Source organism: Cellulosimicrobium sp. CpK407, assembly GCF_051844275.1.
Classification (GTDB): Bacteria; Actinomycetota; Actinomycetes; order Actinomycetales; family Cellulomonadaceae; genus Cellulosimicrobium; species Cellulosimicrobium cellulans_G.
This window is the reverse complement of record NZ_JBGNYC010000010.1, coordinates 57,672-108,961: the sequence shown is the minus strand read 5'-3', so window position 1 is coordinate 108,961 and position 51,290 is coordinate 57,672. Positions and strand designations below refer to the sequence as shown.

Below are 51,290 nucleotides of genomic sequence, written 5' to 3'. Positions count from 1 at the left end.
CGCTCGCCCGGGGTGACGACGCACACCCAGCCGAGCGCACCGTAGACGGGGTGCGGCACGACGACGTCGGTCGCCTCCGCCTCCGCCGCGTCGCCGTCGCGCGGGTCGTCGCCGACGAGGTCGCGGAACCGGTCGCGGCCCACGTGCACGTTGACCCTCCACCGACCCTCCTCGTCGAGCCGCGACGCGGAGTCGTCGGGGTAGTCCTTGGTGACGACCGTGCCGTACGGCTGCCCGTGCGGGATCTCGCCGTCGGGGGCGTAGTAGAAGAAGTGGTCGCCCCACGCCAGCTCGGGGAACTCGCTTCCCGGGCCGGGCGAGAGCACGAGGACGCCGTCGAGGGACCGGACCGTTCCGAGGATCTGCTCCATACTCATGATTCGAGTGTGCTCTTGAAGTGCTCGTGGAGGGTTGGCGTGACGATCTCGGGGCGCGGCGCGGCACGGCGCGAAGAGGCGGACGGCGAGGCGTCGCGGCCGCTGCGGACGTCCGACGTCGCGCGCGCGGCCGGGTGCTCGGTCCAGCAGGTGCGCGACCTGGAGGCCCTCGGCGTCGTGCCGCCCGCGGGCCGGTCCGCGAACGGCTACCGCACGTTCGGCGACGAGCACGTCCTGGCCCTGCGCGCGTACCGCGGCCTCGCAGCCGCCGTCGGGCCGGTCGTCGCACGACGGGTGCTGCGCGACGCGCGGTCGCTCGGTCTCGACGAGGCGGTGGCCCTCGTCTCCGGGCTGCACGTGACGCTCGCGGGCGAGCGCGACGAGGCTCTCGCCGCACGGCGCGCTCTCCTCGTGATCCGGTCGGAGGACGACCCGGCCGGCTCGCCCGGCAGCACGACCGCAGGGGTGACCGAGCGCGACGGGTCGGTGCTCACGATCACGGAGCTCGCCGCGGCGCTGGGCGTCCGGGCGTCGACGCTGCGGTTCTGGGAGCACGAGGGGCTCCTCGCGCCGGAGCGCGTCGCGTCCCGCACGGGCGCGGTGTCGGCCCGTCGCTACCCACCCGCGACCGTGCGCGAGGCCCGGGTCGTCGCGGCGCTGCGGGCGGCCGGGTACCGGGTCCCGGAGGTCCGCCACGCGATCGACGCGCTGCGCGGGGCCACCGGTCCGGCCGACGTCGCCGACCCGCTCGCCGCGCTCGATGCGCGGCTCGACGCGATCGCGCGCCGCACCCTCGCGCTGCTGGAGGCCGGGCACGACGTCGTGCGCCTGCTGGCGCGCGTGCCGGGGCCGCCCGGGTGACGCTCGGGGCGGCGTTCGAGGGGGTGCTCGAAGGGGCCCGCGGTGGACGTCGGGGACCTGCGTCCCGTCACCTGCCCGACCCTCCGGCGTCGCCCGGAGTCCACCGGGCCGTCACGCGGCATTCCTAGCGTCGCCGGGGCAACCGTCCCGACGCTCGGAGGACCCGATGACGACCACCCGACGCCGCGCCGTGCGCGGTACCGCGGCCGCGCTGGCAGGAACCCTGCTCGCGAGCACGCTCGCCGTGGCAGCGACCACGACGACGACCGTCCCGTTCGCCACCCCGGCCGCGGCCGAGCCCGGCGACGTGCTGCTCGCCGAGTCGTTCGACGGCGACGCCCTCCCGGAGGGCTGGACGCCCGTGCTGGGCGACTGGCAGGTGCGGGACGGCAGGCTCGTCGGTGACGCGCCCGACGGGTCGTCGCCCGCGCGCATCGTGTTCGGGCGGTCGGCGGAGAACTACCGCCTCGACGCGACGCTGCGCTTCGAGAGCGTGGACAACGCGTCGCGCTGGGCGGGCGCGATCCTCGACGTCGCGCCCGACGGGACGGTCCCGTGGTGGCAGGCGGTCCTGCGCAGCACCACGACCGCGCACAACGGCGTCGAGATCGCGCAGCGGACGGCCGCGGACGCGTGGAACGTGCCGTACACGGCGTCCGCCCCGGCGGACGCGGCGACGGGTCGCGACGTGCACCTCTCCGTCGAGGTGCAGGGCGCGGCGGTCACCTACGCGCTCGACGGGAAGACCCTCCTGGAGGGCCGGATCGACCGTTCCCGCGACGGCGCGCTGGGCTTCGTGACCGCCGGGGCGACCGTGAGCGTCGACGACGTCACCGTCACGGAGATCGAGCCGGCGTCCTACGTCGGCGGCGACGGGGAGCTCCCCGTCACGGTCGCGCACCGCGGGTACTCGTCGGTCGCGCCGGAGAACACGCTCGCCGCCGTGGCGGCGGGCATGCGCAGCGGCGCCGAGTACGTCGAGATCGACGTGCACACCACGGCGGACGGGCTGCCCGTGGTGCTCCACGACCAGACCGTGGACCGCACGACCGAGGGCTCGGGCGACGTCGCCGTGCTGCCCGGCGAGCAGGTCACCGCGCTCGACGCCGGGTCGTGGTTCTCCCCGGCGTTCGCCGGTCAGCACCTGCCGACGTTCGCGCAGGTGCTCGACCTCCTGGAGACCGGGTCGTCGACCCTCCTGCTGGAGATCAAGGGCCCGGAGACGTCCGCCGAGGTCGAGCGGGTCGTGGACATGGTCGTCGAGGCCGGGCTCGAGGACCGCGTGGTCCTGCAGTCGTTCGACGTCGCCGCGCTGCGGTCCGCGCGCGAGCACGCGCCGCAGATCCCGCGCGGCCTGCTGCGCGGCGCGCTCGACGCCGACCCCGTCGCCGTGGCGCAGGACCTCGGGGCGGTCATGTACAACCCGTCGGCGAGCGCGCTGCTCGCGCGCCCGAGCGTCGTCGCGGACCTCAACGAGGCCGGCATCGCCGTGATGCCGTACACCGTGAACTCCGCGGCCGACTGGGCCCGGCTCACCGAGATCGGGGTCGACGGCGTCATCACCGACCGCGCGGGCGCGTTCATCGGCTGGAAGCAGGCGCGCGAGCAGGAGGCACCGGCCCCCGCCGCGCCGACGGTGGAGGTCGTGAGCCCGGCCGACGGCGCCGAGGTCGAGCGCGGCGGCACGCTCGTCGTCGCGGCGAGCGCCACGGACGCGGACGAGGTCGTCGTCGCGCTCGACGGCGAGCCGGTCGAGAACGGCGCGGCCGTCGCCGCCGCGGACCTCGCGCTCGGCGAGCACACCGTCTCCGCGACGGCCCGGGGAGCGGGCGGCGAGGCGACGGCGGAGCGGACCGTCGTCGTCACGGTCACGCCCGAGGGCCTGCGCACGCGCCTCGCGCTGCTCGACCTCCCGCCCGGCCAGCTCGTGGGCGCGCTCGGCGCGGTCGAGGCGGGGCGCTGGGAGTCGGTGCGGCGGGCCGTCGAGAAGTTCGTCGACGACGCGGCCGTGCGCGAGCGCCTGCTCGAGGAGATCGCGCACCTCGACGGCCGCTGACGCGCGGCACCCCGCCGGCAGCGGGTCCGTCCCCGGTCGACACGACGGCCGGGGACGGGCCCGCTCACGCGTCGGACAGGAAGCGGCGCCGGTCCGAGCGGGCCGAGCCCAGCCCGGCCCACCCGACGAGCGCGAGCACGCCGCCCGCGATCCAGACGGCGACGTCCCACCCGGGCGAGCCGTCCGACCCGACGACGGCGCCGTCGGTGGCGAGGATCGCCGCACCGAGCCCGAGCAGCCCGAGGCCGAGCACGACGAGGACCACGTCACGGGCGGTCTTCCCCGCGCTGCGACGGGGCGCGCGGGCCGCGAGCGCCCCCTTCTCCTGCGGGGTGAGGGGCGCCGTCGGGCCGAGGGGCTGCACGCGCTCGGACCCGTGGCGGAACCGGGCAGGGTCCTCGACGGCCTCGACGAGCGCCGACGGCAGTCCCAGGAGGTACGCGAGGTCGGCGACGGGGTCGCCGGGCCACGTCGACGCGGCGAGCAGCGCGCGCAGCCGTCCCGGGTCGCGCGGCTCGCCGAACACCTCGGCGAGCGCGTCGAACGCGCCCTCGGTCCCGGAGGTCGACAGGTCCGTCCACGTGTCGTTCCAGCTCCCGAAGACCCACGGGCGACCGCGCGTGGTGAGCGTCCACGACACCCCGGTCCCCGCGCGCTCCAGGCTCAGCATCGCCTCCCCGGCGCGCAGGCCGCGCTCGATCGTCGAGCGCGCGCGGAACTCCCCGCCGAGCGCCGCCGTGAAGGCCTCCCGCACGTCGTCGTCCGGCTCGCCCGGGACGGGCGCGGGCGGACGTTCGAGCGTCCAGACGGCGGTGCGCTCGTCGGTCGCGCGCACCCACGCCGACCCGGCGCGGCGCACCGCGGCACGCACGAACGCGGCGTCGGCGCGCACGAGCTGGACGACGGCGTCGGGCGCCGCCGAGTCGGTCGCGGGGAGGTCGGCGAGCGCGGTGAACACGTCGAGGAGGTCGTCGGGGTGCTCGAGCTCCCGCAGGCGGTCCGGCGCGGTCGCCGCGTCCCGCAGCCCGACGAGCGCGTCGACGGCCGCGAGCACGTCGCCCGGGTCGCCGTCGAGGCGCATCGCGTGGTCGGTGCGCGTCGCGGACGCGTCGACGGGCGCCCAGGTGACGACGACGGGCGGGGCGACGGGGTCCGTCCGGGCGGCGAGGACCGCGCTGACCCCGGGCGGGAGCGGGTCCGACCCGCCGTCGAGCTGCACGACCCACGGTGCGGCGACCAGCTCGTCGACCCGGGCCAGGGCCTCGGCGACCGACCCGGGCACGTCCGGGTCGCGGTCCACCGCCGAGCCGTCGTCGGTCTCGACCTCCGTGTCGACCTCGGCGAAGGTCCAGCCGCGCTCGTCCGTGGGGCCCACGCGTCCGTACTCGAGGCGCGCGGCGCGCAGACGGTCGACGACCTGGGCGTGCGGGGTGCGGGTGACGACGTTCACCGCGTCATGATGCCGCACGCGCGCGGCCGGGACGGCGCGGCGACCACGCCGCGCCTGGTCCGTGCGTCAGAAGCCCTCGGGCGGGGTGAACTGCGACAGCGTGAGGACCGCGCCCTGCGGGTCGCGCACCTCGGCCTCGCGCGTCCACTCCGTGTCGGCCGACGAGAGCACGACCGCGCCCGCGCGCTCGGCGGCCGCGGCGGCGGCGTCCCGGTCGGCGACGGCGAACGTCACCGTGTGCCGCGCGGGCCCGCCGTCCTCGACCACGCCCGCCACGACGTCCCGGAACCCGGGCGGTGCGCCCTCCTGGTTCGCGTCGATCTCCGGGTAGACGGTCCGGGCGAGGTGGTCGCCGTACCCCGGGACGCGGGCCATGCCCGCGCCGAGCCCCGCGTCCACCTCCCACCCGAGCAGGGGCCCGTAGAAGTGGAGCGCCCGCGCGACGTCGGGCGTGTGCAGCACGCTGAAGTTCCACGTGCCCGGCTCGTTGACCCGCTGCGCGCCGACGCGCGTCCCGGGCTCCCAGAGCCGGAACGTCGCGCCCTGGGGGTCGCGGACGGACGCCATGCGGCCGGGCGGCCCGATCGTCGTCGGGCCGTCGAGGACCTCCCCGCCGAGGTCGGGGACGCCGCGGGAGGACGCGTCCACGTCGTCGACCGCGACGTACGTGATCCACGCGGCCTCGCCGGTCCCGGACGCGACCGCGGCGACGTCCTGCCCGCCGAGCGACGCCACGACGTACCGCTCCCCCGTGCCGGGCGGGAGCCTCTCCTCGAACTCCCACCCGAAGAGCGCGCCGTAGAACGCGAGCGCGGCGTCGACGTCGGGCTGCTCGGTGTCCACCCAGCACGGCACGCCGTGCGGGTACGTGCGGGTCGGCCGGGACTGCGTGGTGTCCATGCCTCAGGATCCCACCGGGCGCCCACACCGGCAGGGCCACCGGGGCGTTCACCCGCCGGTCACCTCGTCGCCCTTCCCCGCGGGGGCGGGCGTGCGTACGGTGACGAGGAACCTCTCGACGACCACCGTCCCCGACGACGAGGAGCCACCGTGTCCACGAGACCCGCTCACCCCGCCCCCACCGGCCGTGCCGCCCCCGCCCGCGCCGTCCCCGTCGCCCTGGCCCTCGCCCTGTCCGTCGCCCTCACCGGGGGCGCCGTCGGCGCCGCGGCGAGTCCCGCCGTCGCGTACGGCCACGCGAACGGGCACGGAGACGGTCACGACCGCGGGACCCTCCGCGTCGCGACGTACAACGCGAGCCTCAACCGCGCCGCGGCCGGAGAGCTCGAGGCCGACCTCTCGACCCCCGACGACCCGCAGGCCGCGACGATCGCCGAGGTGCTCCAGCGCACCCGGCCCGACGTCGTGCTGCTCAACGAGTTCGACTACGTCCCGGACGGACGCGCCGTCGACCTGTTCCGCGACCACTACCTCGAGGTCCCCCAGGGCGGCGCGGAGCCGATCGAGTACCGCTACGCGTACGTCGCGCCGTCGAACACCGGCGTGCCCAGCGGGTTCGACCTCAACGACGACGGCACGGTCGGTGGGGGCGACGACGCGTTCGGCTTCGGGGCGTTCGAGGGCCAGTACGGCATGGTCGTGCTGTCGCGCTACCCGATCGACACGCGCGGCGTCCGCACGTTCCAGCACTTCCTGTGGAAGGACATGCCCGGCGCGCTCCTCCCCGACGACCCGGCGACGGCCGCGCCCGCGGACTGGTTCACGCCGGAGGAGCTCGAGGTCGTCCGCCTGTCGAGCAAGTCGCACTGGGACGTGCCCGTGCGGGTCGGCCGGGAGACGGTCCACGTGCTCGCGTCGCACCCCACGCCCCCGACGTTCGACGGCCCCGAGGACCGCAACGGGCGGCGCAACCACGACGAGATCCGGTTCTGGGCCGACTACGTGACGCCCGGCAAGGCGTCGCGGTACGTCTACGACGACGCCGGCCGCCGCGGCGGGCTGCACCCGGGCGAGAGCTTCGTCGTCCTGGGCGACCAGAACGCCGACCCGCTCGACGGCGACTCGGTCGACGCCGCGATCGACCAGCTCCTCCACCACCGCCGCGTCCAGGACCCGGCACCCCGCTCCGACGGCGCCGTCGAGGCCGCCGCGCTCCAGGGCGGCGCGAACGCGACCCACCGCGGCGACCCCGCGCTGGACACGGCCGACTTCGCGGACAGCGCGCCCGGCAACCTGCGCGCGGACTACGTGCTGCCGTCGCGCGACCTGCGCGTGCGCGACGCCGGGGTGTTCTGGCCCGTCCAGGCGGACCCGCTGTCACGGCTCACCGGGGTCTTCCCGTTCCCGAGCAGCGACCACCGGCTCGTGTGGGTGGACCTGGCGGTCCGCGGCTGACGCGGCGCCGGGCGGTCCCCGCCCGCCCCGGGCGCTCGTCGCCCGGGGCGACGGTCCTGGACCAGGACGGTCGCCGGGTGCACACTCGGAGGTCTGTGCTCACCGCCGACGCACAGCAGACTCCCGGCCGGCGCCACGCCGGTCGCACGGCACGCCCGCGGCGCGCCACGTCGTCCGGCCCGACGACCACCCACCCACGTCCCCGGCGCGACGCGCGCGTGCCGCCTCCGCGGCACGGCGACGACACCCCCGCCGCGCCCCGGACCGCCGGACCAGGAGCACCCATGAGACGACTCCGCACCACCCTGCCCGCAGGCGTCGCCGCCGCGACCGCCGCCCTCGTCCTCGTCGCGAGCCCCGCCGTCGCGCACGGCGGCGGAAAGCCCGACCCGCGCCCGCCCACCGTGACCGACGTCGCGACCGGGCTCGTCACCCCGCTCAGCCTCGCGGCCGGACCACGCGGCACGACCTACGTCACCCAGAACTTCCCCGGCCTGCTCACGGCCGTCGGGCGCGACGGCACGCCGAGCGTGCTCTACGCCTCGCCGGACGGCGGCGAGGTGGGCGGCGTCTCCTACGCCGACCGCCGCATCACGTTCACCGAGACGCAGCTCGGCGAGGAGGGGCCGGTCGCGTCGGAGGTCTCGACGCTGCGCACCGACCGCTGGGGGAACCCGACGGGCACGCCCCGCGTCCTCGCGGACACGTTCGCGTACGAGCAGGCGAACAACCCCGACGCCGGCGTGACGTACGGCCTGCGCGAGACCGACCCGGCCTGCGTCGCGCAGGTGCCTCCGGTGCCCATCCCGGGCCTGTACACCGGGATCGCGGACTCCCACCCGTACGCGACGGCCTCGTCCCGCGGCACCACCTACGTCGCCGACGCGGGCGCGAACGCGATCCTGTCGATCAGCGACCGCGGGAAGGTCCGGACCGTGGCCGTCCTCCCCGCCCAGCCCGCGGTGGTGACGGTGGAGGCCGCGGCGGCCGTCGGGTGGCCCGACTGCGCCGTCGGCGAGACCTACTGGTTCGAGCCCGTCCCCACGGACGTCGAGGTGGGTCCCCGTGGCGTGCTCTACGTGACGACGCTCCCCGGCGGGCCCGAGGACGCGAGCCTCGGCGCGCGCGGCGCCGTCTACACGGTCGACCCGTGGAAGGGGAAGGTGCGCCCGCTCGGGTCCGGGTTCGTGGGCGCGACGAACCTCGCCGTGACGGACCGGGGGACGGTCTACGTGGCCGAGCTGTTCGGCGGCAAGATCTCGCAGGTCGGCAAGCGCGGCCCGAGCACGGTCGTCGAGGTCCCGCTGCCCGCCGGGCTGGAGTGGGACGGCACGGGCCTGCTCGCGACGACGAACGCACTGCCCCCGGACGAGACGACGCCGCCCGACGGGCATCTCGTGCGCGTCGACCTCGGCAAGCACCGCGGTCGCTGACCGCCCTGCTGCAGGGCCCGGGCGCCTCCCGCTGCGGCGGGGACGCCCGGGCCGCGTCGTGCCGGGGCTCTGCGCGTCGGGCCGTCAGCCCCTCCCGAGGGTGAGCGCGAGGACCGCCGCGGCCAGGGCGACCGCCAGGCCGACGCCCGCCGCCACCAGGCTGACGATCGTCGCGGCGCGGTTCCGCGCCGACGCGCCGACGCTCAGACCGAGGCTCTGGGCCGCCTCGGTGACGATCCGGCGCCCGGCCGCCGTGTCGAAGAGGACGCGCGTCCGCGCCCCCGACTCGTCGTCGGCGATCGACGCGGTGAACGTCGAGCTGATGCTGCCGCGCGAGACGGAGCGCACCCAGCCCCGCTCGGGCTCGACGAACCGCCCGTCCGCGTCGAGGGCCCAGTGGGTGTCCCGCACGACGTCGGTGAGCTCGACCCGCAGCCCGTCCGGCAGGACGCGGACCTCGTGGGTGACGAGGGTCGCGTAGTAGCTGTGCGAGAAGATCCGCCACCACGCCACGTCCGGGCGGTCGAGACGCAGCGTGAACCCGTCCAGACGCTCGTCGACGATCCGGTACGGCGTCCCGTCGGTGCGCGCACGGACGGCGGCGGCGAGGTCCTCGGCGGTCGGCACGGCAGCGAGTGTAGGCGCCGCTCCCGGGGCCGGGGGCGGGCGGGGCCGAGCCGGTCCGGACCGCGCCGGACCTCGACGTCGGTGCCCGGCCTCACCCCGACGACGCGGCGCGGCGCAGGGCGTCGAGGCTCACCCGGACGTCGTCGTCCGTCGTCGCCCACGAGCTCACCGACACGCGGAGCACCGCGCGGTCGTGCCACCGCGACCCGGACATCCAGGCCGTCCCGTCGTCGAGCACGCGACGCACGACCTCCTGCGTGCGCGCGTCGTCCCCGAACGCCGCGCACACCTGGGTGAAGACGACGTCGTTGAGCACGACCGCGCCGTCGATCGCCCGCATGCCCGCGGCGAACGCGGCCGCGTGGCGGCAGAAGCCGTCCACCAGCTCCGCGACCCCGGAACGCCCCAGGGCGCGCAGCGTCGCCCACACCGGGAACGCGCGCCCGCGGCGCGAGAGCTCGGGCACCTTGTCGAGCGGGTCGCCCGTGTCGCTCTGGATGAGGTAGTCGCCGTGCATCCCCATCGCTGCGCGCAGCGGCGCGGGGTCCGCGACGATCGCGAGCCCGCAGTCGTACGGCACGTTGAGCGTCTTGTGCGCGTCGGTCGCCCACGAGTCCGCCGCCTCGTACCCCGCGACCAGGTGGCGGAACGACGGCGACGCCGCGGCGAAGAGCCCGAACGCGCCGTCGACGTGCACCCACGCGCCGTGCCGGTGCGCGACCTCGACGGCCGCGTCGAACGGGTCGAACGCCCCCGAGTGCACGTTCCCCGCCTGGAGCACGACGATCGTCGGGCCGTCCGCCGTCCCCGGCGAGGGAGAGCCCTGGTCCCCCGAGGTAGAGCCCCGGTCAGCCCAGGTAGAGCCCTGGTCCCGCGAGGTAGAGCCCCGGTCCGTCAGCGCCTCCTCCAGCGCGGCGACCGAGATGCGGCCCTGGTCGTCCGCGGCCACGACCTCGGGCGCGCCGAGCCCGAGGTAGGACAGCGCGAGGTCGACCGACTCGTGCCGCTCGGCGCCCACGAGCACGCGGACGCGCGGGGCGCCCGTCAGCCCGCCGCGACGCACGTCCCACCCGGCACGCCGCAGGACCTCGCCGCGCGCCGCCGCGAGCGCCGTGAAGTTCGCGGTCGTCGCGCCGGTGACGAACCCGACCGCACCCGTGGCGGGCAGGCCGAGCAGGTCGAGCAGCCACGCGCTCGCCACGTCCTCGACGGCGGTGTGCGCGGGCGTCACGGTGCGCAGCGCGGAGTTCTGGTCCCACGCGCTCGTGAGCCAGTCGGCGGCGAGCGCCGCGGGGTGGCTGCCGCCGATGACCATGCCGTAGAAGCGGCCGGACGGCATGGCCGTGAGGCCGGGGCCGCACGCGGTCGCGAGGAGGTCGACGACGTCCGCGGCGCTCGTCGGGCCGTCGGGCAGGTCCGTGCCGAGCGCCGCGACGACGTCCCCGACGGTCGCCTGCGGCGGGACCGGCCGCGTCGTGAGGGAGTCGAGCCACGCGGCGGCGTGCTCGTGCGCCCGCAGGAGGGCGGCGTCGCGGTCGTCCATGACCGGCTCCTGACCGGGCCGGACCGACGCCGGCCCCTCTCGCCAGGCTGGACCCGCCCCGCGTCCGGGGCAACCGCGGCCCGAGGGTCGGCGCCCGTCGGCGGGACGGCAACCCGCCGATCCGGTACGCGAGTACTTCTTACGTCCAGGCAACCATCAGGCAACACACGGTCCCTAGCGTCGGGCGGGCCAGATGTTCCCCCCGACGGAAGGCCCCCTGTTGAGAACGTTCACCCTGACCCTGTCCGGCCGCGCCGTCGCGGCCGTCGTCGCGCTCGTCCTCGCGTGCGCGGCCCTCGCCGCGACGGTCGCGTACACCGTCGCCGACTCCCGGGCGTCGGCCGCCGCCGCGCGCGCCGAGGGCGCCGCGGCGCCGGTGCTCGCCGCCGGGACGGCCCCGGCCAACCCGCTCGGCATCGCGTCCGCGCAGTACGCGACCGCGACGGCGACCGCCGCCGCGGAGAAGCCGAAGGTCGTCGTCGTCGCGACCGGAGGCACGATGGCCGGCAAGGCGACCGGCCGCGACACGTTCACGAGCTACCGCGCCGGCACGTACCTCATGGAGGACATGCTGAACACGTTGCGCCCCGAGCTCGACGCGGTCGCCGACGTCACGGCCGTCCAGTTCGGCAACGCCGGCTCGTCGGGCTACTCGATGGAGCAGTTCCACGCGCTCACGCTCGAGGTGGAGAAGCAGCTCGAGACGGCGGACGCCGTCGTCGTCACGACGGGCACCGACACGCAGGAGGAGTTCGCGTACTGGCTCGACCTCACGGTGCGGTCGCGCAAGCCCGTCGTCACGTCCGGCTCGATGCGCCCGTGGGGGTCGGGCGCCGGGCCGGACTCGAGCCTCGTGTTCGGCACGGACGCGCCCGCGAACCTGTACAACGCGATCAAGGTCGCGGCGTCGCAGCAGACGTTCTGCTTCGGCACCGTGCTCATGCTCAACGACGAGATCCAGGCGGCCCGCGAGGTCACCAAGACGAACTCCTACCGCACCGACACGTTCCAGACGCGCGAGTACGGCGTGCTCGGCTGGATCGACGGCGACAACATCACGCTGGGCCGCGCGCCGGCACGCGTGCTGGCGTGCGACACCGAGGAGTGGTTCACGCCGTTCGACCTCGCGAAGGTCGACCCGAAGGCCCTGCCGCGCGTCGAGATCGTCACGTCCTACCAGCAGGCGGGGGGCGAGGGCGTCGCGGCGTTCGCGAACGCGGGCGTCCGGGGCATCGTCACGGCGGGCACGGGTGCGGGGGGCATCTCGTCCGCGATGAGCCAGGCCCGCACCGCGGCGATCCGCGACAAGGGCGTCTGGTTCGTCTCGACGACGCGCACCGGGTCCGGGTCGTCGTACGGCGGCGGGAACGGCATCATCGCGGGCGGTGACCTCACGGCCGTCAAGGCGCGGCTCCTGCTGCTCCTGTCGCGCGCCTTCACCGAGGACTTCGCGACGGCGCAGGGCTGGTTCGCGACGTACGGCGACGCGTCGTTCGACCAGTCCGCGACGGCGGCCACGATCGGCGCCGAGCCGGGGTCCACGAGCGTCCTCTTCACGGCCACGGCGACGCCGTCGTGCAAGGCGGCGGGCAAGCAGCTCTGGCTGACCACCTCGGTGACGAACACCGACACGGTACCGATCGACGTCCGGGTCACGACGGTCTCGGGCGAGCACACGTTCACGAAGATCCCCGCCGGGGAGACGGTCGAGAAGACGTTCTCGGTCAAGGGAAAGACGCTCGACGCCGGCGAGGTCTCGCTCGTCGCGTACAAGAACGTCGACGGCCACGCCGTCCAGACGAAGTCGACGGCGCCCTACCCGGAGACGACGTGCGCCTGACTCTCTGACACCCAGCCGCCGAGCACGACATGAGGGTCGTTATCCAGCCGATAGCGACCCTCATGTCGTGCTCGAGGGCGGGTGGCGTCGTGCTCGGTGCGGGCCGCGGGCCGCGCCGGGCAGCGCCTTCGGGTTACGCAGGTCTCCTCACGAATCGCCTAGGGTGGGTCGGGGCGCGATGCCGCGCCCACGCCGACCCGACGAGGGGGACCCATGACCGACCCGACGCCGACCGCCGCCACCCCGCCGACGTTCGTCGTGACCGAGCAGCAGTTCGAGGCGATGTTCCCCGAGCGGAGCGCGTTCTACACGTACGCGGGGCTCGTCGCCGCGACGGCCGCGTACCCGGAGTTCGCGACGACGGGCGGCGACCGCGTCGCCCGTCGCGAGGCGGCGGCGTTCCTCGCGAACGTGAGCCACGAGACGCACGGGCTGGTGCACGTCGTCGAGGTGAACACCGCGAACTACCCGCACTACTGCGACCCCGCGCAGCCCTACGGGTGCCCCGCCGGGCAGGACGCCTACTACGGCCGCGGCCCGCTCCAGCTGAGCTGGAACTTCAACTACCGCGCGGCCGGCGAGGCGCTGGGGATCGATCTCCTGGCCGACCCGTGGCTCGTCGAGCAGGACCCGACCGTCGCGTGGCAGACCGCGCTCTGGTACTGGAACACGCAGCCCGGCACGGCCTCGATGACGTGCCACGAGGCGATCGTCGGCGAGCACGGCTTCGCAGAGACCATCCGGTCCATCAACGGCCCGCTCGAGTGCGAGGGCGGCAACCCGCGCCAGATGAACAACCGCGTCCGCCTCTTCCGCCACTACGTCGAGATCGTCGGCACCACGACGGGCGACCACCTCACCTGCTGACCATTCCGGTCCCCGCCCCCCACCCCGCGCCGAACACGACGACGGCGCGGCCGTCCGCGGTCGCGGTCGCCTCGCCCGCGGGGACGGTCGTCGCCCGGACGGGGAACGACTGGTAGGCGTTGGCCGCCGGCGCGACGTCCGCGACGATCCGTGTGCCGTACGGCGTGGCGAGCTCGACGTCGACCGGTGCGTCCGCCGTGCTCGTGGCGCGCACCGCGACGTAGGCCTTCCCGGCCAGGCACCGCGACTCGGCGGTGACGGTCAGCGGCGGCTCGCCCGTGCCGGAGCCCGGTACGACGGCGTCCCACGGCACGCGCGCGACGAACACGTCCGCAGCACCCGCGTTGGTCGTGCCCGCGGGGGCGCCGTACGTGAGCCCGGTGAGCAACGCCGCTCCCTCGCCGGTCGTGCCGGCTGGGTCGTCCGATTCCGGCCCGGAGGCCGGGGCCGGGGCCGCGAACAGGTTCGCGTCGTCCCACTCGTCGGCGCCGTCGCGCTCGCGCGACCCGGTCTGGGTCGCCTCGCCCGGGGTGCCGTCGGCCGCGACAGGGAACGTCACGACGTCGACCCCGCCGACGGCCGTGCCCAGCGCGCCGTACGTCGTGCCGACGACGAGCACCGCGTCGTCGGCGCCGAGCACGCCCGTCACGCCGCGGTCGTCGGTCGACGTGCCGACCTGCGTCGTCCACAGGACCTCGCCCGTGGCGTCCAGGGCACGCACGACGACGTCGTTGTCCCCGAGGTTGCCGCCCTCGCCGAGCGCCCCGCGCGTGTGCCCGACGGCGACGACCGACCCGTCCGAGCGCGCCACGAGGCCGTTGACCTGGTCGTTCTCCCTCGTCGCGACGGCGCGCAGCCACTCCAGCTCGCCGTCGGCGTCGTAGCGCGCGACCCAGCCGTCGTTCGCGCCCGCACGCTCGGCCCCGGGCATCCCGCCGCCCGACACCCCGCCCACGGACACCGCGCCGTCGGGCGAGGCCGCGACCGCGAGCGCCTTGTCCTCGCCGGGCCCGCCCACCTGGCGCAGCCACAGCAGCTCGCCCGCCGCGGAGACCCGGCCGACCAGCGCGTCCTTGTCCCCGGCGCTCGGCGCGTCGCCCACGGCACCGCTCGTGTATCCGGCGACGTAGGCGCCGCCCGCGCCGTCGGGCGCGACGGCGTAGAAGCGGTCGGCCGCGCCGGGGTCGCCGGTCTGCAGCGTCCAGGCGCGCTCGCCGTCGGCGGTGACGGCCGCGACGAACCCGTCGTCGCGCGTCGTGCCCGCGTGGGCGCCGTCGAGGTCGCCCTTGGTGTACCCGGCGACGAGCACGCCGCCGTCGGCGCCCGGCACGACGCCGTACGCGCGGTCGTCCGCGGCCGTCGCGACCGCGTGCCGCCAGACCTCGGCGCCGTCCGCGTCACGCCGAACGACGACCGTGTCGAGACCGCCCGCGGGCTCGTACCCGTCCCACGCACCGGCGAGGTTCAGTGCGACGGCGGTCCCGCCGTCGGGCAGGGCCGCGACCCCGCCCGCGCGGTCGTCGCCCGCGGAGCCGAGGAGCTCGGCGTCCCACGGCGCGGCGGGCGTGGTGCGCAGGCGCGCCGAGACGTCGACGACCCCCTCGCGGAACGCGGGCCGCCAGACCTCCCAGTCGTGGCCGCCGTCGAGCACGCGCAGCTCGGCGGTCACGCCCGGGACGCGGCGCGCCTGGTTGTAGAGGCGTGCGGACTCGAAGTCGATGTCGTGCGTGGCCTCGGCGGGGTCGGGGTTGGCCCACTCGTCGTCGCCGACGGCGACGAACAGGTGCACCGGGAGCGCCGGGTCGAGCGCGGCGAGCGCCGCCGGGTAGGACAGCTCGGTGTACCGGTCGGCGTCGAACGGCGCGGTGCCGACGCCGTACGCGCCGTAGTCGCGCGCCGAGGAGTCCGCCGGGGGTTGTGGCACGTACACCGCAGGGCTCAGCACGATGCCCGCGGAGAACGTGTCCTGGTGGGCGAGCGTGAACCGCAGCGCGCCCGCGCCGCCCATGGAGTACCCGCCGACGGCGCGCGCCTCGCGGTCCTCGACCGTGCGGTACGTCGCGTCGACGTGCGCGACGAGGTCGCGCGTGAACGCCGTCTCGACCGCGGTGCCTGCGCCGGCGCCCGTCGCGTCCCCGGTGTACAGCGAGTCGGTGTACCAGGAGCCGCGGTCGTTCCACGGCGCGTCGGGCATGACGACGACCATCGGCTGGATCTCGCCCGCCCCGATGAGCTCGTCGAGGTCGCCCGTGACCTGCTGCCACGCGGCCTGCGTGTCGCCGCGGCCGTGCAGCAGGTAGAGCGTCGGGTACTCCTGCTCCGCGTCGTCGTAGCCGGGCGGCAGGTAGACCGTGTAGTCGATCGGCCCGGCCGCCGAGTCGGCGACCCGCCCCGCTTCGACCGTGCCCTGCTCCGCGGCCGTCGCGGGCAGCGCCAGCCCCAGCCCGCCCAGGCCGACCGCGAGGGCCAGCGCCGTCCCGACAGCCGTCGTCCCCGGCCGTCGGCCCGGCCGTGGTGCCGACCCGCGCTGCGCCGGGTCTCGTGGTGCTGCGTCCATCGTGTTCTCCTCGTCGAGATCCGTGAATGTGCTGCCCCCTTCCCCCCTCCCCACCCGCCGAGCACGACGTTGCTGTCGTTCTCGGCCCGATAACGACAGCGACGTCGTGTTCGACCGCGGGCAGGGTCGTGCTCGGCGCCGGGGCGCTAGCCGGCCGGGCGGCGGTCCGCCAGGGCCAGCACGGTGCGCGCGCGCTCGACCATCGCGACGTCGAGGAACGTGCCGTCCGCGAGCGCGACGACGCCCGTGCCCGACGCCGCGGCGTCGCCGACGCGGTCCACCACCTCGTGCGCGCGGGCCACCTCGTCCGGGGTCGGGAGGAACGCGTCGCGGATCGTGTCGAGCTGCGCGGGGTGGATCGCGGTGCGGCCGCAGAACCCGAGCGACCGCCCGGCGCGGCACGACGCCGCGAGCCCGGCGAGGTCGCGCACGTGCGTGAACGCGGACATCGCGGGCGACGGCAGCCCCGCCGCGCGGGCGGCCACGACGACCCGGCTGCGCGCCCACGCGAGCCCGGCCTCGTCGTCGACCCGCAGGTCGGAGCGCAGGTCCGCCTCGCCGAGCCCGAGCGACGCGACCTGCGGCGACGCCGTCGCGAGCTCGAACGCGCGCTCGACGCCGAGGGCCGACTCGACCAGCAGGTGCAGCGCGCGCCCGGGGAGCGCCGCCGCGAGCGCGCGGACCTCGTCGGCGGACTCGACCTTCGGCGCGCGCGCCCCGACGGCGAGCGGGAGCCCGGCGAGGGCCGCGACGTCGGCGGCGTGCCACGGCGTCGCGGGGTGGTTGATCCGCACCTGGACCCCGCGCGCCGCGGCGGCCTCGTCCAGCAGCCCGACGGCGTTCCCCCGCGCCTCGTCCTTGCGCGCCGGCGCGACGGCGTCCTCGAGGTCCACGAGCACGACGTCGGCCGCAGACCCGAGCGCCTTGGCCACCCGGTCGGGCCGGTCCGCGGGCACGTACAGCAAGGTCAGCGGCGGCGCACCGGCCCGGGACGCGCGCCGGTCTCCCGGACCCGGCCGAGCGCCCGCACTCATACCGCGCCCTCCGCCCGGAGCTCCGCGACGCGCTCGGGCGAGAAGCCGAGCTCGCCGAGCACGGCGTCGGTGTCGGCGCCGTGCGCGCGGCCGGTGAAGCGGATGACGCCGTCGTTCTCGGACATCCGGAACAGCGGGCCCTGCATGAGCATCGGCCCGAGCTCGGGGTCCTCGATCTCATGGATCGTGCCGAGCGCGCGGAACTGCGGGTCGTCGACGATGTCCTGGGCGTCGTAGATCGGCGCGACGGCGGCCTGCGCCTCCTCGAACGCGGCGACGACCTCGTCGCGCGTGCGCTGCGCGATCCAGCCGCCGACGGCCTCGTCGAGCAGGTCGGCGTGCTGCGCGCGCTCGACGCCGCTCGCGAACCACGGCTCGTCGACGATCTCGGGGCGCCCGACGAGGCGCATGACGCGCTCGGCGATGGACTGCGCCGACGTCGACACCGCGACCCACTGCCCGTCGCGCGTGCGGTAGGTGTTGCGCGGCGCGTTGTTCGCGGACCGGTTGCCGGTGCGCGGCTGCACGGTGCGGAGCTGGTCCCAGCGCGTGACCTGCGGCCCGAGCATCGCGAGGATGGGCTCGATGATCGCCGTGTCGACGACCTGCCCGTGCCCGGTGCGCTCGCGCGTGGACAGCGCGACCATGACGGCGAACGCCGTCGCGAGCGACGCGACGCCGTCGGCGAGCCCGAACGGCGGGAGGGTCGGCGGGCCGTCGGGCTCGCCGGTCATCGCGGCGAACCCGCTCATCGCCTCGGCGAGCGTGCCGAACCCGGGGCGGGTGCGGTACGGCCCGATCTGCCCGAACCCGCTCACGCGCGCGAGCACGAGCCGCGGGTTGCGCGCGGACAGCTCGTCGTAGCCGAGGCCCCAGCGCTCGAGCGTGCCGGGCCGGAAGTTCTCGATGACGACGTCCGCCTCGGCGACGAGCGCGAGGAACACCTCGCGGCCCCCGTCGCTCCCGAGGTTCGCGGTGACGGTGCGCTTGTTGCGCCCGAGCGTCTTCCACCACAGGTTCACGCCGTCCTTCGCGGCACCGTGCGTGCGCGACGGGTCGGGCTTCGTGGGGTGCTCGACCTTGACGACGTCGGCGCCCAGGTCGCCGAGGTGCATCGCCGCCATGGGCCCGGCGAACAGCGTCGACGCGTCGACGACGCGCAGGCCCGCGAGCGCGCCCGCGGCCGGGTCGCGCGAGACGCGCGGTGCGTCCGTCATGCCGTCACCCCCGTCCCGTCGTCGGCGAGGTCCCACGCGCAGCGGAACCCCACGGTCGCGCCGCGCGCGAGCCCCAGGCCGGGGACGAGGAGCTTGACCGCGTAGTCCGCCGCGTGGCGCCCGCCCTCGACGTACCAGTCGGAGCCCTCGGCGCGGTGGTCGCTGCCGCCCTTGAGCATGACGAACCGCGTGCGGCCGTCGGAGTGCTCGGAGCCCGTCCAGCTCCACACGGCGGGCTCGCCGCGCGTCCAGCCGGGCTGCTCGGCCGCGAGCTGCCACTCGTCCTCGGTGGGCAGGCGCCCGCCGCGCCACGCGCAGAACGCGCGCGCGTCGTCGAGGTCGACGAACGTCACGGGCTCGCCCTCCGTGCCGGGCGCGGGACGGCCGTCGACCCAGTGCGCGAGGAAGCGGTGCGCGACGGCGGGCGCGTACCCGGTGGCCGCGAGGAACTCCGCGAACTCCGCGTTCGTCACGTCGGGCCCCACCGCCACCGGGGCGGCGAGCTCGCCGTCGCGCTGGAGGGTCCGCGCGTCGTGCAGGCGTGGCGGGAGCGGCTTCCACTCGTCCACGTACGGCGCGCCCTGGTACATCCCGGTCTCGCGCGCGCGGTACCGGACGGTCAGCACGTACGGCCCCGCGGGCACGACGACGGCCCCCGCCCCGGGCGCACCGCTCGCCCCGGGAGCCGCGACGGTCTCGGCAGCGGGTGCGAGACGCCGCGCGAGGCGGTGCGGAAACCGCGCGTCGGGGTCGTGCGGCGCGGTCTCGTCGAGCGCGGCGACCGCGTCGCGCAGGTGCGGCAGCCAGTCGGGCTCGCCGACGCCGTCCGCCACGCACAGCACCGCGGCGACCCCCCGCCCCGGCACCCGCACGCCCCGCCGAACCCGGGATTCCTCCCCACCGACGGCCCCGGCCGAGGAACGATCCAGGGTTCGGCGGGAGGGGTGGTCGGGCGGGAGGAGGGGGCCGTCGTAGTCGGACTCGCCGCGGTTGACCAGCGTCCACAGGGTCACGCCGTCGAGGTCCCAGCGCGAGGCGTAGACCCCCGCCTCCTCCGCCTCAGGGGCGAGCTCGGTGAGGGGCGTCCACCCGCCGTCGAGCAGCAGCGGTCGCGCCGCGCGCTGGACCGTGACGAGGCGCTTGACCGTCGCGGCGTCGCGCCGCGACCACCCGACCCACACGCCGAACACGACCTCCCACACCATGACGCCCACGCCGTTGAGCCACGCGGACTGGAGCTCCTCGGAGTGGTCGCGGTGCCAGCGGCGCACGTGGTGCTGCATGTGCCGGCGCTCGTACCAGTGCGCGCGCAGCACGCCGGGTACGGGCGAGTCGGCGAAGAACTGCGCCCACGACGACGAGTGGTCCTCGATGCGCTCGACCGGGAGCTTGGACTCGCCCTCCAGGACGATGCCGGCGCGCGCGGCCTCGAGCCGCGCGACGAGCTCCGGCTCGGCCTTCTTCAGCGTGTCGAGGAAGACGCCGTCCGCGCCGAGGTCGCGCACGACGGCCGCGAGCTCGGTGAGGTCGTCGTCGCCGCGGCGCGTGCCGACGTCCCACGGGTTGTAGTCGACGAACACGTGCAGGCCCGCGTCGTGGAAGGTCCGCACGAGGTCGACGATGCCCGGGACGTCGCGGTAGAAGTCCCACTGGTTGCGGTCGTCGATCCCGATGACGGGGTACGCGTGCCACAGCACCACGGCGTCGAGGCCGCCGAACCGCTCGCGCGCGTCGGCGAGGAACCGCTCGGGCGTGAACCGGTGCTCCTCGAACGAGTACAGCAGCTCGTCCCACAGCCACACCTGCGCGACCGTCGAGCACCCCGCGGCCCACGCCGCGTCCGGGCGGTCGTACGCGGCGCCCGTGTACCCGTGGCGGCGGCGCGCGTCGTCGCGCCACGCGGCGAGGCGCTCGCGCCAGGCCGGGCGGTCGGCGGGGTCGGCCGGGCCGACGAAGATCTTCGCCTCGTCGAGCGCGAGGGACTGCTCGGGCGTGAGCGGCCCGTCGAGCGAGACCTCGGTCGGCAGGTCGATCGGGCGCGGGACCAGCGGGTCGAACGTGTAGGTCATGGTGCCTTTCCCTCGGCGGGCCGGGCCCGCGCTCGGTCGTGCGGTGAACAGGCTCAGGTCGGTCGGGTGAGGCCCTCGGCCCGCCGCGCGAGCGCGACGACGTCCGCCGCGTCGGGCACGGCGTCCTGCGCCCCGGGCCGGGTCACCGCGAGCGCGCCCGCGGCGGCGGCGAGCCGCGCGGCGTCGGGCAGGTCGGCGCCGCGAGCGAGCGCCGCGGCGAGGACACCGCAGAAGGTGTCGCCCGCGCCGGTGGTGTCCACGGCCTCGACGGCGACCGCGGGGACGTCGGTGAGCAGCTTCCCCCCGGGCAGGCGCTCGGCCACGAGGCTCCCCCGGCCGCCGAGCGTCACGACGACGGCCGGGACGCGCAGGAGCAGGAGACTCGCGAGGCTGCTCGGGTCGGTCCCGCGCGCCGTCGTCCCCTCGGGACCCGGAGCGCCCTCGACGCCCTGCACGTCTCCGGGAGGTGGCGCCGCACGGAGGTCAGCCCCGGCGAGGTCCGCAGCCTCGTGCTCGTTGACGACGAGCACGTCGATCGCGGCCCAGAGGTCGTCCGGGAGGTCGCGCGACGGCGCCGCGTTGAGGACCAGCAGCGCGCCCGGTCGGCGCGCCGCGGCGGCGGCGCGCACGACGTCGAGCGGGATCTCGAGCTGCGCGAGCACGACGTCCGCGGCGGCGATCCGCTCGGCCTGCGCCGCGCCGACCGTCACGTGCGAGTTCGCACCGGGCGCGACGACGATCGCGTTCTCGCCGTCGGGCGAGACGGTGATGAGCGCGGTGCCCGTCGCGGCGTCCACGCGCTCGACGAGGTCGGTCCGCACCCCGCCGCGGTCGAGCGACGCGAGCAGCAGGTCGGCCGCGTCGTCGTGCCCGAGCGCGCCGACGAACGTCGTCTCGGCACCGCCCGCGCGCGCCGCGCCGACCGCCTGGTTCGCGCCCTTGCCGCCGGGGTTGCGCCGCAGCTCGCCGCCGAGGATGGTCTCGCCGCCACCGGGGTGCCGCGGCACGTCCACGACGAGGTCGACGTTCGCCGACCCGACGACCACGACCCGTCCCGAGCCGCCCGGGACCGTGGCGCCCTGCTCCCCGTCCGCCGTCGTGCTCATGCCCGTACCTCCTCCGCGGAACCCTGCACGGCTCCCCCGGCCACCACGACCGGGACCGTCGCGAGCGCGACCGTCCGCGCCGCGAGGTCCACGATCCTCTGCTCGCCACCGGGCAGCGAGGTCGCGATGCGGCCGTCGAGCGGGCGCGTCCACTGCGGGCCGATCCCGTCGACGCCCTGCAGCGCACCCACCACGCCGCCGACCGTCGCGCCGGCGGAGTCGGTGTCCCACCCCGCGGTGACGGCGATCGCGACGCTCGCGCCGAAGTCGCCGCGGCCGTCCGCGCCGCGCCCCGCGGTGAGCGCGTAGGCGATCACCGCGGCGTTGTTGAGCACGTGCACCCAGTGCAGGTCGCCGTACGCGGCGTGGATCGCGTCGAGCCCGGCGCGCACGCCCGCCTCGGACGCATCGCCGTCGCGGCTCGCGTCCCGGCCGAGCCGGATCGCGGCGGCCAGGCGGCTGCCCGGCGGCACGACGGCGTCCGCCGCGTCGAGCACCTCGTCCACCGTCTCGCAGACCATCGCCGCCGACGCGAGCGCGGCCGCCCACATCGCGCCGTACGCGCCGTTGCGCGTGTGGCTCAGGCGCGCGTCCGTCCACGCGAGGCGCGCGGCCTCGCGCACGTCGCCGGGCGAGACCCAGCCGAGCACGTCCGTGCGGATGAGCGCGCCGATCCACTCGCGGAACGGGTTGTGGTGCGTCGCCGTCTCCGGCACCGGCCGCGCGTCCAGGATGTTGCGGTACGCGGCGCGCTCGGCGGTGAACACGCGGCCCGCGGGCAGCGCGTCGAGCCAGAGCTGCGCGACGTCGTCGGTCGTGAAGCCGCGCCCGTGCCGCTCCAGCAGGGCGAGCGCGAGGATCGGGTAGTTGAGGTCGTCGTCCTCCGGCATCCCGTCGATGTTCTCCTCGAGCGACGTCGGGGCGCTGCGCCGGTTCCACGGCCAGCGCGCGGCGACGTCGTCGGGCAGCCCGACGGCGGTGAACCAGCGGTCGAGGGGCCACCGGCCCGTCGCGCGCAGGATCTCCTCGATCCCGGCGCGCGGGATCTTCTCGACCGGCTTGCCGAGCAGGCAGCCCGCCGCGCGGCCGGTCCAGGCGCCGAGCACGCGGTCGGCGTACGCGGCGTCGGCGGCGGTGGCGGTTCCGGTCGCCGCGCCGGCGGCGAGGCCGTCGGAGGACCCGACGGCGCCCGGGCGGGTCGGCAGGCCGGGCGCCGCCGGGAGCGTGGCGAGGATCGCGTCCCAGTCGTCGGGCTCGTGCGGCGCGGGCGCCGCGGGCAGCGCGTCCAGCTCGACGAGCAGGTCGCGCGCGAGCGTGCGGAGCGCCGGGGTCGCGGGCACCGGTCCGGCACCGCTCACCGCGGGGACGGGGTCCCCGCCGGCAACGGTCCAGCGCTCGCGCACGTCGGCGAGCGCCGCAGGGTCCTTGCCCTCCGCCGTCGCCTGGACGAGCTCGTGCGCGAGGAGGTCCTCGGGCTGGGCCCAGGTGAGCCTCACGCCGGGTCACCCGCCCGCGCGGGCTGCGCCGCGCCGTCGGGCACGCCGGGTCCGCTCCCGTCCACGGACGCGCCGCCGAGCTCGGCGAGCGCGCGCAGGCGCGACGTGGCGCGCTCACGGTCGGAGCGGAGGATGTCCGCCGCCGCGGACGCCATGAGGCGACCCGTCTCGCGGATGTCCATGCGGCTCGCGTCCTCGATCGCGTCGAGCCACTCGTCCGGCACGACGGCGGTCCCGCCCAGCCCGGCGCACACGGCACCGGCCATGACGGCGATCGAGTCGGCGTCGCGCCCGTAGTTCACGGCGCCGAGCACGGCGCCGCGGAAGTCGCCGTGGTGCCCGAGCACGAACCCGAGCGCGGCGGGCAGCTCCTCGATGGACTTGGTGCGCGACGGGCGCCGCGCGTCCATCGACATCTGCCGGTACGCGGGTCCGACGGAGTCGAACGGCGCGACCGTGTCGCGGATCAGCCGCGCGAGGGCGCGCTCCTCCTCGTCGGTCGTGGGCGCCGTCGTCCAGCCGTCGAACGCCTCGACGACGGCGCGCAGCGCGGCGGCCGTGCCGTCGTGCGCGACGTCGAGCGCGGCGTGCACGACGTCGTCGACCGTCGCCCCGGGCGCGACGGACGCGGCGACCATGGCCGCGAACACGCCCGCGGCCTCGCGGCCGTAGCTCGACTGGTGCGCGCCCGTGAGGTCGATCGCCTCGGCGTACGCGCCGCGGGGGTCGCCCGCGTTCGCGAGGCCGACCGGCGCGACGTACATCGCCGCGCCGCAGTTGACGACGTTCCCGACGCCCGCCTCGCGCGGGTCGACGTGCCCGTAGTGCAGGCGCGCGACGATCCACTTCTCGGCGAGGAACACGCGCTGGAGCAGCAGCGCGGTCGACTCGAGCTCGGGGATCCACCGCGGCTCGCCGATCATGAGCGGCACGAGGTCCTCGGCCATCGCGTACGCGTCGAGGTGCTCGCGCCGCTTCGCGTACACCTCCACGAGCGCGCGCGTCATGAGGGTGTCGTCCGTGACGTGCCCGTCGCCCTTGTGGTAGGGCGCGATCGGACGCGCGTCCTGCCAGTTCGGGTACCAGGGCTCGACGATCCCCGTCACGCGCCCCCCGTGGCGCTCCTCGATCTGCTCGGGGGTCCAGCCCTCGGTGGCGCCCCCCAGCGCGTCCCCCACCGCCGCTCCGGTGATCACTGCCACCGCTCGGTCGTCCAGCCAGGTCACGGTCCACTCCCTGTCGATCTCTCCTCGGCGCGGGTCGCGCCCGGTGCGACCCGTGGGGGCCGCGGTTCCCGGCGGGGGCGGTCGACCACCGACCGACCCCGCGCTTGTCCTGCTACTTGGTGATCTCGTCCCAGCCCGACTCGAGCTCGGTCGCGAGCTGGTCGGCGTCGATCTCCTGGGCGAGGAACTTCTGGTACGCGGGCGTCGCGACCGTGTCCTTCCACTGCGCGTACGCGTCGACGAACAGGTACGGCGCGGACGTGAGGAACTGACCGGACGAGAGGATCGTCGACCAGCCGTTCTCGTCGCCGAGCGACGTCGCCATGGCCTCCTGCGCCGACGTCGTCGCCGGGATGAGCGCGTCCGCCTCGTTGAGCGCAGCGAGGTTCTCGGTGTCGGTGAAGAACTCGATGAACTCCGCGGACTCCTCGACGTGCTCGGAGTCGATGTTCACCGACAGGGTCTGCGGGTTGGCGGCCTGCTCGGCGCCGTCGGGACCCTCGAGCGGAGGCAGCACGACCCAGTCGAAGCCCTCGGGCGCGTCGTTGGCGATGTTCGCGGCCTGGAACGAGCCCTGGATCGTCATCGCGACCTGGCCGCCGTAGAACGACGCGAGCGTCTCCGACCCGGACTGCGTGAGGGTCACCGGCAGCACCGTGTTGTCGGTGTGCGCCATCTCGTCGACGAGCTCCGGCAGCGCCATCTCGCCCTCGCCGATGGTGATGCTCGCGTCGGCGCCGGTGCCCTCGAAGTACTGGCCGCCGAACCCGGGAGCCATCGCCATGAACGCGGCCGTCGGGCTCGCGAGCCCCCACCCGAGCCCGTACGCGCCGTCCTTCGTGGTGGCCTTGGCGATCTCGCGCAGCTCGTCCCACGTCATGGTCTCGCCCGTGGGGATCTCGACGCCCGCGGCCTCGAGCATCGTCTTGTTCGCGAACACCATGTAGGACTGCAGCTCGGTCGGGTACGCGATGACCTGGTCGTCGACGGTCACGGAGTCGAGGATGCCCTCGGGGATGTCGGCGCGCTTCTCGTCGGACATGTACTCCGACAGGTCGGCCAGGTAGCCGTCCACGGCGAAGGGCACGATGCTCGCCGCCTCGTAGTGGATGATGTCCGGCGCGGCGCCGCCGTTGAACTGCGTGATGAGCTTGTCGTAGATGCCGTCCCAGCCCGCGGGCACGATCTCGACCTGGACGTCGGGGTTCGCCTCGTTCCAGTCGGCGACGATCTTCTCGGTCGCCTCGATCGCGGCGGGCTGGTCGGACAGCGACTGGAACTTCAGCGTCACGGGGCCGCCGTCGGTGCCGTCGTCCCCGCTGCCGCCCCCGCTGGAGCAGGACGCGACGAGCAGGGTCGTGATCGTGAGGCATGCGGCGATGGACGCACCACGAGTCTTCATGGTTCTACCTTTCGGGTGGGGGTGGTTCGGGGGTTCATGGGGTCACCCCTTGACGGCGCCGGACAGCAGGCCGCCGGTGAGCTTCTTCTGCATGATCGAGAAGAAGACGATGCTGGGGATGGCCGCGAGCACGGAGCCCGCGGCGAGGGGACCGAGCGCCACCTTGCCCTCGCCGCCGATGAACATCTTCAGCGTGATGGGCAGCGTGTAGTTCTCGGGCGACTGGAGCAGGACGAGCGCGAAGAAGAACTCGTTCCACGAGGACACGAAGCTGAACATCGCCGTCGCGACGATGCCCGGCATGAGCAGCGGGAAGACGATCGTGCGGAGCACGGTGAACCGGCTCGCGCCGTCCATCGAGCCCGCCTCCTCCAGGTCGACCGGGATCGCGGAGACGTAGCCCTGCATCATCCACAGCGCGAACGGGAGGGTGTACGTGGTGTGGACGAGCGTCAGCCCGACGAGCGAGTCCGTGAGCCCGATGGTCCGCAGGATGAGGAACAGCGGCAGGATGATGAGGATCACCGGGAACACCTGGCTCACCAGGATCCAGCCGACGCCCGCCGCGCGGATCTTGCCGCGCAGGCGCGCGAGCACGTACGACGCCGGCAGCGCGATGACGATGACGAGCATCGTCGAGACGACCGCGACGATCGCGCTGTTCCACGCCGAGCGCACGAGGCCCTGCCGCGAGAGCGCCTGGGAGTAGTTCTCCCAGTGGAAGTCCTGCGGGATCAGGCTCACGGTGAGCGAGTTGAGCTCGCCCGACGACTTGAGCGAGGCCGAGATGAGCCACAGCAGCGGGAAGCCGAGGAAGAGGATGTAGAACGCCAGGGCCACGTACTGGGCCGGGCGGACGAGTGCGCGCACGGGTCAGCTCTCCTTCTCGGAGCGGAACTGCGACCGCAGGTAGATCGCGAGCAGGAGGACGACGACGACCACGAGGACCACGCCCATCGCGGCGGCGTAGCCGATGTTCCGGTTCTTGAACGCCTCCAGGTACGTGAAGAGCATCGGCAGCATGGTCCGACCGCCCGGCCCGCCCTCGGTGAGCACGTAGACCAGCGAGAACGAGTTGAAGTTCCAGATGAAGTTCAGCGACGTGATGGACGTGATGATCGGCCGCAGGCTGGGGAGCGTCACCGCCGTGAACCGGCGCCACGCGCCCGCGCCGTCCATCGCCGCGGCCTCGTGCAGCTCCTCCGGGATCTGCTGGAGCCCGGCGAGCAGCGTCACGGTGGTCTGCGGCATGCCGACCCACACCCCGACGACGATCACCGCGGGCAGCGCGGTGGAGAAGTCCGCGAGCCAGTTGACGTCGTCCGGGAGCCCGAGGGCGCCGAGGAACGCGTTGAGCGGCCCGGCGTTGGGCGAGTAGATCATCTGCCACATGATCGCCACGACGACCGGCGGCATGGCCCACGGGATGAGCGCGAGGACGCGCGTCAGCCCCTGGAGCCGGAGCCCGGAGTTGAGCAGGAGCGCGAGGCCCATCGCCGCGACGAGCTGGAGCAGCGTCACCGAGACGGCCCAGATCATGCCGATGCGGAACGAGTCCCAGAAGAACGAGTTGTCCGCGAGGCGCACGAAGTTGTCGACGCCCACGAACTGGTAGTCCGGGTGGCGCACGAGCCGGGCGTCGGTGAACGCCAGGGCCACGCCCATGACGAGCGGCGCGACGCTCAGCACGAGGATCGGCAGGAGCGACGGCATGACGAGCGCGATCGCCTCGCGTCGCTTGGCGCGCGCCATCCCGCCGGTTCGGCGCGGGGCGCCCCGGTCGGGCCGACGCGCTGCGGCGGCGTGCGGGTCGCCCGCCAGGGTCGGGGCGCTCATCGGCGGTCACCTCCGGTCGTGGCGGCCGTGGCGTCCTGCCCGACGGCGCCGCTCACCCCGCCCTGCGCCCCCGCCTCGGGCGTCGCGGCGGTCGACTCGCGCACGACGAGGCGCGGTCCGACGGCGGTGTGCCGCCCGGCCTGCGCGTCGCCGTCCACGAGGTCGACGACGAGCTCCGCGGCGATCCGCCCGCGCTCGGTCGAGCCGAGCGAGACGCTCGTGAGGCTGGGCTGGAACACCCGCCCGATCTCGGTGTCGTCCATGCCGGTCACGGCGACGTCCTCGGGGACCGACAGCCCGCGCTCGCGCACGGCCCGGATCGCGCCGATCGCGAGCAGGTCGTTGGCCGCGACGATCGCGTCGGGGCGGGCGCCGTCGTCGGTCCCGTCGAGGAGCGCGAGCGTGGCCGCGAGGCCCGCCGCGACGGTGAAGTCCGCCGCGACGACGGCGTCGGCACGCTCGCCCGTGAAGTCGTCGGCGCGCGTCGCGGCGTCGAAGCCGCGCTGCCGCGCCTCACCGGGCGTGGTGTCGAGAGGGCCGTTGAGGAACGCGAGGCGGCGGCGGCCGAGGCCGAGCAGGTGACGCACGGCCTCGCCGATGCCGCCCGCCGAGTCGGTGGACACGGAGTCGATGCCGCGGTCGGCCAGGGTGCGGCCGATGACGACGACGGGCACGGGTGCCTGCCGGATCTCCTCGACGAGCTCGTCGTCGGTGCGCAGCGGGCTGAGGATCATCGCGTCGACGAACCCGCTCGACAGGCTGCGCACGAGCTCGACGGTCGACCGCGTGGTGTCCCCCGTCGTCATGACGACCACGCGGTACCCGTGCGGCGCGAGCACCTCGTGGATCGCCGTCATCATCTCGACGTAGACGGGGTTGCCGATGTCGGCGACGGCGAACGCGACCTGGAACGTCTTCTTCAGGCGCAGCGAGCGCCCGATCGCGTCCGGGCTGTAGCCGAGCTCGGTGGCCGCGGCGCGCACCCGCTCGACCATCGCCGGGCTCGCGCCCGTCCCGTGCAGGGCGCGGGAGGTCGAGGCCAGGGAGACCCCGGCCCGCTGTGCCACCTGGATCAGCGTGGCGCGTGATGACGTCACTGTCGTCCACCTCGTCGTCGAAGGACCGTCGCGTTTTGGAAACGTTTCCAGATCGGCGACCATGACCGCTCTGGAAACGTTTCCGGATTGCGCACACTCTCGCACCCGCCGAGCCCGGACGTCAACCCCTCGGCACGCCCTCGCCGAGGACCGGGGCCCTGCCTCGCGCCTCCCCTGGGTACGGGGTTCCGCGTACGGGGGTTGTCCACCGTGGCGACGCCCCACCAGGCTCGAACCGACCCGACCATCGACGAAAGGTGCACCGATGCACACCCGAGCTCTGGCGTCGCCCTCCCCCGCGGCGGCCGCCGCGGTCGCCCAGCGCCCCGCGTCCCGTCCCCTCGCCCTGCTCCTCGCCGTCTTCCTCGTGCTCGCGGGAGCGCTCTCCTGGGCGGTCGCCGGGCCGGCGCAGCAGGCGCACGCCGCGACCTGCGCCCCCGCGTGGAGCTCCGGCGCCGTCTACCTGGGCGGCGCCGTCGTCTCCCACGGCGGCCAGAACTGGAAGGCCGGCTGGTGGACCCAGGGCGAGACGCCCGGCACCACCGGCGAGTGGGGCGTCTGGCGCTCCCAGGGCGCGTGCGGCGGCGGGACCGACCCGGGCAACCCCGGCAACCCCGGCAACCCGAGCGGCTTCGTCGTCTCCGAGGCCCAGTTCAACCAGATGTTCCCGAACCGGAACGCGTTCTACACGTACCAGGGCCTGGTCGACGCGTTGTCGGCCTACCCGGCCTTCGCGACGACGGGCGGCACCGAGGTCGCCAAGCGCGAGGCTGCGGCGTTCCTCGCCAACGTCGACCACGAGACCGGCGGGCTCGTCTACATCAAGGAGATCAACACCGCGAACTACCCGCACTACTGCGACGCCTCGAAGCCGTACGGCTGCCCCGCGGGCCAGAGCGCGTACTACGGCAAGGGTCCGATCCAGCTCAGCTGGAACTACAACTACAAGGCGGCCGGTGACGCGCTCGGCATCGACCTGCTCAACAACCCCTACCTCGTGGAGCAGAGCTCGGCCGTCGCCTGGAAGACGGGCCTGTGGTACTGGAACACGCAGTCCGGGCCGGGCACGATGACCGGCCACCAGGCGATCGTCAACGGCGCCGGCTTCGGCGAGACGATCCGCTCCATCAACGGCTCTCTCGAGTGCAACGGCGGCAACCCGGCGCAGGTGCAGTCGCGCATCGCGGCGTTCCAGCGCTTCGCGCAGATCCTCGGCACGACGACGGGCTCGAACCTGTCCTGCTGACCGTCCGTCCGGCGCAGACGACCGTGGCCCGTCCCGACTGGGGGGCGGGCCACGGTCGCGGACGACGAGCCCCGCCCGAGGCACCGGTAGGTTCGGCGGCATGAGCGCGCACCCGACCGCCGACGGCGTCCGATGCCCCTGCCTGTCCGGCGACGCCTACGGGGCGTGCTGCGGCCGCTACCACGCGGGCCTGCGACCCGGCCCGGACGGCGCGGCACCGGGCCCGCACGCCCCGACCGCGGAGGCGCTCATGCGCTCGCGCTACAGCGCGTTCGCCGTCGGCGACGCCGGCTACCTGCGCGCGACCTGGCACGCGTCCACCCGGCCGGCCGACCTCGACCTCGACGACGACCTCGAGTGGCGCCGCCTCGACGTCCTGCGCACGGAGGCCGGCGGCCCGTTCGACACCACGGGCGTCGTCGAGTTCGCCGCGTACCACCGGTCGCGCACGGACCGCTCCGACCGCGGTCGGCTCCACGAGGTCAGCCGGTTCGTGCGCGAGGGCGACCGCTGGTACTACGTCGACGGGGCCCATCCCGCGTAGCCGACCGACCGCGCGCCCGTGGCCCGCCCCCGGGTCGGGACGGGCCACGGCGGGTCGCGAGAGCGCGGCCGGGCGGTCGGAGCGTCCTCAGAGGCGCGGGGCGCGACCCGTGAACGTCTCCGCCTCGGCGAGGTAGGCGTCGTGCACCTCGCCCGCGGCGAGCGCGGCGTTCACGGCGTCGACGGCGAGGCGGCGCTCGCGCTCCACCGCCACGGGGTCGCGGCGCAGCGACGCCCCCTGGTCCAGCAGGGTCGCCTGGACGTCACGGTGGTCGACCTCGCGCGGACGCGTACCGCTCTTCGCCGCCAGCGCCGCGAGCGTGCCCGCCGCGTGGCCGATGGCCATGACGCCGCCTTGCGTCCGGAAGGAGCCGTGCGCCGCCTGGTCCGCGGAGATCGCGCGGCCCGCCATCACGAGCCCGTCGAGCTCCACGGGGATGAGCGCCCGCTGGGGCACGTCGTACGTGTCCTCGAGGTCCTGCCACGTGCCCCCGCCCGTGTACCCCGACTTGCCCTTGAGGTTGTGGATGTCGATCGGGAAGTAGCCGCGCGAGACGACGTCGTCGAACTTCCGCCCGTTGACGACGTCCTCCCCGGTGAGCACGTACTCACCCGTGATGTGGCGGCTCTCGCGGATCCCGAGCGCCGTCCCGGTCCCCGCGAGCTGGGCGTTCTCGAACCCGGGCACCTTCTCGACGAGGAAGCGCGAGAGCGACATGACCTGGCGGCGGGCGTCGATCTCCGCGCGGGTGAGGGACTCCGCGTCGGTGGCGTCGACCTCCGCGACGCGCGTCGAGTTGAAGTGCAGGACGCCGTGGTGCGTGGTCGTGAGGAAGAGGATCGAGTCGCGGCCCAGGTAGAGCTCCTCGTCGGCCATGGCCTTGCCGACCATCTCGACGAAGCCCTGGCCGACGAAGTGGTCCTTCGGCTGCGGGAGCCGGGGCGAGTAGTCGGACACCGCGACGAACTCGGAGGCCCACTCGAAGTCCTCGGGGTGCTCGTCCATGTACCTCTTCACCGCGAGCGTGTCGACCCCCTCCATGTCGAACATGAGCGTCGCGGGCTGGGACAGCCCGTGACCGTTGCCGACGGTGTGGGCGGCACCGGCCCGCGCGGCGACGTCACCGTCGCCCGTCGCGTCGACGACGACCTTGGCGCGGATCTCGCTCCTGCCGCCCTTGTTCTCCACGACGACGCCCCGCACGGCGCCGTCCTCGACGATCGTGTCCGCGATCCAGGTGTGCAGGAGCGGGGTGCCGCCGGCCTCGAGGAACAGCGTCATGGCCGACCACTTGTACTGCTCGCGGTCGTAGAAGCACAGGTAGCTCCCGCTCCCGTGCGGGTTCGTGCAGCGGATGTGCCCCGTAGAGCCCCCCGCCGCCACCATGTGCCGGACGAAGTCGTACGGCACGCCCGCGATGACGCGCTCGTCCTTGAAGTAGAAGGGCGAGATGGGACCCAACCACCCGATGGTCGCCATGCCGCCGAGGAACCCGTACCGCTCCACGAGCAGGGTCTTCGCGCCCGTGCGTGCCGCAGCGATCGCGGCGATGAATCCGGACGGTCCGCCCCCGCAGACGATGACGTCGAAGTCGGTCGAGGTGGTGCTCATGGAGTGTCCTTCCTGGGTGGTGGTGCTCGTTGCCGTGCTGCTCGTGCCGTGCTGCGTCCCTGCGGCGGGACGGTGGGCCGGGACGGCCCGCGGGCCGTCCCGGTGGACCGGTGGTCAGCCGCCCGAGTAGGCGGACGCCGCCGTCTGGAGCGACGGGAGCGGGTCGGCTCCCTTGAAGACCGTCTGCTGGCCGGCCGACACCAGGGCGGCGCTCAGCTCGTTGAACCTCGTCGACGTGACCTCGGGGCGCCCGTGCTCGGCGATGTAGTCGCGCCAGGTGCGCAGCTCCTCGGCGTTGCCGAGGCTCGCGAAGTCGTCCGAGTCGTAGACCGAGGACCGCGAGGGCAGGACGCCGGCCTCGGCGAACGCCGTCGCCGACTCGACCGACGTGTAGTACTTGATGAACTCCCACGCGCCCTCCGGGTCCGAGGAGTTCGCCCCGATGCCCATCGTCTGGCCGGCGACCGCCGTGGGCAGCGGGCCCGCGGCGTCGAACGGCACCGGGACGACCTGCAGGTTCTCGCCGATCCCGTCCCCGGCACGCGCCGCGCTCACGCGCTGCGTGCCCTCGATCGCCATGCCGATGGTCCCCGCCGAGACCCCCTGCACGACGTCGTCGGCCGTCATGCTGAGCGCCTCGTCGCCGAACGCGCCGGCATCGTGGAAGTCGCTCATAAGGTCGAGCGCCGCGACGCCTGCGTCGCTCGCGAACGCGGGCTCGCCCGAGTCGTCGAGGATCTCGCCGCCGTTCGCCCACGTGAAGGGGATGAACTTCTCGACGAAGTCGGCGCCGAGGCCCTGGTCCGAGAACCCGATCGCGAGACCCGTCGTCACGTCGGTCTCGGCGCTCAGCCGTCCCGCCACGTCGACGAGCTCGTCCATCGTCGAGGGCACCTCGGCGCCGATCTCGTCGAGGAGGTCGGCGCGGTACCAGAGCATCCACGCCCGGACCTCCCACGGCACGGACATGACGTCGCCGTCGAACGTGACGCCGTCGAACGGGAAGATCGAGTCCGCCTCGAGCTCGTCGAGCTCGGTGCCCGCCACGTCCCCGAGGGGTTGGAGCGTGCGCGCGTCCACGTGCGTCGCGAGCTGGGTGCTGTACACGTTGAGGATGTCCGGGCCCTGGCCGCTGCTCGTCGCCCGGATGACCTCGGCGTCGATCTGCGCGTAGTTGATCGAGCGGACGGTCACGGTCACGTCGTCCTGGCTCGCGTTGAAGCCGTCGACGATCTCCTTGAGCGCCTTCCCGCGCGCGTCGTCGGCCGAGCTCGGGTCCAGGAACGTCCAGAGCTCGAGGTCGGACGAGCCGCCGGACGACGAGTCCCCGCCGCATGCGGCGAGCGAGAGGGCGAGCGCCCCGGTCGCTGCGAGCGCGACGGCCCTGCGGGTGGTGGAGGTACGCATGGTTCCTTCTTCCTTGAAGTGCGTGCGGAGGTGGGTGCTGCTCGAGGACGTGGGCGCGGCGCGCCGGGTCGGCGGGACCCGGCTCACCCCTTGGTCGCGCCCGCGGACAGGCCCGAGACGATGCGCTTCTCCATGAGGACGAAGAGCACGATCATCGGGACGACGGTGACGACGACGGCGGCGGTGAGCTGGCCCCACTCGATGCCGTACTGGGACAGGTAGTTGTAGAGGCCGACGGCGACCAGGCGCTTCTCGTCGGAGCTGACCATGGTCGAGGCGATGAGGAAGTCGTTCCAGACCGCGACGAACGCGACGACGGACGCCGCCGCGATGCCCGGCTTGGCGAGCGGCAGCACGAGCTGGACCATGATCCGCAGGTCGCCCGCGCCGTCGATGCGCCCCGCCTCCTCGAGCGAGCCGGGGATCGACTGGAGGAAGCCCCGCAGCATCCACAGCACGGTCGGGACCTGCCACGCGGTGTAGACGAGGATCATGCCGGCGTAGGTGTCGTACAGCCCGGTGCGAACCGCGAGGAAGTACAGGGGCACGAGGATCGCGATGCCCGGGATCATCGACGTCATGAGGATGAGGAACAGGCTCGCGTCGCGGCCGCGGAACGCGAACCGGGCGGTCGCGTAGGCGCCGAGCAGGGCGAGCACGATGGTCAGCACGACCGATCCCGCGGCGACGACGATGCTGTTGAGGAGGTAGCGCGGCACCTGGGACTCGAAGAGGACCTTGGTGTAGTTCTCGAGCGTCGGGGCGGCCGGGATCCAGCCGCTGTCCGAGAGCACCGCGCCCTTGCTCTTGAACGAGGTCGACAGCGCCCACAGGAGCGGGAGCACGGCGAACACGGACGCCGCGACGAGGCCGACGTACGCGAGCGGGCCGGCCGGCCGGTGCCGCCCGTGGGACACCGCACCTCCGCGGGGCCGCGACCGCCGTCCGGCCCGGGTCGAGGACGGCGTCGGCGCGGTCGCCGGCGCCAGGGTCGTGGTCGTCTCAGGCATCACGGTCACCCCGCAGCATCTTGATGTAGGCCAGGCCGAAGACGACGTTGAAGACGAACAGGATCACGCTGTACGCCGCGCCGAGGCCGAGGTTGAAGAAGCTGAACGACTGCTGGTAGGCCTCGAGGCTCACGAGCAGCGTCGCGTTGAAGGGCCCGCCGCCCGTGAAGGTCAGGACGAGCGTGACCATGTTGAAGTAGAGCAGCGTGAGCATGATCGCCACGACGAAGACCGTCGGCATGATCATGGGCAGGGTCACGGAGCGGAACCTGCGGAACGCGCTCGCGCCGTCCACCTCGGCCGCCTCGTGCAGCTCGGCCGGAACGCCCTGGAGCGCGGCGAGCGTGAGGATCGTCGCGAGCGGGTAGCTCAGCCACACGTTCACCAGGACGAGGGCGACCATCGCGAGCACCGGGTCGGCGAGCACGTCGACGCGGGAGCCGCCGAGGCTCCCCAGGCCCAGCGGCCCGTAGTCGGGGTTGAGGAGCCAGCGCCACAGGAGCGCGGCCACGGTCTGCGAGATGACCCAGGGCATGAGGATCAGCACGCGGAACACGCGACGGAACCTCGCGGGGCGGTCGAGCAGGTGGGCGAGGCCGACGGCGAGCGGGAGCGCGAGGACCAGCGACCCGAGCACGTAGACCATCGAGCGGCCGATCATGGCCCAGCCCTCGGTGGTGCCCAGCACCTGGGCGTAGTGCTGGAGACCGACGAAGTCCTCGACCTCGGTGTACCGGGTCTCGTGCACGGAGAGGTTGAGCGCGAAGAGGATGGGGAACACCGACACGATCGCGACGAGCACGACCGCCGGCGCGAGCAGCGCGACGGGCAGGCGGGTCGACCTCAGCGACCGGCGTCGGGGCGGGCGTGCCGGCGCACGGGCCGGCTCGACGTCCGCGGGGGGCGGCGTCGTGGGCGGGGTGGTCAGGCTCATGGTCATCGTCGACCTCCGGGCGGGACGGTCAGGCCTGCACGACGGCAGGTGGTTCGGGGACCGGGTCGGTGGCGGGTCGGGACACGTGCGGGACGCGCACGGCAGAGGAGGCGAGCAGGCCCTCGGCGACCAGGCGCGCCTTCGTCGCGGCGAGGTCCGGGCCGTAGACCCCGACGAGCGCGTCGACGGCCGGCCGGACGGCGAGCGCCGCCGCGACGTCGCCTCGGCGCAGCGCCTCGGCCTGGCGCAGGAACGGCTCCGGTCCCGCCTGCATGACTCCCGAGACGACACCGGCCCCCCCGGCCTCGACGACCTCGGGCAGCAGAGCGTCGTTCCCGGAGTAGACGACCGCCCCGGCGGGCAGCGCGTCCACCAGGCGACCCACGTAGTCGACGCCTGGGACGCTCACCTTGACCCCGTCGAGACCGGCCGCCACCACGACGGCGGCCAGGTCCTCGGGCGAGATGTCGAGGCCCGTACGGTCGGGAAAGACGTAGGCGAACAGCTCGCACCCGTCGAGGGCGCGGCGCAGTCCCGTGTAGTAGTCGACGAGCGCCGCGCGCGGCACGGCCGTGTAGTACGGGGTGATCGCCGCGAACCGTCGGGCGCCGAGCTCGTGCGCGCGCATCGCGAGTCGGACGGCCGCGTGCTCGGACGCGGCTCCCACGTGGGCGAACACGTGCTGGGGCCCGATCTCGTCGACGGCGGCCCCGATCACGGCGAGCCGCTCGTCGTCGGACAGCGTCACGAACTCGCCGGTCGTGCCGGCGACGAAGTGCGCCTCGACGTCGAGCGTCGCCGCCCGGGCGAAGAGCCGGCGGCACGACACGAGGTCGAGCGCGCCGTCCTGGCCGAACGCCGTCACCAGGGCGGGCAGCAGGTGAGGGGTGGTAGTCATGCGGGAAGCTCTCCGTCGGTCGGGGTCGAGATGCGGGCGTGGGCCTGCACCATGCGCGTGCGGGCGCCGAGCAGGTGCTCCTGCACCTCCGCCACGGCTTCCTCCACGCGGCCGGCCCGCGTCGTCTCGAGGATCGCGACGTGCGAGGCGAACGACGGGCCGAGGTCGATGTCCTCGGCGTTCGTGATCTGGAGGAGCACGGCGAAGGTGGGCTCGTACTGGCGCCAGATGTCGAACAGCCGCCTGCTGCCGGACAGCGCGTAGAAGGACGAGTGGAACGCGAGGTCGGCACGCGCGTAGTCGTCGTACCGGTCGTCGTCGGCCGCGGCACGCATGGTGTCGAGCGCGGCGAGCGCCGCCGCCCAGTCGGCCGCGTCGGCGCGCTGGTGCGCGAGGCGCAGCGCGAGGACCTCGATCGCCTCGCGGATCGCGTACAGCTCGACGATGTCGTCCGCGGTGAGCCCCGCGGCGAACACCTTGCGTCGTCGCGTGACGACGAGGCCCTCCGACTCGAGCTGGCGGAGCGCGTCGCGCACCGGGCCGCGGCTCACGTCGAACGACTCGGCGAGCCGCGGCTCGGCGAGGTGGGACCCCGCCGGGACCTCTCCCGCGATGATCATGTGCCGCAGCCTCTCGGCGATGTGGTCGCTCAGTGCCGTCGTCGGCACCGGTTCCACCGCTGTCCAGGTCATCGCCACGCTCCCCTCTGAACGTCAGCAGTCAACTGTTAACAGGTGACAGTAATCGATTACACCCGCCGCCGCAAGACCCCACCGCACCGACCGCCGTCCGGCGCGCGCCCTACGATGAGCGGCACGGCGAGCACAGCCGCCCCGGCGCACCCCGGACCGGTGCGCACGACCCCCGCCGAGGAGGCGCTCCCATGACCCGTATCGTCGACGTCGCCCGGCACGCGGGCGTGTCCACGGCCACGGTCTCCCGGGTCCTCAACGGCAAGAGCGTCCGACCCGAGCTCGCGGCCGCCGTCCACGCCGCGGTCGAGGACCTCGGCTACGTGCCCGACCGCACGGCGCGCTCCCTCCGCCGCCGCTCCAGCGACGTCGTCGCGCTCGTCCTGCCCGACGTCGAGAACCCGTTCTTCACGGCCGTCGCGCGCGGCGTCGAGGACGTCGCGCAGGAGGCCGGGTACTCCGTCGTGCTCTGCAACACCGACGACGACCCGGCCAAGGAGGAGCGCTACCTCGCGGTGGCGGAGCACGAGAACATGGCGGGCGTCGTCGTCGCGCCCGCGAGCGGGTCTCCCGAGATCGCCGCTCTGCGCGCCCGGCGCCGGGCGGTCGTCGTGATCGACCGCCGCGTGGGCCAGGACGTGGACCAGGTGCTCTTCGACAACGTCGCGCTGGGGCGGCGGGCCGCGCAGGCGCTGGTCGAGCGCGGGTTCCGGCGGATCGCGTGCGTCACGGGGCCGGTCGCGACGAGCACGGCGGTCGACCGCGCACGCGGCTGGCGGGAGGTGCTCGACGACGCGGGCCTCCCCGCCGACGACCTCCTCGTGCACGCCAACTTCCGCGTCGACGGGGGCTACGACGCGACCGTCGCCCTGCTGGCCCGGTCCGACCCGCCGGACGCGGTCGTCGCGACGAACAACCTGGTGGGCGTCGGGGTGCTCCGTGCGCTCGCCGACGCGCACGGCCGCCCTGCGGCGTCACCGGCCGACGCGGGGCGCGACAGGGGACCCGGCGACGGGCCCGCGCTGGGCGTCGGGATCGTGGGCGACCTCCCCTTCGCGACCTCGCGCACGTCCGACGTCGCGCTCGTGCCCCTGGACCCCCGTGCGCTCGGCACGACGGCGGCCCGGCTCCTGCTGGACCGGCTCGCGGGCGACGAGGAGCCGGCCCGGCAGGTCGTCCAGGAGACGCCCGCCGGGCCGTGAACGCCGGGCTCAGCGCGGTGCCGCGGCCTCCCGGGCCCCGACGTCGGCCGCCCGCCCCGCCTGCCCGAACAGGACCATGCGCTCCTCGAGGAGCCGCTGCGCCCAGCGCCGGCCCTCGGCGAGGTAGCCCGCGGGGTCCACGTCCCCGGGGGACTGCGCGAGCGCGACCCGGACGCCGGCGGTGAACGCCATGTAGTGGTCCATGCCCTGGTTGATCTTGCGCACCCCGAGGCTCGCCGCGCGCGCCTTCTCCGCGTCGGGGACGCCCCACGACTCGGGCAGGTCGCCGCCGTGCGCGTTGATGGTCGCGCGCAGGTCGGCCGGCAGGCCGGAGGACCCGTGCATGACGAGGTGCGTGCCGGGCACCCGGGCCGCGATGCGCTCGACGAGGTCCATGTGCAGGACCGAGCCGTCCGGCGGGCTCGTGAACTTGTAGGCGCCGTGCGACGTCCCGATCGCGACGGCGAGCGCGTCGACGCCGGTACGGCGCACGAACTCCGCCGCCTGCTCCGGGTCGGCGAGGACGATCTCGGCGTGGCTGCGCCCGTCCTTGGAGCCGCCGATGGTCCCGAGCTCCCCCTCGACGGACACGCCGTGCGCGTGCGCGTGCTCGACGACGCGGCGCGTGACCGCGACGTTCTCCTCGAAGCCGGCCGGGCGGCCGTCCGGACCGATCGAGCCGTCGATCATCACGCTCGTGAAGCCGGCGGCGACGGCCCGCGCGCAGGTCGCCTCGTCCGGCCCGTGGTCGAGGTGCAGGGCGACCGGCACGTCCGGGTAGGCGCCGATCACGGAGTGCAGGGCCGACCACCAGGTCCGGTCGTCGCCGTAGGGGTGCGACCCGGCGAGCGTCTCCACGATCACGGGGCTCGCCGTCGCGCGCGCGGCGTCGAGCACCGCGGTGGCCATCGCGAGGTCCGCGACGTTGAAGGCGCCGACGCCGTAGCCACCCCGGGCGGCGGCGTCGAGCAGGGTACGGTTCGTGACGAGGGTCATGGCTGACCTTCCTGTCGTGTCGTCGGGAGCGTGCCGCCCGGGCGGACGGCGACGGGTTCGTGCGGGCGACGGGCGGAGGCGACGTGACGCAGGACGACGACCGGACCGCGGGAGCGGGTGGCCGGTCCGTGCGGCTGGCCGACATCGCCGCGCGCGCCGGGGTGTCCATCAAGACGGTGTCGCGCGTCGTCAACGACGAGCCGCACGTCGCCGCCGCCACGCGTCGCCTCGTCGAGGACGCGATCGCCGAACTGGGCCTGGAGGGCGAGGCCCGCCCGCGGGGACGCAAGCGCCGGACCGGCGTCGTCGGGCTCGTGTTCCCCGACGTGCGCAACGACTACTTCGCCGCGGTGAGCCGCGCGCTCCAGGAGCGGCTGGCGAACGTCAGCCCGACGCTGCTCTCCGCCGACTCGGACGACGACCTGCACACCGAGGAGTCGATCCTCACGGCCTTCCGACGCCTCGACGTCGACGGCCTCGTGATCTTCCCGACCGGCGCACCGGGCCTGGTGGAGTTCGCGCAGTCCGTCCCGACCGTCGTCGTGGACCGCACGGTCCCCTCCGTCCGGGGTCTCGTCGACCACGTGCTGCCCGACGCCCGGCACGCGGCCGAGCAGCTCACCCTGCACATGATCGAGCAGCACCACGTGCAGCGGGTGTGCCTCGTGGCCGGAGACCTCGCGGTCTCCACCCTGCGCAACCGGCACACGGCGTTCCAGCGCGTCGTCAGCCGGACGGGGACCGAGAACCACGTCCTCGCCGGGCTCACGACGTCCGAGGAGGCCGCGACCGCCGCGTACTCGCTGTTCCGGACGCTCGAGCCGCCGTTCGGCGTGCTCGCGACGAACAGCCTCATGTTCTGGGGCGTGCTCACCGCGGCGCAGCGCCTCGGGCTCAAGGTGCCGTCCGACGTCGTGCTCACGACGTTCGACAACGTGCCCGGCGTGGGGACGACGGGCCTGGTGCCGACGAACGCCGTCGCGCCGGCCGCGACGCTCGCCGCGCGGACCGTCCAGCTCCTCACGGAGCGCATGAACAACCCGACGCTGCCGCCGCGCCTGCTCGACATGGACTACGACATCGCCTACGGCACGACGTGCGGCTGCGTGCCGATCGACCCGGCGCGCAACGTCCTCGGGTAGCGTCCGGCGGCGGGCCGCCGGGCCGGCCCCGCGGGGACGGTGCGCACCGGGCACGGGTCAGAGCGTGTGCGTGATGCCCAGCGAGGCGTAGTCGAGCACGATCGGCTCGTCCGTGACGGCCCGCGCCGCGGAGAGCACCTTCGCCGCGCTCTCCACCGCGACGCTCGTCTTGAACGCGTCGCGCAGGTTCGGGCCGACGGTGAGCAGGCCGTGGTTGGCCCATACGACCGCGTTGCGGTCCTCGAGGTAGCGCGCCATGTCGCGGCCGAACTCGGTCGAGTTGCTCAGCGCGAACGGCATGATCGGCACGTCGCCCTTGGTGTAGATGACCATGTTGACGAGCGCGCCGCGGATCGGCTCACCGAGCACGCCGAACACGTTCGCGTACGTCGGCTCGGTGTGGACGATCGCCTGCACGTCGGGGCGGGCGGCGTACACGGCGAGGTGGACCGTCACCTCGGACGACGGCAGCAGGTGGCCCTCGACGACGTTCGCGTCCTCGTCCACGACGACCAGGTCGTCGGGCGTCATGCGGTCGTACTCGAGGTCCGTCGGGGTGATGAGGAACGTCGACGTGCCGGGGATGCGGAGGCTGATGTTCCCCTGCGTGTTGAAGTTGAGCCCGAGCTTCACGGACTCCAGGCAGTACGCGAGGACGTCCTCGCGCGCGGCCTGCAGGTCGAACGTGTCCAGCGTGGTCATGCGATCTCCTTGAGTGCGGTGCCGTCGAGGGGCTCGACGGCGAGGGACGTGCTGACGGGGGTGAGGAGGCGGTGGAGCGAGTCGAACGTCGCGCGCTGCCGCGCGTACCACGCCGCGTGGCGCGGGTCAGGGCTCGCCTCGTGGAGGACGGGTGGAGCGGGCAGGTCGAGCACGTCCCGGAACGTGCCGACCCCGAGGGCCGCGAGCAGCGCGGCGCCCCGCCCCGCGGCCTCGCGCACGACGGCGCGCAGCGGGACGCCTGCGGCGTCGGAGCGCGCCTGCAGCGCGGCGAGGTTGGCCGAGCCGCCGCCGACGGCGTGCACCTCGACCGGGGGGACGCCACGCTCCGCGAGCGCGGCGCGGATCTTCGCGAGCTCGAACCCGGACGCCTCGACGAACGCGCGCGCGATCTGGGCGGTCGTCGTCTCGAGCGTCAGCCCGAGGAGCGCTCCGCGCGCCGCCGGGTCGTTGTCGAGCGTGCCGGAGCCCGCGAGGTACGGGGCGACGAGGAGCGGGGGCGGGTCCACCGCGCCGACCTCGTAGAGCGACGCCCAGGGGTCGATCCGGTCGTGGTGGACGATGGTCGAGAACCAGTCGAGCGCGAACCCGCCGGCGGCGGTCCCCGCGAGCGTGACCCACAGATCGTCGCCGACGGGGTAGGTCGCGAGCCCGGTGCCGTCGAGGCCGCCGGGGCGGGCGCGTGTCCCCACCGTGAGGCAGTCGCTCGACCCGAACGAGAACACGGCCCGGTGCCCGGGCCGCCCCCCGCCGCCCAGGAACGCCGCGGCCTGGTCGTGGACGCCGGCCACGACCGGCGTGCCCGGTCGCAGGCCCGTGCGCTCGGCCGCGTCCGCGGACACGGTGCCGACGACCTCGCCCGCGGCCACCGCCGGGGAGAAGAGGTGCCCGGGGACGTCGAGCGCGTCGAGGACGGCGGCCGACCAGGTGCGCGAGCGCACGTCGAACGCGCCGGTGCGCGCCGCCATCGTGAGGTCGACGGCGGGCGCCGCGCCCAGGCGGGTCGCGACGAAGTCGTCCATCGTGCGGACCGCCGCGGGCAGCGCGGCGTCGGGCAGGAGGTCCCGGACCTTGTGCACGGAGAACATGGGGTGCAGCGGCTGGCCGGTGATCTCCTGGGCGACGTCGTCGCCGAGCGCCTCCCGGAGCCGGGCCGCGGAGGCCGCGCCGCGGCCGTCCATGCTCAGCGGTGCCGGACCGAGCGCCCGGCCCGCGCGGTCGACGGGCACGACGGCCTCGCCCAGCGTGGAGAAGGACAGCGCCTCGACGGGGTCCGCGCGGACCGCGGGCTCGCCGACGACGTCGCGCACGAGCGCCTCGACGCCGTCCAGGACGGCCTCCGCGTCGACGTGCGCGCGGCCGGGTGCGGGTCGCACGACGGTGGTGCGGCGCGAGCGCGCGACGAGCTCGTTGCCGCTCTCGTCGTAGACGCCGACGCGCGTGCCGGTGGTCCCGAGGTCGATGCCGAGGTAGCTCACTTGACCGACCCCGCGAGCCCGTTCACCAGGTACCGCTGGATGAACAGATAGACGACGACGATGGGCACCGAGATGAGCACGAGCACCGCGAACAGCGCGCCCGGCTGGCTCAGGTAGATCCCCCGGTACGCGAGGGGGACGAGCGTCAGCGGCTTGAGGTCGTTGTCGCTGATCGCCACGAGCGGGAGGAGGAAGTCGTTCCACGTCATCATGAGCTGCCAGATGACGACGACGGCCGCCGCAGCCTTGCCGAGCGGGAAGTAGATGCGCCAGAAGATGGTCCAGGCGGAGGCTCCGTCGACGAGCGCGGCCTCGTACGTCTCGTCGGGGATCGCGAGGTACGTGGTGCGGATCATGATGACGGCGAACGGGAGCCCGAGCGCGGTGTAGGCGAGCACGAGGCCGAGGAGCGAGTCGTAGAGGCCGATCGCCTGGAGGATCTTGAAGACCGCCACGACGATGCTCGCCATGGGCAGCACGAGCGCGAGCAGCAGCCCCACGAACACGACGCCGCGGAACGGGACCCGCAGGCGGGCGAGGGCGAACGCCGTCATGGAGCCGAGGAGGACCACGAGCAGGATCGACGGGACCGACACCAGCAGGCTGTTCAGCAGGTGCTGGAGGATCGGGTTGGTCTCGAAGATCGTCACGTAGTTGCGCAGCGTGGGCTCCTCGGGGAGCAGCCCGAGCGCCGTCGTCGAGGGGTTGGACGTCGGCAGCAGCGAGATCCCGAGCACCATGACCACGGGGACCATCCACAGCACGGCGAGCGGACCGAGCAGCCAGTGCGACCACCGCGGCGGCGCCTCCACGTCCTTGCTGCGTCCGTGACCGCGGCGGCGGCGCCCCGCCACGACGGTCTCCCGCGCGGCGGCGTCGTCGGGCGCGCGCCCCGCGCGGGCGGTGCCGGAGCTGAGTGCCGTCATGACTTCTCCCCCGTGATGAACCCCGCGCCGAACGTGCGCAGCATCGCGACGGACGAGCCGATCGCGAGGACGAGCAGGACGACCGAGATCGTCGCGCCGTAGCCGAACGACTGGAGCTGGAAGGCTTCCTTGAACATGTACGTCGGCATGAGCTCCGACGCGTGGTTGGGCCCGCCCTCGGTGAGCACCCAGACGAGCTCGAAGGTCTTCAGCGACCCGATGATCCCGAGCAGGACGAGCGACAGGTGGGTGGGCTTGAGGAGCGGCAGGACGATCCGGCGGACCAGCGACCAGCCGCTGGCGCCGTCGATGCGCGCGGCCTCGAGGACCGAGTGGTCGAGGAGCTGGAGCCCGGCGAGGTAGAAGAGCATCGAGAAGCCCGACCACATCCACACGTTGACGACGATCACCGTGACGATCGCGGTCGACGGGTCGGACAGGTAGGGGCGCGTGAGGACCTCGAGGCCGGTGGCCCGGCCGAGCTGCGCGAGCACGCCGTTGAACGGGTCGAGCAGGCGCTGCCACACGATGCCCACGACGACGGGCGACAGGACGGCCGGCAGGAAGAAGATCGCCCGGTAGACCGTCCTCCCGCGCAGCCGGGTGTTGAGGAGCCACGCGAGCGTGAAGCCGATGACGGCCTGCGGCACGATCGTCAGGAGGATCCACAGCAGCGAGTTGCGCAGCGTGATGTGGAACACCGGGTCCTGCGCGAGGTCCGCGTAGTTCTGGACGCCCGCGGGCGTCCCGGCGTTGACGCCGTCCCAGTCGAGCGTGCTCGCCTGGACGTTGAACACGATCGGGTACACGACGAACACGGCGAAGAGCAGGAGCGCGGGGGCGATGAAGCCGAGCGCGACGAGCTGCTGGCGGCGACGCGTGCTGCGGCCCGTCGGCGTCGTCGCGCGCGACCCGGCGACCCGCGGCGTCGCCGCCGCGGGTCGCCCGGAGACGAGGGCTGCCATCGTCAGCCCAGCCCGTCCTGGACCGCCTGGACCGACGCCGCGGCCTCCTCCGGCGTCGACTGGCCCGCGGCGACCGCGGACAGCGCGTCGGCGACGGCCGTGTCGATGTCCGGCGACTCGAAGTAGCGCGAGTACTGCACCTCGGGCATCCAGTCCTCGGTGAACGTCGTCCACATCTCCTGCTGCTTGTCGCTCGTGAACTCCTCGGGGTCGAGGCCCTGCACGGCGGGCAGGTCGTTGAAGGTGTTGATGAGCACCTGGGCGCCGTCGCCCGCGATCCAGTCCGTGAGGACCTGGCACGCGAGGTCGGGGTTCTTCGCGTCCTTCGAGATGCCGAGCGCGACGTCGATGCCGCCGACGAGCTGCGGCTCCGGAGCCCCGCCCGGGATCGTCGGGAAGAGGAAGGGCTCGTAGCCCTCCATGCCCTGCGAGAGCGGCGGGATGTCCGAGCGCGAGGGGTCGGACTGCTGGATCCACCACGCGCCGAGGGGGATCATCGCGGCGTTGCCCGCCTCGAACTGGTTGACGCCGTTCGGGTAGGCGTCGAGGGCGAGGGCACCCTGCTGCGCGATCCCGTCGGTGAACAGCTTCTGCCAGTACGTGAACGCCTCGACGACGCCCGGGTCGGTCCACGACGCCTCGCCCGACTCCGCCTGGTAGACGAGCCCGGGCTCGATGTTGTTGGCGATCTGCAGGAACACGACGTTCCGCAGCCACGAGTCCTTCGCGGGCAGCAGGAACGGCGCCGCCGAGCCGCCGCCGAGGGTGTCGACGGCGCTCTCGAGGTCGGCCCACGTGGCCGGCGGCTCGATGCCCGCCTCGTCGAGGAGGTCGGAGTTGGCCCAGAGGTTCACCGTCTGCACGAGGAGGGGCAGCGCGTAGTAGTGCTCGTCGCCCTCGGGGTTGCCCATGCGGGCCTGCTCGAGGCCGATGGGGAAGAACTTCGACTCCCAGTCGTCGCCCCAGGTCTCGGCCGCGCAGTCCTCCAGCGGCATGAGGTTCTCCCGGTACTGCTGGGTCAGCGCGCCGGGCTGCAGACCCACGATGTCGGGCATCGTGCCCGAGCTCGCGCGGGTCTGCAGGTCGACGACGTACTCCGGGTAGTTGAAGATCGTGGCGTCGATCGTGACGTCCGGGTTGGCGGTGGTGAACGCGTCGATCATCTGACGCGTGGTCTGCTCGATCGGGCTCCAGGAGCGGAACGACACCGTCGTCCCGCCCTCGCCCCCCTGGCCCGACTGCTCAGGATCCGCGCCGCCCGCGCACGCCGCGAGCGACGTGACGATCGTGAGCGCGACTCCGGCCTGGATGCCGCGGCGCGCAGTTCGGGGAAGCTTCATCGCGTCCGTCCTCTCTCCGTCGTTGGATGCGAGGGCCTCATCGAACGTCTCCGGGTCGAGGTCGTCAACGGCTCCGCCGACCCCGTCGCCGCCGTGCCGGCCGCGTGTCGTCCGTGCCTGTCCGGTGGCCGCCGCCACGCGAGCGCGGCGTTGTCGCCGGTGCCGAGCCACGGGCCGACAGCGCGGTGTCCGTTGTCCGACAACGGCACCACCGCCGAGCGCGGAACGGTGCGGCGCGCGCCGCCGGGGCCGGCACCGCCGGGGCGGGTGACAACCGGTCTCGCCGTCGCTGTCCCAGGGCGGCGCGGGGCGGGCCCCGACCCCGGGACGGCGCGCCGACACCCAGGTCACAGTTGCGTCAACCCTCGAATTCGTCTCACATGGCGAGACATCGCGGAACAAGAGCGCAGGTCGGGGCGACCGTTGTTTCTGTAATCGATTTCTGTCATGCTGGTCGGCATGCCCAGACCTCCCGTGACCCCGGGCCTCGTCGGCGTCGACGTCGGCACCTCGAGCACCAAGGGCGTGCTCGTCGGACCCGACGGCGCGATCCTCCGCTCGACGACCCGCGCCCACACCGTGGACCGGCCCGCTCCCGGCCACGTCGAGATGGACGCCGCCGTCTGGTGGGACGAGCTCGTCGCGATCGTCACCGAGCTCACGGCCGACCTGGCCCCGGGCGCCGTCCGCGGCTCCGACGTGCCCGCCGACCTCGAGGTCGCGGCCGTCGGGGTGTCGGGCATGGGTCCGTGCGTCCTGCTCACGGACGACGTCGGGACGCCGGTGCGCCCGGCGATCCTGTACGGCGTCGACACGCGCGCGACGCGTCAGATCGCCGCGCTCGACGCCGCGCTGGGACGCGCGACCGTCCTCGACCGCTGCGGCTCCGCGCTCTCGTCCCAGGCCGCGGGACCCAAGATCGCCTGGGTCCGCGAGCACGAGGCCGAGGCCTGGTCCCGCGCCCGGCGGCTGTTCATGCCCGCGTCCTACCTCGCGTTCCGGCTCACCGGCGCCTACGTGCTCGACCACCACTCCGCGTCCCAGTCGACGCCCCTCTACGACCCGCGCACGCACGAGTGGATCGACGACTGGGCCGACCTCGTCGCCCCCGGCCTCGAGCTCCCCGCCCTGCGCTGGCCGGGCGAGGCCGCGGGCGTGACGCGCGAGCCCCTCGCCGGGGTCCCGGCAGGCACGCCGGTCGTCACCGGGACGATCGACGCCTGGTCCGAGGCCGTGAGCGTCGACGCGACGCACGTCGGCGACCTCATGCTCATGTACGGCACGACCCTGTTCCTCGTCGCCACCGTCGCCGAGCCCCTGCGCAGCGAGACGATGTGGGGCACCGTCGGTGCCTACCCCGGGACCCACAACCTGGCCGGGGGCATGGCGACGTCGGGAGCGATCACGTCGTGGCTCCGCGACCTGACCGGGGCCGGCTACCCCGAGCTGCTCGCCGAGGCCGCTGCCTCCGGGCCGGGCGCGCGCGGCCTCCTCATGCTCCCCTACCTCGCGGGCGAGCGGACCCCGGTCCAGGACCCCGACGCGCGGGGCGTCGTCGCCGGCCTCACCGTGACGCACACGCGCGGCGACCTCTACCGCGCGGCGCTCGAGGCCACGGCGTTCGGCGTGCGGCACAACGTCGAGACCCTGCGCCACGCCGGGGCCGACATCTCCCGGGTCGTCGCCGTGGGCGGCGGCACCCAGGGCGACCTGTGGACGCAGGTCGTCTCCGACGTGACCGGGCTCCCCCAGGTCGTCCCGACGCGGACGATCGGCGCGAGCTACGGCGCCGCGATGCTCGCCGCCGGGCTCGTGCACGAGGAGGGGCGGCTCCTCGACGTCGCCGCGTGGAACCCCCCGGCACGTGTCGTCGAGCCCGACCCGGGGACGCGCTCCGCGTACGACGAGCTCTACGGCCTGTACCGCGCCCTCTACCCGGCGACGCGCGACGTCGTGCACGCGCTCGCCCGCCGGACGGGCCGCACCGCGGGTCCCGCCGCCCCGGAGCGCCCCTCCGCCACCCTCTCCACCCACCGCGCCACTCTCGAAGGAGCACCCGCATGACCAGCACCTACGCCGTCCCCGAGCTCGCACCGGAGGCCCGGGCCCCCGAGCGCACGGTCTACCTCGTCGCGTCGGGCGACCTGCGCGAGTCCGCGAACGTCGCGGGCTGGCCGACGCAGGTGGAGCTCGAACGCGTGCTCACCGACGCGTTCGCGGCGAACGGCTGGAAGGTCGTGCGCGCCAACGACGTCGACCCCGAGACCGGGCACGGCTTCATCAGCTCGCAGCGCATGGGGCTCGACGTGTTCGCGACCATCCCGCCCGACGCGCCGCTCGTCGTCGCCGAGGCGGTGTGGCAGTACAGCCACCACGTGCTCGCCGGCCTGCGCACGCACCGTGGCCCGATCCTCACCGCCGCGAACTTCGCGGGCGACTGGCCGGGGCTCGTCGGGCTCCTGGGCCTGAACGCCGGCCTCACCAAGATGGGCACGCCGTACTCGACCGTGTGGACCGTCGACGGGACCGACGCCTGGTTCCAGGACGCGATCCGCTCGTGGGTCGCGACCGGGACGATCGCGCACGACGACTCCCACGTCCACCCGCTCCCCGCGCTCCCGGACTCCCCGGAGAAGCAGCTCGGCGAGGCCCTCGCGGCCCAGCTCCTGCGGGAGAAGGCGATCATCGGCGTCTTCGACGAGGGCTGCATGGGGATGTACAACGCGATCTTCGACGACGAGCTGCTCAACGGGCTCGGCATCTACAAGGAGCGTCTGTCGCAGTCCGCGCTCTGGGCGGAGATGCAGCGCGTGACCGACGACGAGGCAGACGCGGTCCAGCGCTGGCTCGAGGACGCGGGGATGACCTTCCGGCTCGGGACCGACGAGGCGACCGAGCTCACGCCCGCGCAGCTCCGCTGGCAGCACAAGATGTACGTCGCGGCCCTCCGGATCGCCGACGACTTCGGGCTCGACGCGGTCGGCATCCAGTACCAGCAGGGCCTCAAGGACATCTGTCCCGCGTCCGACCTCGCGGAAGGGCTGCTCAACAACGTGCAGCGCCCGCCGGTCCGCTCGCGCGACGGGCAGCGGATCCTGTGGGACGGCCAGGCGTTCCCCCACTTCAACGAGGCCGACGAGGGCGTCGCCGTCGACGCGCTCGTCACGAACCGGCTGTGGACGGCGATGGGGCTCGACCCGGCCACCACGCTGCACGACGTGCGCTGGGGCGAGGAGTTCGACGGGCAGTTCGTGTGGGTCTTCGAGATCTCCGGCTCGGTACCCGCCTCGCACCTCGAGGGCGGCTACGCGGGCGCGGAGGGCTGGCGCCAGGATCCCGTCTTCTTTCCGGCCGGCGGCTCCACCCTCAACGGGGTCTCCCGGGCCGGCGAGATCGTCTGGTCCCGCGTCTACATCGCCGACGGCGTCCTGCAGGTCGACCTCGGCCGGGCCTCGGCGTTGTCGCTCCCCGAGGAGGAGACGCGTCGGCGCAAGGAGGCGACGAACCCGGAGTGGCCGATCATGCACGCCGTGCTCCACGGCGTGAGCCGCGACCAGTTCATGGCCCGCCACAAGGCGAACCACCTGAACGTCGCGTACGCGCCCGACGCCGGCACCGCGGACCGCGCGCTCGAGGCCAAGGCCGCGTTCTTCGCCGCGCTCGGCATGCCGGTCCACCTGTGCGGGGACAGCGCGCTCACCCGGTGACGGGTCGGCGCGCGCCGACGGCGAGCACGACGCCGGCGGCGAGCGCCGCGCCCAGGAGCGCGCCGGCGGTGTTCATCACGACGTCCTGGACGGTCGGGACGCGGCCCGGCAGGATGTTCTGGGTCAGCTCGATCGCGACCGACAGCGCGCAGCCCGCGAGGGTGACGACGCCGACGGTGCGCCGCACGCCCAGGGGTGCGCCGCGCCGTCGGGCGGTCGCGCCGCGCAGGAGCGGGACCCCGAGCACGCCGAAGGGCCCGAACATGACGACGTTCGCGAGCGCCTCGAGCACCGGGAGGGTGATCGGGATCCCGAGGCCGTGGAGGAACCCGAGGGTCGCCGTGGCCCAGCCGGGCGCGTCGGTGGACTGCGGCGACGGCCACAGGGTCACGACGAGGACCGCGGCGAGGTAGGCGGCGAACGTCCAGGTCAGCAGGCGCATCGCGTCAGCGTACGAGGGCCGTCGCGGGACGGGGCGCCTCCTGCGGAGCGCGCACGATCCCTCCACCGGTCCCCCTCCTCGCCGAGCGTGTCACCCGGACCCTCGGTTCACTGGCGCCATGGCCTCCCTCGGTTTTCACGCGTCCCACGAGCAGATCGCCCCGGGCCCTCTGCTGGGTGCCGCACGGCGTGCCCAGGAGGTGGGGTTCGACGCCGCGATGTGCTCCGACCACCTCGCGCCCTGGAGCGTGCGGCAGGGCGAGTCGGGGCACGCCTGGTCCTGGCTCGGCGCCGCGCTCGCCAGCACGGACCTGCCGTTCGGCGTCGTCACGGCGCCCGGCCAGCGCTACCACCCGGCGGTCGTCGCGCAGGCGGTCGCGACGCTCGGTGCGATGTTCCCGGGCCGGTTCTGGGCGGCGCTCGGCTCGGGCGAGGCCATGAACGAGCACGTCACGGGCGACCCGTGGCCCACCAAGGCCGAGCGGGACGCACGCTTGCGCGAGTGCGTGGACGTGATCCGCGCGCTGCTCGCGGGCGAGGAGGTCACGCACCACGGCCACGTCACCGTGGACCGTGCGCGCGTGTGGTCGCTGCCCGACGTCGTCCCGCGCCTCGTGGGCCCGGCCGTCACCCCGGCGACGGCGCGCCGGCACGCGGACTGGGCCGACGGTCTCGTGACCGTCAACCAGCCGGTCGAGTCGCTGCGCCGTGTCGTCGGCGAGTACCGCGACGCGGGCGGCCGGGGGCCGCTGGCCCTCCAGGTCCACGTCGCGTGGGGCGACGACGACGAGGCCGCCTTCGCCGTCGCGCACGACCAGTGGCGCTCCAACCTGCTGCCGCCGAGCGTGAGCTGGCACCTGGAGACGCCCGAGCAGTTCGACGCCGTCGCGGACCTCGTGCGTCCGGAGGAGGTGCGCGGGACGGTCCTCGTCGAGCACGACGCCGAGCGGTTCGCGGACCGCGTCGCCGAGCTCGCGGCGTGCGGGTTCGACGAGGTCTACCTGCACCACGTGGGGCAGGAGCAGGACGCGTTCCTCGACGCGGCGGGCGAGACGCTGCTGCCGCTCCTGCGGACGGCGACCACGACGACCGGCGGGGGTGCGGCGTGAGGATCAGCGACACGGGCGACCTCTGGTGGAAGAACGCGGTGGTCTACTGCCTGGACGTCGAGACGTTCATGGACTGGGACGACGACGGCGTGGGCGACCTCGCCGGGCTGGTGCAGCGCCTCGACCACCTCGCCGACCTCGGGGTCACGTGCCTGTGGCTCATGCCGTTCTACCCGACCGCCGACCGCGACGACGGGTACGACATCACCGACTTCCTCGCGGTCGACCCGCGGCTCGGCGACGTCGGGGACCTCGTCGAGCTGGTCCGGACGGCGCACGACCGCGGCATCCGCGTCATCGCCGACCTCGTGGTCAACCACACCTCCGACCGGCACCCGTGGTTCAAGGCCTCGCGCGCGAGCACGGACAACCCGTATCGCGACTTCTACGTGTGGCGCGCCGACGAGCCGCCGCCCACGACGGACCAGGTGATCTTCCCCGACCAGGAGGAGGGCATCTGGACGAAGGACGAT

Annotated in this window: 43 protein-coding genes (1 of these 43 only partly in view); 14 read left to right on the top strand and 29 right to left on the bottom strand. The window is 74.4% G+C overall.

Going from position 1 to position 51,290, the window contains the following annotated elements:
- Window positions 1-377, bottom strand: a 377-nt coding sequence (locus ABWU78_RS06945; protein WP_439157944.1) for a DUF6194 family protein, incomplete at its 3' end; no start/stop codon positions are given.
- Window positions 378-416: 39 nt separating this feature from the next.
- Here ABWU78_RS06945 and ABWU78_RS06940 point away from each other — a divergent pair.
- Both ABWU78_RS06940 and ABWU78_RS06935 read left to right on the top strand, forming a co-directional pair.
- A complete protein-coding gene (locus ABWU78_RS06940) occupies window positions 417-1,238 on the top strand; it encodes a MerR family transcriptional regulator (protein ID WP_439157943.1) in 822 nt (273 codons plus the stop codon).
- A 166-nt stretch (window positions 1,239-1,404) separates the two neighbouring features.
- The gene (locus tag ABWU78_RS06935) at window positions 1,405-3,294 is read left to right on the top strand and encodes a glycerophosphodiester phosphodiesterase (protein WP_439157942.1); all 1,890 of its coding nucleotides are present in this window, start codon (window positions 1,405-1,407) and stop codon (window positions 3,292-3,294) included.
- A 64-nt stretch (window positions 3,295-3,358) separates the two neighbouring features.
- Here ABWU78_RS06935 and ABWU78_RS06930 read toward each other — a convergent pair whose 3' ends face one another.
- Entirely contained in the window at window positions 3,359-4,744 is a 1,386-nt protein-coding gene (locus ABWU78_RS06930; RefSeq protein WP_353708187.1) for a hypothetical protein, read from the bottom strand.
- A 66-nt stretch (window positions 4,745-4,810) separates the two neighbouring features.
- A complete protein-coding gene (locus ABWU78_RS06925) occupies window positions 4,811-5,644 on the bottom strand; it encodes a VOC family protein (protein WP_353708186.1) in 834 nt (277 codons plus the stop codon).
- 150 nt (window positions 5,645-5,794) lie between these two features.
- Here ABWU78_RS06925 and ABWU78_RS06920 point away from each other — a divergent pair, with 150 nt between their 5' ends.
- Both ABWU78_RS06920 and ABWU78_RS06915 read left to right on the top strand, forming a co-directional pair.
- Window positions 5,795-7,099: an endonuclease/exonuclease/phosphatase family protein gene (locus tag ABWU78_RS06920; RefSeq protein WP_353708185.1), complete on the top strand. Its 1,305-nt coding sequence runs from the start codon at window positions 5,795-5,797 to the stop codon at window positions 7,097-7,099.
- Between the two features lie 284 nt (window positions 7,100-7,383).
- Entirely contained in the window at window positions 7,384-8,532 is a 1,149-nt protein-coding gene (locus tag ABWU78_RS06915; RefSeq protein WP_353708184.1) for a ScyD/ScyE family protein, read from the top strand.
- 84 nt (window positions 8,533-8,616) lie between these two features.
- Here ABWU78_RS06915 and ABWU78_RS06910 read toward each other — a convergent pair whose 3' ends face one another.
- Both ABWU78_RS06910 and ABWU78_RS06905 read right to left on the bottom strand, forming a co-directional pair.
- The gene (locus ABWU78_RS06910) at window positions 8,617-9,159 is read right to left on the bottom strand and encodes a hypothetical protein (protein WP_353708183.1); all 543 of its coding nucleotides are present in this window, start codon (window positions 9,157-9,159) and stop codon (window positions 8,617-8,619) included.
- 91 nt (window positions 9,160-9,250) lie between these two features.
- Window positions 9,251-10,702, bottom strand: coding sequence for a pyridoxal phosphate-dependent decarboxylase family protein (locus tag ABWU78_RS06905; RefSeq protein WP_439157941.1), 1,452 nt, complete (start codon window positions 10,700-10,702; stop codon window positions 9,251-9,253).
- A 220-nt stretch (window positions 10,703-10,922) separates the two neighbouring features.
- Here ABWU78_RS06905 and ABWU78_RS06900 point away from each other — a divergent pair, with 220 nt between their 5' ends.
- Together ABWU78_RS06900 and ABWU78_RS06895 are read left to right on the top strand one after the other, a co-directional pair.
- Window positions 10,923-12,542, top strand: a complete 1,620-nt coding sequence (locus tag ABWU78_RS06900) for an asparaginase (RefSeq protein WP_439157940.1) — start codon at window positions 10,923-10,925, stop codon at window positions 12,540-12,542.
- A gap of 213 nt (window positions 12,543-12,755) precedes the next feature.
- Entirely contained in the window at window positions 12,756-13,409 is a 654-nt protein-coding gene (locus ABWU78_RS06895; protein WP_253054464.1) for a chitinase, read from the top strand.
- On the opposite strand, the gene ABWU78_RS06890 is transcribed toward ABWU78_RS06895, so the two are convergent.
- The 11 genes from ABWU78_RS06890 to ABWU78_RS06840 all read right to left on the bottom strand — a co-directional run bounded on the left by ABWU78_RS06890 (window position 13,399) and on the right by ABWU78_RS06840 (window position 28,449).
- Window positions 13,399-15,966: an alpha/beta hydrolase-fold protein gene (locus ABWU78_RS06890; protein WP_439157939.1), complete on the bottom strand. Its 2,568-nt coding sequence runs from the start codon at window positions 15,964-15,966 to the stop codon at window positions 13,399-13,401. The two genes, ABWU78_RS06895 and ABWU78_RS06890, sit on opposite strands and share 11 nt — an antisense overlap.
- 146 nt (window positions 15,967-16,112) lie before the next feature.
- Window positions 16,113-16,922 (bottom strand): HpcH/HpaI aldolase/citrate lyase family protein, encoded by an 810-nt coding sequence (locus ABWU78_RS06885; RefSeq protein WP_353708179.1) that lies wholly within the window; start codon window positions 16,920-16,922, stop codon window positions 16,113-16,115.
- A gap of 74 nt (window positions 16,923-16,996) precedes the next feature.
- Window positions 16,997-18,217 carry a CaiB/BaiF CoA transferase family protein gene (locus tag ABWU78_RS06880; RefSeq protein ID WP_439157938.1) on the bottom strand — a complete coding sequence of 407 codons (1,221 nt, stop codon included), beginning with the start codon at window positions 18,215-18,217 and terminating at the stop codon, window positions 16,997-16,999.
- The gene (locus ABWU78_RS06875) at window positions 18,214-20,286 is read right to left on the bottom strand and encodes an SUMF1/EgtB/PvdO family nonheme iron enzyme (protein WP_439157937.1); all 2,073 of its coding nucleotides are present in this window, start codon (window positions 20,284-20,286) and stop codon (window positions 18,214-18,216) included. Before ABWU78_RS06875 ends, ABWU78_RS06880 begins: the two co-directional genes overlap by 4 nt.
- Window positions 20,287-20,339: 53 nt before the next feature.
- Window positions 20,340-21,392: a ribokinase gene (locus ABWU78_RS06870; protein ID WP_439157936.1), complete on the bottom strand. Its 1,053-nt coding sequence runs from the start codon at window positions 21,390-21,392 to the stop codon at window positions 20,340-20,342.
- The gene (locus ABWU78_RS06865) at window positions 21,389-22,888 is read right to left on the bottom strand and encodes an ADP-ribosylglycohydrolase family protein (RefSeq protein ID WP_439157935.1); all 1,500 of its coding nucleotides are present in this window, start codon (window positions 22,886-22,888) and stop codon (window positions 21,389-21,391) included. Before ABWU78_RS06865 ends, ABWU78_RS06870 begins: the two co-directional genes overlap by 4 nt.
- Window positions 22,885-24,114, bottom strand: coding sequence for an ADP-ribosylglycohydrolase family protein (locus ABWU78_RS06860; protein ID WP_439157934.1), 1,230 nt, complete (start codon window positions 24,112-24,114; stop codon window positions 22,885-22,887). The genes ABWU78_RS06865 and ABWU78_RS06860 overlap by 4 nt, the downstream gene beginning before the upstream one ends.
- A gap of 112 nt (window positions 24,115-24,226) precedes the next feature.
- Entirely contained in the window at window positions 24,227-25,516 is a 1,290-nt protein-coding gene (locus ABWU78_RS06855; protein WP_439157933.1) for an ABC transporter substrate-binding protein, read from the bottom strand.
- 42 nt (window positions 25,517-25,558) lie between these two features.
- Window positions 25,559-26,386: a carbohydrate ABC transporter permease gene (locus ABWU78_RS06850; RefSeq protein WP_353708173.1), complete on the bottom strand. Its 828-nt coding sequence runs from the start codon at window positions 26,384-26,386 to the stop codon at window positions 25,559-25,561.
- Window positions 26,387-26,389: 3 nt separating this feature from the next.
- Complete coding sequence (locus tag ABWU78_RS06845) at window positions 26,390-27,352, bottom strand: carbohydrate ABC transporter permease (RefSeq protein ID WP_253054488.1); 963 nt, start codon at window positions 27,350-27,352, stop codon at window positions 26,390-26,392.
- Window positions 27,349-28,449, bottom strand: coding sequence for a LacI family DNA-binding transcriptional regulator (locus ABWU78_RS06840; protein ID WP_253054490.1), 1,101 nt, complete (start codon window positions 28,447-28,449; stop codon window positions 27,349-27,351). The genes ABWU78_RS06845 and ABWU78_RS06840 overlap by 4 nt, the downstream gene beginning before the upstream one ends.
- Window positions 28,450-28,714: 265 nt before the next feature.
- Here ABWU78_RS06840 and ABWU78_RS06835 point away from each other — a divergent pair, with 265 nt between their 5' ends.
- Complete coding sequence (locus tag ABWU78_RS06835; RefSeq protein ID WP_439157932.1) at window positions 28,715-29,695, top strand: glycoside hydrolase family 19 protein; 981 nt, start codon at window positions 28,715-28,717, stop codon at window positions 29,693-29,695.
- Window positions 29,696-29,795: 100 nt separating this feature from the next.
- Window positions 29,796-30,239, top strand: coding sequence for a YchJ family protein (locus ABWU78_RS06830; RefSeq protein WP_439157931.1), 444 nt, complete (start codon window positions 29,796-29,798; stop codon window positions 30,237-30,239).
- Window positions 30,240-30,326: 87 nt separating this feature from the next.
- On the opposite strand, the gene ABWU78_RS06825 is transcribed toward ABWU78_RS06830, so the two are convergent.
- From ABWU78_RS06825 to ABWU78_RS06800, 6 genes are all read right to left on the bottom strand, one after another.
- Window positions 30,327-31,850, bottom strand: coding sequence for an FAD-dependent oxidoreductase (locus ABWU78_RS06825; RefSeq protein WP_439157930.1), 1,524 nt, complete (start codon window positions 31,848-31,850; stop codon window positions 30,327-30,329).
- A gap of 114 nt (window positions 31,851-31,964) precedes the next feature.
- The gene (locus ABWU78_RS06820; RefSeq protein WP_253054498.1) at window positions 31,965-33,257 is read right to left on the bottom strand and encodes an ABC transporter substrate-binding protein; all 1,293 of its coding nucleotides are present in this window, start codon (window positions 33,255-33,257) and stop codon (window positions 31,965-31,967) included.
- A gap of 83 nt (window positions 33,258-33,340) precedes the next feature.
- Window positions 33,341-34,267, bottom strand: a complete 927-nt coding sequence (locus ABWU78_RS06815) for a carbohydrate ABC transporter permease (RefSeq protein WP_439157929.1) — start codon at window positions 34,265-34,267, stop codon at window positions 33,341-33,343.
- On the bottom strand, window positions 34,260-35,201 hold the full coding sequence (locus ABWU78_RS06810) for a carbohydrate ABC transporter permease (protein ID WP_253054501.1): 942 nt from the start codon (window positions 35,199-35,201) through the stop codon (window positions 34,260-34,262). Before ABWU78_RS06810 ends, ABWU78_RS06815 begins: the two co-directional genes overlap by 8 nt.
- Before the next feature lie 28 nt (window positions 35,202-35,229).
- Window positions 35,230-36,099 (bottom strand): dihydrodipicolinate synthase family protein, encoded by an 870-nt coding sequence (locus tag ABWU78_RS06805; protein WP_439157928.1) that lies wholly within the window; start codon window positions 36,097-36,099, stop codon window positions 35,230-35,232.
- On the bottom strand, window positions 36,096-36,791 hold the full coding sequence (locus ABWU78_RS06800; protein WP_253054505.1) for a GntR family transcriptional regulator: 696 nt from the start codon (window positions 36,789-36,791) through the stop codon (window positions 36,096-36,098). The genes ABWU78_RS06805 and ABWU78_RS06800 overlap by 4 nt, the downstream gene beginning before the upstream one ends.
- Window positions 36,792-36,982: 191 nt before the next feature.
- On the opposite strand from ABWU78_RS06800, the gene ABWU78_RS06795 reads away from it, so the two are divergent.
- The gene (locus tag ABWU78_RS06795) at window positions 36,983-37,993 is read left to right on the top strand and encodes a LacI family DNA-binding transcriptional regulator (protein WP_439157927.1); all 1,011 of its coding nucleotides are present in this window, start codon (window positions 36,983-36,985) and stop codon (window positions 37,991-37,993) included.
- A gap of 9 nt (window positions 37,994-38,002) precedes the next feature.
- Here the strand turns inward: ABWU78_RS06795 and ABWU78_RS06790 are convergent, their stop codons facing one another.
- Window positions 38,003-38,989, bottom strand: coding sequence for a ketose-bisphosphate aldolase (locus tag ABWU78_RS06790; protein WP_439157926.1), 987 nt, complete (start codon window positions 38,987-38,989; stop codon window positions 38,003-38,005).
- Between the two features lie 83 nt (window positions 38,990-39,072).
- Here ABWU78_RS06790 and ABWU78_RS06785 point away from each other — a divergent pair, with 83 nt between their 5' ends.
- Entirely contained in the window at window positions 39,073-40,131 is a 1,059-nt protein-coding gene (locus tag ABWU78_RS06785; protein ID WP_253054511.1) for a LacI family DNA-binding transcriptional regulator, read from the top strand.
- A 57-nt stretch (window positions 40,132-40,188) separates the two neighbouring features.
- Here the strand turns inward: ABWU78_RS06785 and ABWU78_RS06780 are convergent, their stop codons facing one another.
- The 5 genes from ABWU78_RS06780 to ABWU78_RS06760 are packed head-to-tail and all read right to left on the bottom strand — an operon-like array spanning window position 40,189 to window position 45,560.
- On the bottom strand, window positions 40,189-40,833 hold the full coding sequence (locus ABWU78_RS06780; RefSeq protein WP_047231098.1) for a class II aldolase/adducin family protein: 645 nt from the start codon (window positions 40,831-40,833) through the stop codon (window positions 40,189-40,191).
- Complete coding sequence (locus ABWU78_RS06775) at window positions 40,830-42,329, bottom strand: FGGY-family carbohydrate kinase (RefSeq protein WP_439157925.1); 1,500 nt, start codon at window positions 42,327-42,329, stop codon at window positions 40,830-40,832. The genes ABWU78_RS06780 and ABWU78_RS06775 overlap by 4 nt, the downstream gene beginning before the upstream one ends.
- Window positions 42,326-43,255 (bottom strand): carbohydrate ABC transporter permease, encoded by a 930-nt coding sequence (locus ABWU78_RS06770; RefSeq protein ID WP_439157924.1) that lies wholly within the window; start codon window positions 43,253-43,255, stop codon window positions 42,326-42,328. Before ABWU78_RS06770 ends, ABWU78_RS06775 begins: the two co-directional genes overlap by 4 nt.
- Window positions 43,252-44,220 carry a carbohydrate ABC transporter permease gene (locus ABWU78_RS06765; RefSeq protein ID WP_052877364.1) on the bottom strand — a complete coding sequence of 323 codons (969 nt, stop codon included), beginning with the start codon at window positions 44,218-44,220 and terminating at the stop codon, window positions 43,252-43,254. The genes ABWU78_RS06770 and ABWU78_RS06765 overlap by 4 nt, the downstream gene beginning before the upstream one ends.
- A 2-nt stretch (window positions 44,221-44,222) precedes the next feature.
- Window positions 44,223-45,560 carry an ABC transporter substrate-binding protein gene (locus ABWU78_RS06760; RefSeq protein WP_253054517.1) on the bottom strand — a complete coding sequence of 446 codons (1,338 nt, stop codon included), beginning with the start codon at window positions 45,558-45,560 and terminating at the stop codon, window positions 44,223-44,225.
- A gap of 459 nt (window positions 45,561-46,019) precedes the next feature.
- Between ABWU78_RS06760 and ABWU78_RS06755 the strand changes: the two genes are divergently transcribed.
- Both ABWU78_RS06755 and ABWU78_RS06750 read left to right on the top strand, forming a co-directional pair.
- Entirely contained in the window at window positions 46,020-47,624 is a 1,605-nt protein-coding gene (locus tag ABWU78_RS06755; RefSeq protein WP_439157923.1) for an FGGY-family carbohydrate kinase, read from the top strand.
- Complete coding sequence (locus ABWU78_RS06750) at window positions 47,621-49,267, top strand: fucose isomerase (protein ID WP_439157922.1); 1,647 nt, start codon at window positions 47,621-47,623, stop codon at window positions 49,265-49,267. The genes ABWU78_RS06755 and ABWU78_RS06750 overlap by 4 nt, the downstream gene beginning before the upstream one ends.
- Here the strand turns inward: ABWU78_RS06750 and ABWU78_RS06745 are convergent.
- Entirely contained in the window at window positions 49,257-49,709 is a 453-nt protein-coding gene (locus ABWU78_RS06745; RefSeq protein WP_253054523.1) for a VanZ family protein, read from the bottom strand. The genes ABWU78_RS06750 and ABWU78_RS06745 overlap by 11 nt on opposite strands.
- Window positions 49,710-49,827: 118 nt before the next feature.
- Here ABWU78_RS06745 and ABWU78_RS06740 point away from each other — a divergent pair, with 118 nt between their 5' ends.
- Together ABWU78_RS06740 and ABWU78_RS06735 are read left to right on the top strand one after the other, a co-directional pair.
- Window positions 49,828-50,817 carry a TIGR03885 family FMN-dependent LLM class oxidoreductase gene (locus tag ABWU78_RS06740; RefSeq protein WP_439157921.1) on the top strand — a complete coding sequence of 330 codons (990 nt, stop codon included), beginning with the start codon at window positions 49,828-49,830 and terminating at the stop codon, window positions 50,815-50,817.
- Window positions 50,814-51,290, top strand: the beginning of a protein-coding gene (locus tag ABWU78_RS06735; RefSeq protein ID WP_439157920.1) for an alpha-amylase family protein. 1,227 nt of this gene lie beyond the right edge of the window; only the first 477 of its 1,704 coding nucleotides appear in the window; its start codon is at window positions 50,814-50,816; its stop codon lies off the right edge, out of view. Before ABWU78_RS06740 ends, ABWU78_RS06735 begins: the two co-directional genes overlap by 4 nt.

Bases quoted from the DNA above. Each gene is read 5' to 3' on its own strand.
- ABWU78_RS06895 (WP_253054464.1), top strand. From the start codon at position 12,756: ATGACCGACCCGACGCCGACCGCCGCCACCCCGCCGACGTTCGTCGTG.
- ABWU78_RS06820 (WP_253054498.1), bottom strand. From the start codon at position 33,257: ATGCGTACCTCCACCACCCGCAGGGCCGTCGCGCTCGCAGCGACCGGG.
- ABWU78_RS06815 (WP_439157929.1), bottom strand. From the start codon at position 34,267: ATGCCTGAGACGACCACGACCCTGGCGCCGGCGACCGCGCCGACGCCG.
- ABWU78_RS06795 (WP_439157927.1), top strand. From the start codon at position 36,983: ATGACCCGTATCGTCGACGTCGCCCGGCACGCGGGCGTGTCCACGGCC.
- ABWU78_RS06780 (WP_047231098.1), bottom strand. From the start codon at position 40,833: ATGACCACGCTGGACACGTTCGACCTGCAGGCCGCGCGCGAGGACGTC.
- ABWU78_RS06825 (WP_439157930.1), bottom strand. From the start codon at position 31,850: ATGAGCACCACCTCGACCGACTTCGACGTCATCGTCTGCGGGGGCGGA.
- ABWU78_RS06755 (WP_439157923.1), top strand. From the start codon at position 46,020: ATGCCCAGACCTCCCGTGACCCCGGGCCTCGTCGGCGTCGACGTCGGC.
- ABWU78_RS06875 (WP_439157937.1), bottom strand. From the start codon at position 20,286: ATGACCTACACGTTCGACCCGCTGGTCCCGCGCCCGATCGACCTGCCG.
- ABWU78_RS06760 (WP_253054517.1), bottom strand. From the start codon at position 45,560: ATGAAGCTTCCCCGAACTGCGCGCCGCGGCATCCAGGCCGGAGTCGCG.
- ABWU78_RS06925 (WP_353708186.1), bottom strand. From the start codon at position 5,644: ATGGACACCACGCAGTCCCGGCCGACCCGCACGTACCCGCACGGCGTG.
- ABWU78_RS06845 (WP_253054488.1), bottom strand. From the start codon at position 27,352: ATGAGCGCCCCGACCCTGGCGGGCGACCCGCACGCCGCCGCAGCGCGT.
- ABWU78_RS06935 (WP_439157942.1), top strand. From the start codon at position 1,405: ATGACGACCACCCGACGCCGCGCCGTGCGCGGTACCGCGGCCGCGCTG.
- ABWU78_RS06810 (WP_253054501.1), bottom strand. From the start codon at position 35,201: ATGAGCCTGACCACCCCGCCCACGACGCCGCCCCCCGCGGACGTCGAG.
- ABWU78_RS06830 (WP_439157931.1), top strand. From the start codon at position 29,796: ATGAGCGCGCACCCGACCGCCGACGGCGTCCGATGCCCCTGCCTGTCC.
- ABWU78_RS06765 (WP_052877364.1), bottom strand. From the start codon at position 44,220: ATGGCAGCCCTCGTCTCCGGGCGACCCGCGGCGGCGACGCCGCGGGTC.
- ABWU78_RS06745 (WP_253054523.1), bottom strand. From the start codon at position 49,709: ATGCGCCTGCTGACCTGGACGTTCGCCGCCTACCTCGCCGCGGTCCTC.
- ABWU78_RS06770 (WP_439157924.1), bottom strand. From the start codon at position 43,255: ATGACGGCACTCAGCTCCGGCACCGCCCGCGCGGGGCGCGCGCCCGAC.
- ABWU78_RS06805 (WP_439157928.1), bottom strand. From the start codon at position 36,099: ATGACTACCACCCCTCACCTGCTGCCCGCCCTGGTGACGGCGTTCGGC.
- ABWU78_RS06870 (WP_439157936.1), bottom strand. From the start codon at position 21,392: ATGAGCACGACGGCGGACGGGGAGCAGGGCGCCACGGTCCCGGGCGGC.
- ABWU78_RS06890 (WP_439157939.1), bottom strand. From the start codon at position 15,966: ATGGACGCAGCACCACGAGACCCGGCGCAGCGCGGGTCGGCACCACGG.
- ABWU78_RS06905 (WP_439157941.1), bottom strand. From the start codon at position 10,702: ATGGACGACCGCGACGCCGCCCTCCTGCGGGCGCACGAGCACGCCGCC.
- ABWU78_RS06915 (WP_353708184.1), top strand. From the start codon at position 7,384: ATGAGACGACTCCGCACCACCCTGCCCGCAGGCGTCGCCGCCGCGACC.
- ABWU78_RS06800 (WP_253054505.1), bottom strand. From the start codon at position 36,791: ATGACCTGGACAGCGGTGGAACCGGTGCCGACGACGGCACTGAGCGAC.
- ABWU78_RS06835 (WP_439157932.1), top strand. From the start codon at position 28,715: ATGCACACCCGAGCTCTGGCGTCGCCCTCCCCCGCGGCGGCCGCCGCG.
- ABWU78_RS06790 (WP_439157926.1), bottom strand. From the start codon at position 38,989: ATGACCCTCGTCACGAACCGTACCCTGCTCGACGCCGCCGCCCGGGGT.
- ABWU78_RS06855 (WP_439157933.1), bottom strand. From the start codon at position 25,516: ATGAAGACTCGTGGTGCGTCCATCGCCGCATGCCTCACGATCACGACC.
- ABWU78_RS06740 (WP_439157921.1), top strand. From the start codon at position 49,828: ATGGCCTCCCTCGGTTTTCACGCGTCCCACGAGCAGATCGCCCCGGGC.
- ABWU78_RS06750 (WP_439157922.1), top strand. From the start codon at position 47,621: ATGACCAGCACCTACGCCGTCCCCGAGCTCGCACCGGAGGCCCGGGCC.
- ABWU78_RS06880 (WP_439157938.1), bottom strand. From the start codon at position 18,217: ATGACGGACGCACCGCGCGTCTCGCGCGACCCGGCCGCGGGCGCGCTC.